Raw genomic sequence first — 57,671 nt, forward strand, 5'->3', positions numbered from 1 at the left:
CCGGCCGCGCTGCGCCGCTCGCTGACCTGGGACCAGGGCATCGAGCTGGCACAGCACACCGAGATCACGATCGCCGCCGACCTGCCGATCTACTTCTGCGACCCGCACTCCCCCTGGCAGCGCGGCACGAATGAGAACACCAACGGCCTGCTCCGCCAGTACTTCCCCAAGGGCACCGACCTCTCCGTCCACGACATCGACCACCTCGCCGACATCGCCGACCGACTCAACGGCCGACCCCGCAAGACCCTCGGCTTCAAGACCCCGGCCGAGACCCTCGCCCGGCTACTCTCCCAAGATCAAATGACCGGTGTTGCGTCGACCAGTTGAATCCGCCGCCTTCGCACTGCCGACCAGCGCACAGCGACGACCCTGTGGGCTCAGTGCCAGACGAGGACGAGCGCCGTCCCCCCGTCGGCTGCCTCCCAGCGCCCGCCGGTCACCGAGCCCGGCTCCGGGAGGTCCGTGGTCAGCGAGGTCCGGGCATCGGCCCAGGCCGGCCAGGCGTCGTCCTCGTCCTGCCACACGAGCCGGCCGCCGGGCAGGTAGCTGACGACCGGGCAGCCGGACTCCGCGAGGGCCGCCGCGTCGAGCGGCTCGATCCGGGTGGTGCGGCGGCGGTAGGTCCGGCCGTCGGGCCCGATCAGCACGCCTGGACCGAGCGCCTTCCAGTCCCGGTCGGGGAGCTCGCGCCGCATGGGTGGAACCGTAGATCGGGCGCCCTCGGCCCCGTCCAGGGCACCGCCCCGAGCCTGCGAGGGGTGGGGAGGACGGGGTCCTTTCTCTAGACGATGGCGTCGACGACGATCGCCACCATCAGCAGCGCCAGGTAGGAGATCGAGACGTGGAACAGCTGCATGGGCTTGAAGTCGCCACCGCGCACGATGCGGCGCAGCAGGCGGTGCGACTCGACGACGAACCAGCCGCCCAGCAGGGCCGCGGCGATCGTGTAGCCGAGCCCGATGCCGTAGTCGGCCCCGATCGGCCACAGCGACAGCGAGACGGCGACGGTCGCATATGCCCAGGCCACGCTCTGCCGGCCGACGGACAGCGCCGTCGTCACCACCGGCAGCATGGGGACGTCGGCCCGCGCGTAGTCGTCCTTGAACCGCAGCGCCAGCGCCCAGAAGTGCGGCATCTGCCAGCAGAAGACGACGGCGAAGACGACGAACGCCGGCCAGTCCAGCGACCCGGTGACGGCGGCCCAGCCGATGAGCACGGGCGCGGCCCCGGGGACGCCGCCCCACTCGGTGCTGCGGCGGGTGTGCCGCTTGAAGACCATCGTGTAGAGGACTGCGTAGTAGAAGATCGCCGCGGCCGCCAGGGCCGCGGCCAGCAGCGTGGTGGTCAGCGCGAGCAGCACGACGGAACCGACCGTCAGCACGGACCCGAAGACCAGGGCCGCCCGTGGGGTCACCTGACCGGTCACCAGCGGCCGCTTCTGGGTGCGCTGCATCAGCCGGTCGATGTCGCGGTCGAAGTAGCAGTTGAAGACGTTGGCCGCCCCGGCCGCGAGGGTCCCGCCGAGCAGGGTGAGGAGCAGCAGCGACAGCGACGGCCAGCCGCGGGCGGCCAGCATCATCGCCGGCACCGTGGTCACGAGCAGCAGCTCGATGATCCGTGGCTTCGTCAGCGCCACGTAGCCCGTGACGCGGGTCCGCAGCGCGCTCGGCGGCCGGCGCTCGGGACTGGCCCGGCGGGTGGAGAGGGCGGTCACGCGGCGCCCTCGTGCGCGGGGTCGCGCGGGCCGAAGGGCACTGCCGGCCAGCTGAACAGCAAGGGAGGGCCTCTTCGAACCGAGGACGGGGAACGCGAGCCACTGTAGCCCGCGGAGGCCACCGGCCACGTCGCGGGACGGGCGCGGATGACTAGGGTTGATCACGTTGTTGCTGCGTGTGCAGCGGGTAGGGCCACCGTCGACGACGGCGGCGCGCTCCGGACCAGCGCGGGCCCGGGCCGGACGGCCGCACGACGCAGGACCATCTTCCGAGGGAGTCCCAGCACATGACGCAGAGCACCCGGCCCGAAGCCCCGGCCGAGGCGGCCACCGACAGCCCGACCGGCCGCCCGGACGAGCCCCGCCCCACCCTCCCCGACGGCTTCGGCGACCTGGACCGCCGCGCGATCGACACCGCGCGCGTGCTGGCGATGGACGCCGTGCAGAAGGTCGGCAACGGCCACCCCGGCACCGCCATGAGCATGGCGCCGACGGCCTACCTGCTCTTCCAGAAGTGGCTGCGACACGACCCCAGCGACCCCAACTGGGTCGGCCGGGACCGGTTCGTGCTGTCGATGGGCCACTCCAGCCTCACCCTCTACGTCCAGCTCTACCTGTCCGGCTACGGCCTGGAGCTCGACGACCTCAAGGAGCTGCGGACGTGGGGCTCGCTCACCCCGGGGCACCCCGAGGTGAACCACACGCCCGGCGTGGAGACGACGACCGGGCCGCTGGGCCAGGGCGTCGGCAACGCCGTGGGCATGGCCATGGCCGCCCGCCGCGAGCGCGGCCTGCTCGACCCCGACGCCCCCGAGGGCGAGAGCCTCTTCGACCACACCATCTGGGCGTTCGCCTCCGACGGCGACCTCGAGGAGGGCGTGAGCGGCGAGGCGTCGTCCCTGGCCGGCACGCAGCAGCTGGGCAACCTGGTCCTGGTCTACGACGACAACCGGATCTCCATCGAGGACGACACGAACGTCGCCTTCACCGAGGACGTCGGCCGGCGCTACGAGGCCTACGGCTGGCACGTCCAGCACGTGGACGACGGGGAGGACCTGGCCGCCGTCGACGCCGCCTTCGCCGCCGCCAAGGCCGAGACCGGCCGGCCCTCCATCGTCGTGCTCCGCACGATCATCGCCTGGCCCGCGCCGAACAAGCAGAACACCGGCGCCGCGCACGGCTCGGCGCTCGGCGACGACGAGGTCAAGGCCACCAAGGAGATACTCGGCCTCGACCCCGAGCAGACCTTCGAGGTGGCCCCCGAGGTCCTCGAGCACGCCCGGAAGGTGGTCACCCGCGGTCAGGAGGCCCACGCCGCCTGGCAGCAGCGCTTCGACGCCTGGACGCAGGCCGACCCGGACCGCGCCGCGCTGCTGGAGCGGATGCGGACGCGGACCCTCCCCGAGGGCTGGGCCGGGAAGCTGCCGACCTGGGACGCCGATCCGAAGGGTGTCGCGACCCGCAAGGCCTCCGGTGAGGTGCTCGCGGCGCTCTACCCGGAGCTGCCGGAGCTCTGGGGTGGCTCGGCCGACCTGGCGGAGAGCAACAACACCGCGGTCAAGGGCGAACCGTCCTTCGTCCCCGCGAGCCGGCAGACGAAGATGTGGACCGGCGGCCCCTACGGCCGCATCCTGCACTTCGGCGTCCGCGAGCACGCGATGGGCTCGATCATGAACGGCATCGCCCTGCACGGCGGCACCCGCGTGTACGGCGGCACCTTCCTCACCTTCTCCGACTACATGCGCGGCGCGGTGCGCCTCGCCGCGCTGATGCAGCTGCCGGTCACCTACGTGTGGACGCACGACTCCATCGGCCTCGGGGAGGACGGCCCGACCCACCAGCCGATCGAGCACCTGGCCGCGCTGAGGGCGATCCCGGGCCTGGACGTCGTGCGCCCGGCCGACGCCAACGAGGTCGCCGTCGCCTGGCGCACCGTCCTGGAGCACAACGACCGCCCGGCCGGCATCGTGCTGTCCCGGCAGAACCTGCCGGTCTTCGACCGCGACGAGTTCGCGTCGGCCGAGGGCGTCGCCCGCGGCGGCTACGTCCTCGCCGAGGCCTCCTCCGGCACCCCCGAGGTGATCCTCATGGGCACCGGGTCGGAGGTGCAGATCGCCGTCGCCGCCCGCGAGGTGCTGGAGGCCGACGGCGTGCCGACCCGGGTGGTCTCGCTGCCCTGCGTCGAGTGGTTCGCCGCGCAGGACCGGGCCTACAAGGACGAGGTGCTGCCGCCCTCGGTCCGTGCCCGGGTCAGCGTCGAGGCCGCCGTGCCCATGGGGTGGCGGGAGTTCGTCGGCGACGCGGGCCGGATCGTCGGCATCAACCACTACGGCGCCAGCGCGGCCTACACCGTGCTCTACGAGGAGTTCGGTCTCACCCAGGAGGCCGTCGTGACCGCCGCCCGGGAGAGCATCGAGGCCGCCGCGGCAGGTCGCGGTGTCCCGGCCGGCCCCGACTCCGCCGGCGTCCTGCACACCCCCACCGGGGACCGCTGAACGAGGACCCCGTCACACGCGCACCGCATCGAGAAGGCGAAAGGACCCCGTCCTCCTCACCACTCGCAAGCTCGCGGCGAGCCTCGGGACGGGGCCACGAGCCAACCGGAACAGAAGGGCACATCACATGGCGCAGAACGAGAAGCTGGCCGAGCTCTCCGACGCAGGGGTCGCCGTCTGGCTGGACGACCTGTCCCGCGACCGGATCCGCAGCGGCAACCTGCGGGCACTGGTCGAGGAGCACTCGGTCGTCGGCGTCACCACCAACCCGACGATCTTCGCCGCCGCGATCAGCGGCTCGGACTCCTACGACGACCAGCTGCACGCCCTGGCCGTCCGCAAGGTGAGCGTCGAGGAGGCGCTCCGGACCATCACCGCCGCCGACGTCCGCGACGCCTGCGACCTGCTCGCCCCCGTCGCCGAGGCCGCACCGGGCGACGGGCGGGTCTCCCTCGAGGTGGCGCCGGGCCTGGCCCACGACACCGACGCCACGGCCGCCGAGGCCGGGCACCTGTGGTGGCTCGTGGACCGGCCGAACCTCTACATCAAGATCCCGGCGACGGAGGCGGGGCTGCCCGCGATCACCGAGGCGATCGGCAACGGCATCAGTGTCAACGTCACCTTGATCTTCAGCCTCGAGCGGTACCGCGCGGTCATGGAGGCCTACCTGGCCGGCCTGGAGAAGCGCGCGGCCGACGGCGGCTCGCTGGAGGGCATCGCCTCGGTGGCGTCCTTCTTCGTCTCCCGGGTGGACTCCGAGATCGACAAGCGGCTCGACGCCGCCGGCGCCGACTCCTCGCTCAAGGGCAAGGCGGGCATCGCCAACGCCCAGCTGGCCTACCAGGCCTACGAGGAGGTGTTCTCCTCCGACCGCTGGCGGGCGCTGGAGGCGCAGGGCGCGGCGCGGCAGCGCCCGCTGTGGGCCTCGACCGGCGTGAAGAACCCCGAGTACTCCGACACGATGTACATCAGCGAGCTCATCGCCCCGGGCACGGTCAACACCATGCCGGAGAAGACGATGATGGCCTACGCCGACCACGGGACCCCGGGCACGCCGGTGCAGAAGACCTACGACGACGCCGCGGCCGTCATGAAGGGCGTCGCCGAGGCCGGCGTCGACCTCGACGAGGTGTTCCGGGTCCTCGAGGACGAGGGCGTCCAGAAGTTCGTCGACTCGTGGGACGAGCTGACCGCCTCGGTGCGCACGGAGCTCGAGGACAAGGCGTGAGCCTGACGGTCCGCATCACCGGGCTGGAGGTGCCGGAACCGGTCCGGAACCAGCTCGGTGCCGACGACGTCGCGGCGCGGCTGGTCGGCAAGGACGCGACCCTCTGGGGTCCGGAGGCGGAGAGCGAGGCGTCGGTCCGGCTCGGCTGGCTGGACCTGCCGGCCACCTCCCGGGAACTGGTCTCCCGGCTCGCCGACCTCCGGGCCGAGCTGGCCGGGGAGGGCCTGGACCGGGTGGTCCTGTGCGGCATGGGCGGCTCCTCGCTGGCCCCGGAGGTCATCTGCCGGACGGCCGGCGTCCCGCTGGTCGTCCTCGACACCACCGACCCCGGCCAGGTGGCCGCGGCCATGACCGACCTCGACCGCACCGTCGTGGTCGTCAGCTCCAAGTCCGGCGGCACGGTGGAGACCGACAGCCAGCGACGGGCGTTCGTCACCGCGTTCGCCGAGGCGGGCCTGGACGAGAAGGAGATCGGCCGGCGCTTCGTCGTCGTCACCGATCCCGGGTCGCCGCTGTCCGAGACCGCCGCCGAGATGGGCGCCCGCGAGGTCTTCCTCGCCGACCCCGCCGTCGGCGGCCGCTACAGCGCCCTGTCGGCGTTCGGACTGGTTCCCTCGGCGCTGGCCGGGGCCGAGGTGGGCTCGCTGCTCGAGGAGGCCGAGGACCTGGCCGCGGGGCTCGCCGAGCCCGGCAACGCCGCCCTCGAGCTCGGGGTCGCCATGGGCGCCGCCTTCCGCGCCGGCCGCGACAAGCTGGCCCTGGCCGACGGCTCCGAAATCGCGGGCTTCGGCGACTGGGCCGAGCAGCTGATCGCCGAGTCCACCGGCAAGCAGGGCCGCGGGATCCTGCCCGTCGTCGTCGAGTCCGTGGACGCGCCCGGCGCCTCCGGCCCGGACGTCCTGCTGGCCGCGCTCGGTGCCGACGCCCCCGGCCCGGGCCCGGCGCTGACCGTCTCGGGGCCGCTCGGGGCGCAGTTCCTCGGGTGGGAGTACGCCACGGCCGTGGCGGGGCGGATCCTGGGGATCAACCCCTTCGACCAGCCGAACGTCACCGAGAGCAAGGAGAACACCCGGCGGATCCTGTCCGACGGGCTCCCGGACGAGCAGCCCCTCGCGACGATCGGGGCCATCGAGGTCCGGTGCAGCGGCGGCGTGCTGGACGGCGTGGACCTGTCCTCGCACGACGGCGTGGCCCTGGCCCTCGACGCCCTGGTCGCGGCCGTCCCCCCGCGCGGCTACCTGGCGGTGATGGCCTACCTCGACCGGGAGAGGGACGCAAGCGCCGCGGACCTGCGGGCCGCGCTCGCCGGCCGGACGGAGCGGGCGGTCACCTTCGGGTGGGCCCCCCGCTTCCTGCACTCCACGGGGCAGTACCACAAGGGCGGACCGCAGGTCGGCGCCTTCCTCCAGCTCACCGGCGTGGCGGCCGGGGACCTGCCGGTCCCCGACCAGCCCTTCACCTTCGGCACGCTCCAGGCGGCCCAGGCGGCCGGCGACCGCCAGGCGCTGGCCGACCGGGACCGCCCGCTGCTGCACCTGCACCTGACCGACCGTGCCGCCGGGCTCGGCCAGCTCCTCGCCGTGCTCGGCTGAGGCGGTCGGTACAGCCGCACGACCCGCGTCCTGATCCGGTCCGGACGACGGGACACCCTCCGACCTCGAGGACCGACCATGACTCAGTCCCCGCTCCGCGGCCGATGATCCCCAACCCGCTGCGCGATCCCCGGGACCGGCGGCTCCCCCGCGTCCCGGAGCCCTGTGCGCTCGTCGTCTTCGGGATCACCGGCGACCTGGCCCGCAAGAAGCTGCTGCCGGCGGTCTACGACCTCGCCAACCGCGGCCTGCTGCCCACCAACTTCGCGCTGCTGGGCTTCGCCCGCCGCGACTGGGACGACCAGGACTTCGCCGAGCTGTCCCGCGACGCCGCCCGGGAGAACGCGCGCACGCCGTGGCGGGAGGAGGTGTGGGAGCAGCTGGCAGCCGACATCACCTTCGTGCAGGGCTCGTTCGACGACGACGACGCCTTCGACCAGCTGGCCGCGACGCTGGGCGAGCTGGAGGGCTCGCACGGCATCGGTGGCAACGCTGCCTTCTACCTCTCCATCCCGCCCTCCATGTTCCCCGTCGTGCTCAAGCAGATGCAGCGCACCGGGATGGCGGAGAGCACCGCGGACCGGTGGCGGCGGGTGGTCGTGGAGAAGCCGTTCGGCGAGGACCTGGCCTCCAGCCGTGAGCTCAACGAGCTGGTCGACTCGGTCTTCAGCGCCGAGGACGTCTTCCGCATCGACCACTACCTGGGCAAGGAGACCGTCCAGAACCTGATGGCGCTGCGGTTCGCCAACTCGCTGTTCGAACCGATCTGGAACGGCCAGAACGTCGACTCGGTGCAGATCACCATGGCCGAGGACGTCGGCATCGGCGGGCGGGCGCAGTTCTACGAGAAGACCGGCGCGGCCCGCGACGTGCTGCAGAACCACCTGCTCCAGCTGCTCGCGCTCACCGCCATGGAGGAACCGGTCGAGTTCTCCGCCGAGGAGATCCGCACCGAGAAGCTCAAGGTGCTGCGCGCGGTGTCCCTGCCGGAGGACCTGGGCGCGTTCGCCGTGCGGGGGCAGTACGAGCAGGGCTGGCTGGCCGGTGAGCGGGTGAACGGGTACCGCCAGGAGGAAGGCGTCGCCCCGGACTCCACGACCGAGACGTTCGCCGCCGTCCGCCTCGGCGTCGAGACGCGCCGCTGGGCGGGGGTGCCCTTCTACCTGCGGGCCGGCAAGCGGCTCCCCCGCCGGGTCACCGAGATCGCACTGGTCTTCAAGCGGGCACCGCACCTGCCGTTCGCGGCCACCGATACCGAGGAGCTGGGCAACAACCAGCTCGTCGTGCGGGTGCAACCCGACGAGGGGGTCACCCTCAAGTTCGGGTCGAAGGTTCCGGGCAGCGTCATGGAGGTCCGGGACGTGTCCATGGACTTCCTCTACGGCGAGCAGTTCACCGAGGCCAGCCCGGAGGCCTACGAGCGCCTGCTGCTCGACGTCCTCCTGGGCGATGCGACGCTCTTCCCGCGCAACGCCGAGGTCGAGGCCTCCTGGGCGGTGATCGACCCGCTCGAGGAGTTCTGGGCGGGCACCGAGCCGCACCTCTACCGGGCCGGCGAGTGGGGGCCGCGGGCGGCCGAGGAGATGCTGGCCGCCGAGGGCCGGCGGTGGCGCCGGCCATGAGGTCGACCGGCTCCCCGCCCTCCCCTGCCTCCCCCCTCCCGCCCGACCGATCCGAGGAGACGCCATGACGACGCTCTGGGACACCACCGGCTCGGCCGTCGTGAAGGAGCTCGCCGCCCAGCGCCGCACCGGCGGCGCGGTGCTCTCCGGGGTCGCCCTCACCCTCATCGTGGTCGCCGACGAGAGCAGGGTGGCCGAGGCCGAGGAGGCGGCGACGCACGCCGCCGAGGCGCACCCGTGCCGGCTGCTCGTCGTCGTCCGGCGCCAGCTGGAGGCCCCCGCTCCCCGCCTGGACGCCGAGGTGCTGATCGGTGGCCGGCTCGGCCCGGGCGAGGCGGTCGTCATGCGGATGTACGGCCGGCTCGGCCTGCACGCGGAGTCGGTCGTCCTGCCGCTGCTGGCCGCGGATGCCCCCGTCGTCACGTGGTGGCACGCCGCTCCCCCGGACCGGCTGGCCACCGACGCGCTGGCCGTCTTCGCCCACCGGCGGATCACCGACACCTCGCTGGCCGACGAGCCGCTCGCGGCTCTGCGCACGCGCGCCGCGGACTACGCGCCCGGCGACACCGACCTCGCCTGGACCCGCAGCACCCCCTGGCGGACGACCCTCGCCTCGACGCTCGACTCGGTGTCCGGGCGGCGGAGCGAGCCGGTGCGCGTCCACGGCGGCCGGGTCGAGGGCGACTCCGCCAACCCCACCGCCCAGCTGCTGGCCGGCTGGCTGTCCTCGCGCTGCGGCTGCCCCATCGCGGTGGAGGACGGCGGCCGCAAGCCAAACTCCAGCGGCGTGGACTCGGTCGCGCTCCAGCTGGACCAGGACGAGGAGGTGCGCATCCACGCCGACCGCAAGGGCGGGGCGGTCATCAGCCAGCCCTACCGGCCCGATGCCGGCGTCGCGCTGCCGGACCGGCCGCTCGGCGAGCTGCTGAGCGAGGAGCTGCGGCGGCTGGACCGCGACGAGCCCTACAGCGAGGCGCTCGAGGCCGCCACCGGCACGACGGAGCTGTCCCGGCGGTCACCGGAGCGGGAGCACGTGTGGTTCGACCCCGCCGACCCGGAGAACGGCAACGGTGCCCGGCCACGCAAGCGGGCGGCGGCCAAGCCGGCCGGTGACTCGTGAGCAACGACTCCCCCGCCCCCCACCCCCCGCGGGCGGGCCACGTGCCGGACGTCGTCGTCGAGCCGGACGCCGATCGCCTGGCCCGCGCCGTCGCGGCGGCCCTGGTGGCCCGGCTGGCGGCGGCGCAGGCCGTGCACGGGACGGCATCGGTCGTGCTCACCGGCGGCGGCATCGGCACCGCCGTCCTCGAACACGTCGCCGGGCTGGCCGCGGAACCGATCCGGGAGACGGTGGACTGGTCCGCCGTGGACGTCTGGTGGGGCGACGAGCGGTTCGTGCCCGGCGACGACGACGAGCGCAACGAGAAGGCCGCCCGGCGTGCCCTGCTCGACGCGGTGGGCGTGCCGCACGAGCGGGTGCACGCGATGCCGCCCTCCGACGGCGGGTTCGCGGCGCCCGAGGACGCCGCGGCCTGGTACGCCGCCGAGCTCGCCGCCGCGGCTCCGGAGGGGCGTCCCCTCCCCCGCCTGGACGTGCTGCTGCTCGGGATGGGCCCGGAAGGCCACGTGGCCTCGATCTTCCCCGACTCCCCCGCCGTCCGCGACGAACGTCCGGTGGTGGCGGTACGCGACTGCCCCAAGCCGCCACCGACCCGGGTGAGCCTCGGCTTCCCCGCCATCAACGCCGCCGAGGAGGTGTGGCTGCTGGTCTCCGGGGAGGGCAAGGCGCCCGCCGTGGCGGAGGCGCTGCGCGAGGGGACGGACCCGGTGCGGCTCCCGGCGGCCGGCGTCCACGGCGTCCGGGCCACCCGGTGGCTGCTCGACCGGAGCGCGGCGAGCGAGCTGCCCGCCCGGTACACCGCCGGACCTCCCGACCACGCCGGGTAGCGACCGGCGGGAGCCTGTGGCAGCGGCGGTATCCCGGGGTGGGCCCGGCCGCCTCGCTGCTACCGGCGGGGAGCATCCTGCCGAGGCAGCACCGTCCCCTCAGGAGCGCCCGATGACCGCCCACGACGTGACCGCCCCGCAGAGCCGGCCGACCGGCACCGTTCCGGAGCCCCGCACGGCCGAGGCCGCGGGCCCGGGGCCCGCGGGTGCGCCGTCCGGCCGCCGCCCCCGCGACGAGTACTGGGACGTCGCGACGGTGCGCTGGGTCGCCCGGTCGCCGGTCCCCGCGCCGCGTCGGCACTGAAGACCGGGGCCGGGACCGGGACCGGTCACCCCGGTCGGCCGCTCAGGCGCCGCGGCGCCGGTGCAACCGGGTGAGTGCTTCCTCGAGGAGCGCGTCCCCGTCGGCGTCGCTGCGCCGCTCGCGGACGTAGGCCAGGTGGGTCTTGTAGGGCTCGGTCCGCGGGGCCGGCGGCGGGTTCTGCTGGTCCTGGCCGGCGGGCAGACCGCACCGCGGGCAGTCCCAGAGCTCCGGGACGTCGGCGTCCGAGGCGAAGGCGACCCGCGTCTCGTGCCGGTTCGCGCACCAGAACGGGATGCGGTTGCGGGGTGCGGCCTCGCCACGTTCGGCCTCACCCATCGGACCTGCTCCGACCCGGGAACCCCGGATCGCGTTTCCACCAGCCACGAGCGCCCCCTGCTTCTCCGGGATCGTGCGGCAGATCACGGCCGCGCGCGAAGTCTAGAGCCTGGCGCGGCGGTTTCCGGTCACGATTTCGCTCAGGTTCGACGACGTGCTGGAACGGCCCGCCGCGGGGCCGGCGGCGGGAGGGCTCGGGGACGGCCCGTGCTCAGCCGCCGGCCTTCAGCAGGATGCCGAGGCCGATGATGCAGACGGTCCAGACGAGGGCGCAGAAGACGGTCAGCCGGTTCAGGTTCTTCTCGACGACGGACGAGCCGCTCAGCGACGAGGACACCGCGCCGCCGAACATGGACGACAGGCCGCCACCCTTGCCCCGGTGCAGCAGGATCAGCACGATGAGGAGCACGCTGGTGAGCACCAGCAGCACGTTGAGGACAAGCTCCATGACGATTTCTCCAGGCTAGGCGGCCGGCAGGACGACACCGGGCTCTGGTCTGCGAGCCTAACCGACACTCATCGGACGCCGGCGGTGGCGAGGTCGTAACCGCTGTACGGCTGCATCACCAGCCCGTTGCGCAGGCGCTGACCTGCCAGCACCTGGATGCGCGTCTCGGCCAGCGGGACGTAGACCGATGTGGCGTCGACCGCGGCGGCGACGTCCCGCCAGGCAGCCGGCTGCCGGGCGGCCCGGGCGGTGTCCACCAGCGCGTTGACGTCCGGGTCGTCGAGCCGGCCGTAGTTGGTGTTGCCGACCGGCCGGATGCTGCGCCCGTCGACCAGCGGCGTCAGGAACGACGCCGGGGTGGGGAAGTCGGCCGTCCAGGTGGCGAGGACGATGCCGTAGCCGTTGGCCACCACGCTGGCGGGCGCCCCCACGTCGGTCGCGTAGAAGCTGATGGCGCTCAGCGGCCGCACCTCCGCCTCGATCCCGATCTCGCCGAGCTGGGCGGACACCTCGTCGGCGACGTCGACGCTCGACTGCGCGTCCGGTACGGCGAGCACCGTGCTGAAGCCGTCGGGGCGGCCGCACGCCTCCAGGGCCGTGCGCGCCGCGGCGAGGTCCGGCCCCGGGTCGCCGTCCTCCGGGCCCCCGTCGAGCGCGCGGGGCCAGAGGACCGAGCGGCGGACGGCGTTGCCCGGGCCGCCGAGCACCTCCTGCACGTCGACCCGGTCCACCGCGGCGGCGACCGCCGCCCGGCAGTTCGGGTCGTCGAACGGCGCGACGTCCGTGGGCAGGGCCAGCAACCGCACGGCGCCGGTGGTCAGGTCGTCGATCCGGTTCCGGACGGGGTGGTCCTCGTCCGCCGCGAGCCGGGCCGTCGTGGCCGAGTGCACACCTGCGCCGGTGATGTCGAGGTCCGCCGAGCCGGCCAGCAGCGCCTGGTCCCGCTCCACCCCGTTGAGCCCGGCCCGGACCACGACCCGGTCGGGCAGCGCGGTCCGGACGTCGTCGGTGGCCGGGTCCCACTGCGGGTTGCGCTCGAGCAGGATGCCGGTGGCCGGGTCGACCGACGTGATCGCGTACGGCCCGGTGGACACCGGATCGGCGCCGTAGTCGCCGCGCGTGTCGGCCTCGGCCGGGACCGGGCTGCTGGACGGCAGCGCCAGGACGAACGGCAGGTCCGGTTGCGGCGCCCGGAGCCTGAAGACGATCGTCCGCTCGTCCGGCGTCTCGATGGACGTGAGATCCGGGTCGTCCTCCTCGGTGGAGTACGGCCCCGGGTAGGGGTTCGCCGGGTCGTCGAACAGGTCCACGACGTAGGTCGGTCCGCCGACGATCACGTCGGAGGCGAACGAGCGCTGGATGCCGTACTTGACGTCCTGCGCCGTGATCGGCCGGCCGTCCTCGAACCGGATCCCCTCGCGGAGGGTGAACGTCCAGCTCAGCCCGTCCTCGGACACCGTGCCCATGTCGGTGGCCAGGTCCGGCACCAGTTCGTCGGTGCGGCCGGGTTCGGACGAGTAGGTGACCAGCGTGCGGGTGTAGAGCCGCATCAGGTTCCAGACACCCGGCAGGTAGGACCGCTGCGGGTCCAGGCTGTCGATCTCGCCCGACACCGCCCGGAGGGTTCCGCCGGCCTCGGTCGAGGGCGCGCGGACGCCGGTCACCCCGGCGTCGGGCTGCCCCTCGACGACCGGGACGTCCGCCCGGCCACCGGAGCCGCCCCCGCAGCTGACCGCGATGACGACCACCAGCAGGACGACACCGGCCGCCGACAGGATGCGCCGGCGGGGCCACCCACGGGCCCATGCCGGGAGCCGGCCGCTCAGCCGCTCCCCCGTGCTCTCCACTGTCTGCTGCCCGCCCCACTCGCTCGCGGCCGGCGGCGGCAGCGGGGCTCAGCTGCCGTCGGCGGCGATCCGACAGATCTGCGCGAACTCGTCGGCGTCCAGGCTGGCGCCGCCCACGAGTGCACCGTCGATGTCCGGCCCGGCCAGGATCCCGGCCGTGCTCGCGGCCTTCACCGACCCTCCGTAGAGGATACGGACGGATGCGGCCGTCTCGTCGCCGAAGCGCTCGGCGAGCCGCGCCCGGAGGGCACCGCAGACCTCCTGCGCGTCCTCGGGCGTGGCCACCTCGCCGGTGCCGATCGCCCACACCGGCTCGTAGGCGATCACCAGGCCCGCCACCTGCTCGGCCGACAGCCCGTCCAGCGAGGCGTCGAGCTGCGTCGTGCAGTAGGCGACGTGCTCGCCGGCCTTGCGGGTGTCGAGCCCCTCCCCCACGCAGACGATCGGGGTGACGCCGTGCCGCAGCGCGGCCCGGGCCTTCGAGGCGACGACGGCGTCGTCCTCGGCGTGCAGCGCGCGGCGCTCGGAGTGCCCGACCGTGACGTACTGGCAGGCCAGGGCCGCGAGCATGCCGCCGCTGACCTCGCCGGTGTAGGCGCCGGAGTCGTGCGCGGACAGGTCCTGCGCTCCGAAGCCCACGGTCAGCTTGTCCCCGGTCACCAGCGTCTGCACGCTGCGCAGCGCCGTGAAGGGCGGCAGCACCACGAGCTCCACGGTGTCGAGCACGGGGCCCCGCACGGTGAACGCCAGCTTCTGCACCAGGCCGATGGCCTCCAGGTGCGTCATGTGCATCTTCCAGTTGCCGGCGATCAGCGTGCGCCGGCCGCCGCCCTGGAAGGCGCCCCGCCGGGGCGTCGAGTCCTTGCGCGCCATCACTGCCCCGATCCGTCGGCGAGCACCGCGAGGCCGGGGAGCTCCCGGCCCTCCAGGTACTCCAGCGATGCGCCGCCGCCGGTGCTGATGTGCCCGTAGGCGTCCTCGTCGAGCCCCAGCACGCGGACGGCGGCGGCGGAGTCGCCGCCGCCCACCACCGACAGACCTGCCACGGCGCCGACGGCCGCGGCGACCCCGCGGGTGCCGTCCTGGAACGGCGCGAGCTCGAACACGCCCATCGGCCCGTTCCAGAAGACGGTGCGCGCCCCGCCCAGCGTCGTGCCGAACAGCTCGACGGTGCGCGGGCCCACGTCCAGGCCGAGCTGGTCGTCCGGGATGGCGTCGACCGGGACGACGGTGGTCGGTGCCTCCGCGCTGAACTCCGGTGCGCAGACGACGTCGACGGGCAGCACGATGCGGTTCCCGGCCTCGGCGAGCAGCCGGCGGCAGGTGTCCACCTGGTCGGCCTCGAGCAGGGACTTCCCCACGCCGTGGCCCTGCGCGGCCAGGAAGGTGAAGCACATCCCACCTCCGACCAGCAGCCGGTCCACCTTGGGCAGCAGGGCCTCGATGACGGCCAGCTTGTCGCTGACCTTCGACCCGCCCAGCACCACCACGTACGGCCGCTCCGGGTCCGTCGTCAGCCGGGTCAGCACCTCGAGCTCGCGGGCCACCAGGCGCCCCGCCGCGTGCGGCAGCCGCTCGGCGACATCGAACACCGAGGCGTGCTTGCGGTGCACGGCCCCGAAGGCATCGTCGACGTAGACGTCGGCCAGGGCGGCCAGCCGGTCGGCCAGCTCCCCCCGCTCGGCGTCGTCCTTGGACGTCTCGGCCGCCTCGAAGCGGACGTTCTCCAGCAGGAGCAGGTCCCCGTCGCCGAGCGCCCCGGCCTTCGCACGGGCGTCCTCCCCGGCCACGTCGGCGGCCAGCGGCACCGTCGTGCCCAGCAGCTCGCCCAGCCGCGCCGCGACGGGCGCGAGGGAGAACTGCGGATCGGGCGTGCCCTTGGGGCGGCCCAGGTGGGCGGCGACGATCACGCGGGCGCCGGCGTCGCGGAGCGCCTGCAGGGTCGGCAGGCTCGCCCGGATCCGGCCGTCATCGGTGATCTGGCGGGTCTGCTTGTCCAGCGGGACGTTCAGGTCGGCGCGCAGGAGCACGCGCCGGCCCGAGACGCCCTCGGCGAGGAGGTCGTCGAGGCTGCGCATGTCAGAGGCTCTTGCCCACCAGCGTGGTCAGGTCGACGAGGCGGTTGGAGTAGCCCCACTCGTTGTCGTACCAGCCCAGCACCTTGACCATCGGGCCGAAGACCTTGGTCAGCTTCGCGTCGTAGATGCAGGACGACGGGTCGGTGACGATGTCGGAGGAGACGATCGGCGCGTCGGTGTAGGTGAGGTACTTGCCGAGCGGGCCGGCCGCGGCCTCGCGGTAGGCGGCGTCGACCTCGTCGGCGGAGGCCTCGCGGTTCAGGGTCACCGTGAGGTCGGTGGCCGAACCGGTGGGCAGCGGGACACGCATGGCGTAACCGTCGAGCTTGCCCTTGAGCTCGGGCAGGACCAGACCGATCGCCTTCGCGGCACCGGTCGAGGTGGGCACCATGTTGAGGGCGGCGGCGCGGGCGCGGCGCAGGTCCTTGTGCGGGCCGTCCTGCAGGTTCTGGTCGGCGGTGTAGGCGTGGATCGTCGTCATCAGACCGCGCTCGATGCCGAACGCGTCGTTGAGCACCTTGGCCAGCGGGGCGAGGCAGTTCGTGGTGCAGGACGCGTTGCTGATGATCGTCTGCGAGCCGTCGTAGAGCTCGTCGTTGACGCCCATGACGATCGTGATGTCGTCGTCGGTCGCGGGCGCGGAGATGATGACCTTCTTCGCGCCGCCGGCGTCGACGTGCTTGCGCGCGTCGGCGGCCTTGGTGAAGAAGCCGGTCGACTCGACGACGACGTCGACGCCCAGGTCGCCCCAGGGCAGGTTGGCCGGGTCGCGCTCGGAGAGGACCTTCATGGTCGTCCCGCCGATGGTGATGCCCTCGCCGTCGGCGGTCACGTCCTCCTTGAGGACGCCCAGGATGCTGTCGTACTTGAGCAGGTGGGCCAGGGCCTCGTTGCTGGTGAGGTCGTTGACCGCGACGATCTCGATGTCCTGGCCGCTGGCCGCGACGGCCCGCCAGAAGTTGCGACCGATGCGGCCGAACCCGTTGATGCCTACCCGGACCGTCACTGCAGACCTCCCATTGACCGATGAAGATGTCGCGTGGCGGGCCGCACGTCGGCGACCCGGCTCGCGGAAACCCTATCGGTCCCGGTCGGCCCCGGCTCCCGCCGCCCGACCGTCCCCGGCGCCGTCGATGATCAGGGCCCCTGATCGTCGAGCGTCCTCCCTCGTGGTCGGCGGTGAGGGAGGACGCCCCGCGGTGAGGGAGGACGCGGAGGCGGTGACCGGGCGGCGGGTTACTGGGCGAGCATGTCGTCGGTGACGACGGACTCGGTGTCGGGGATGCCGAGGTCCTTGGCGCGCTTGTCGGCCATGGCCAGGAGACGCCGTATGCGCCCGGCGACCGCGTCCTTGGTCATGGGCGGGTCGGCGCGCTGGCCGAGCTCCTCCAGCGAGGCCTGGCCGAACTCCAGCCGGAGCCGCCCGGCCACCAGCAGGTGCTCGGGGGCGTCGTTGGCCAGGATCTCCAGCGCGCGCTCCACGCGGGCGCTGGCGGCGACCGCGGCACGGGCGGAGCGGCGCAGGTTCGCGTCGTCGAAGTTGGCCAGCCGGTTCGCCGTCGCCCGGACCTCGCGACGCATCCGCCGCTCCTCCCAGGCGAGGACGGCGTCGTGCGCGCCCATGCGGGTCAGCAGCGCGCTGATCGCGTCGCCGTCGCGGATGACCACCCGGTCGGCGCCGCGGACCTCGCGGGCCTTGGCCGGGATGCCCAGCCGGCGGGCGGCACCGACGAGGGCCATGGCCGCCTCCGGGCCCGGGCAGGTGACCTCCAGGGAGGAGGACCGGCCGGGCTCGGTGAGCGAGCCGTGCGCCAGGAAGGCGCCGCGCCACGCGGCCTCCGCGTCGTTGATCCCGCCCGAGACCACCGCCGGCGGCAGCCCCCGGACGGGGCGCCCCCGCTGGTCGACCAGCCCGGTCTGCCGGGCCAGCCCCTCGCCGTGCTTGGCGATCCGCACGAGGTAGCGGACGCCGCGGCGGATGTTGCCGCCGGCCAGCACGCTCACCCCGCTCGTGTAGCCGTAGACCTCGCTGATGTCGCGGCGCAGTCGTCTGGCCACCGAGCCCGTGTCGAGCTCGGCCTCGATGACCACCCGGCCGCCCACGATGTGCAGGCCACCCGAGAAGCGCAGCAGCGCGGTGACCTCCGCCTTGCGCTCCGAGGTCTTCGTGCACTCGACCCGTGAGAGCTCGTCCTTGACCATTGCGGTCATCGCCATGTGCGGCGTCCCCTTCCCCCTTGTACCGACCGCTCGAGATCGAAAGCTGTCGCCATCAGTTCCGATACCCGACCGGACATCCGTACTCCCTCACCGGGCGCCGACCACGGAGGCCAGCGCAGCGGACAGTCGCACGGGATCGTGCCGTGGCGCGCCGTCGAGCTCGGCGACCGGAGCCAGCACGAGCTCGGCGCCGCACTCGCGCACCGCAGACAGGAGACCACGACGGTCAACCACCGAATCAGCATCGGCGATCACCGTGTGCAACGCCACCCCGCCCAGATGCGCGCGCAGGACGTTCAGGTGCTCCTCCGGTGAGAAGCCGTCGGTCTCCCCCGGCTGCGGCACCAGGTTCAGCACCACCACCACCCTGGCCTGCGTCGCAGCCAGCGCCGCGCGCAGTCTCGGGACGAGCAGATGCGGCAGGACGGACGTGTACCAGGACCCCGGACCGAGCGAGACGACGTCCGCCGCCGCGATGGCCTCGAGGACGGCGGGGTGCACCGGAGGGTCCGGCGGAGAGACGAGGATCTCCCGGACGTGCCCGGGGGTGGCCGCGATCGCCACCTGCCCCCGGATGGTGCGACTGCGCTCCGGGTCGTCGGGGTCGGTCGTCTCCACCCGGGCGACGAGGTCCAGCGGCACGTCGGCCATCGGCAGCACGCGGCCGCAGCACCCGAGCAGGTCGCCGAGGTGGTCGAGGGCGCGGGCGGTGTCACCGCCGTGCATCTCGGTGAGCCCGGTGAGCATGAGGTTGCCGACCGGGTGCCCGGCCAGCACGCCGGTGCCGCCGAGGCGGTGCTGCAGGAGCGCGGCCAGCTCGGTCCCCCGGGGGTCGTTCCCGGCGAGGGCGGCGAGCGCCATCCGGAGGTCGCCGGGGGGCAGCATGGGCATCTCGCGCCGGATGCGGCCCGACGAGCCGCCGTCGTCGGCGACGGTCACGACCGCGGTCAGCTCCGGGGTGATCCGCCGCCACGCCCCCAGGGCCGCGGCCAGCCCGTGGCCGCCCCCGAAGGCGACGACCCGCGGCCCGCCCGCCACTACTCGCGTCCCAGGTCGCGGTGGCGGGCGGCCGCGGTCAGCCCCTCGGCGCCGAGCCGCCGGGCGAACTCCTCGGCGATGGCCACGCTGCGGTGCTTGCCGCCGGTGCAGCCGACGGCGAGCGTCAGGTAGCGCTTGCCCTCGCGGCGGTAGCCGGGGATCAGCAGCCGGAGCACGTCGGTGTACCGGTCGAGGAACTCCCCGGCGTCGTCCTGACCGAGGACGTAGGCGCTCACGTCGGCGTCCTGACCGGTCTTCGACCGCAGTTCGGGGACCCAGTGCGGGTTCGGCAGGAACCGGGCGTCGATGACCAGATCCGCATCGAGCGGGAGGCCGTACTTGAACCCGAAGCTCATCACCGTCGCGGTCAGCGGCTGCGTCCGTCCCTCGCGCGCGAAGGCGTTCTCGAGGGTGGCCCGCAACTGGTGCACGTTGAGATCGCTGGTGTCGACCCAGAGGTCGGCGTCGCCGGCGATGCCGGTCAGCAGCGCGCGCTCGGCGGAGATGCCGTCGATCAGCGTCCCGGTCCCCTGCAGCGGGTGCTCCCGCCGGACGGACTCGTAGCGGCGCACCAGGACCTCGTCCCGGGCATGCACGTAGATCACCCGCGGCCGGTTGCCGGCAGCGGCCAGGACCCGGATCGACTCCTGCAGGTCGCTGGAGAAGGCACGGCTGCGGACGTCGACGACGGCGGCGAACCGGCGGATGTCCCCGCGCGCACCCAGCTCCACCATCGGCTGCAGCAGCGCCGGCGGGAGGTTGTCGACGACGAACCAGCCCAGGTCCTCCAGGACGCGGCCCGCGCTGAGCTTCCCCGCGCCGGACAGCCCGGTGACGATGACCACCTCGAGCGGCTGGACCTCCGTGGTGGTGGCGTCCAGGCCGGGCGGGACGTCGGTCTGCGGCCCCGCCGGACCGCTCCGGGGCGGCATGCCGTCACCGGTCACGAGGCCACCCGACCGACCTCGGCGGTGTCCCCCGCCCCGCCGCGCCGGCTGCCGCGCTCGGCGGGCCCCTGCGGCGCCGTCGTCGCCTCGGACGGGTCCGGCGGGGCCGCCGCCGGGTCGGCGATGGCCGCCTGCACCGCCTCGGCCGTCCGCCGGCCGATGCCGGGAACCGCCGTCAGCTCCTCGACGGTGGCCGCCCGCAGCCGCTTGAGCGAACCGAACTGCTTCATCAACGCCTTCCGCCGCGACTCCCCGAGACCCGGGACATCGTCCAACATCGACACCAGCATGCTGGTCGACCGCTTCTGCCGGTGGTACGTGATGGCGAACCTATGTGCCTCGTCCCGCACCCGCTGGAGGAGGTAGAGCGCCTCCGAGGTCCGCGGCAGGATGACCGGGTCGTTGTCCCCGGGCAGCCAGACCTCCTCCATCCGCTTCGCGAGCCCGCAGACGGCGACGTCGACGATGCCGAGTTCCGTCAGTGACCGGCTGGCGGCCGCGACCTGCGGTGCACCGCCGTCGACGACCAGCAGGTTCGGCGGGTAGGCGAACCTGCGGGGCCGGCCCTCCTCGGCGGCGACGCCCTGCTCGTCGCGACGGTCGGCCTCGTCCTTGAGGTGCCGGGCGAACCGGCGGCGGACGACCTCCGCCATCGCGGCCGTGTCGTCGGTGCCCTCGGCGACGGAGAACCGCCGGTAGTCGGACTTCTTGGCCAGACCGTCCTCGAAGACCACCATGCTGGCGACCACGTTGGTGCCCTGGACGTGCGAGATGTCGATGCACTCGATGCGCAGCGGCGCATCGGGCAGCTCCAGTGCCTCCTGCAGCTCGGAGAGCGCCAGGGACCGGGCAGTGAGGTCGCTGGCCCGCTTCACCCGGTGCCGGGCGAAGGCCTCCTTGGCGTTGCGCTCCACCGTCTCGAGCAGGCTGCGCTTGTCGCCGCGCTGCGGCACGCGTAGCGACACCCGCCCGCCCCGGAGCTCCTCGAGCAGTTCGACGTAGACGTCGGCGTCGTCGGGCAGCTCCGGGACGAGCACCTCCCGCGGCACGGCCTCCCCCGCCTCGCCGACGCCCGTCGCCTCGTCGACGCCGCCGTACACCTGGAGCAGGAACTGCTCGACCAGCTCCCCGGTGGTCACCGCCTCCACCTTGTCGACGATCCAGCCGCGCTGCCCCCGGACCCGGCCACCCCGGACGTGGAAGACCTGGACGGCGGCCTCCAGCTCGTCCTGGGCGAACGCCACGACGTCGGCGTCCGTCCCGTCCCCGAGGACGACGGCCTGCTTCTCCAGTGCCCGCCGGAGCGCGCCCAGGTCGTCGCGCAGCCGGGCCGCCTTCTCGAACTCCAGCGCCTCGGACGCCGCCGCCATCTCGCGCTCGAGGCGCTTGATCATCGACTCGGTCTTCCCGGCCATGAAGTCGCAGAAGTCGTCGACGATCCCGCGGTGCTCGTCGGCGCTGACCCGCCCCACGCAGGGCGCCGCACACTTGCCGATGTACCCGAGCAGGCAGGGGCGGCCGATCTGACCGGCCCGCTTGAAGACGCCGTTCGAGCAGGTGCGGGCCGGGAAGACGCGGGTCAGCGTGTCGAGGGTCTCCCGGATCGCCCAGGCGTGGGCGTAGGGCCCGAAGTAGCGGACGCCCTTCTTCTTCGGCCCGCGCATCACCTGCAGCCGCGGGTACTCCTCGTTCAGCGTCACGGCCAGCGACGGGTAGCTCTTGTCGTCGCGGTAGCGGACGTTGAACCGCGGGTCGAACTCCTTGATCCAGTTGTACTCGAGCTGGAGGGCCTCGACCTCGGTGCCGACGACGGTCCAGTCCACGCCGGCCGCCGTCGTCACCATCTGCCGGGTGCGCGGGTGCAGGCCGGCCACGTCGGCGAAGTAGCTGTTCAGCCGCTGCCGCAGGCTCTTGGCCTTGCCGACGTAGATGACCCGGCCGCTCGGGTCGCGGAACCGGTAGACCCCCGGTGACTCCGGGATGCTGCCGACCGCCGGTCGGTACGTCGACGGGTCGGCCATGGCTCCACATTAGGTCTCCGCACCGACAGCACGTCGGGGGCCGGACCCGCCCGCCCCTGGCGTCACACCGGCGCGGCGCCACCCGCCCCGGTCAGCGCGGAACGGTGGGTACCGGCCGCGCGCGGTGCGGCAGGCGGCCGACCGGGCCCGCGGCGGCCGCACCCACGTGCTGTGCGAGCGCGATCCCCCGGGCGGCGAGCGCGAGGGCGCAGAGCGCGCCCACCGCGCCGACCGGCACCGCCAGCAGCATCGGCACCGCGTCGCCCGTGGCCAGGAGGACCGAACCGGCGACCACGGCGAGCAGCACCAGCCCGGACCGCACCCGCGGCCCGGCGTCCGCGGGCCGGGCGCCGAACGGCGCGCCGGTGGTGGACATGTCCGGGTCGCACCCAGGCGTGAGCGTGGTCATCCGCTGCCTCCTCGCTGCCACCGGATGCCACCACAGGGTGACCTCCGTCACAGGGACCCTAGGCTGCGAGGGCCGCCGGCTCAAGGTCGCCCCTCCGCGGGGTGATCGGCCGGGCCGGAACCCCTACGGTGGCCCGGTGCGCGGCGGGGCGGGCAGGACGACCGGTGAGGACCGGTTCTCCCGGGGCAACCCCGGGGATCGCACTGTTCCCGAGCATCTCGTCAACCGCCAGGCCGTGCGCTCCGCGCACCTGATGGCGCCTCGATCAGGGGCTGGCTGCCCGCCCCGCCGCGCACTCCCCTCGTGACCGCCCCCGGCGGCCGGCGGGCCGCGGGAACCGCGGCCGGGATCGCCACCGCGCTGCTCGCCGGCCGCTGGCAGCGCCGGGAGATGGTCCGCCGGACGGCGGTCGCCCTCGGTCTGCCCCGGGCCCCCCGCTGGGTGGGCACGCTGGTCGGTGAGGTGCTGGCCGCCTACCGCGACCCGCCGGTCGACCGGCCACGGGAGCTCGCCGGCTTCGTCCGGGCGACGGCCGGCTGGGCCCGCGGCTGGGCCGCCGTCCCGCAGCCCCGGATCGTCCGGTGGCAGCCGGTGCCGACGGCGCTGGTCCGCCGTCGCCACGGCGTCGCCGGTCTGCCGGACCTGGCGGCGCTCGCCCGGCTGCTGGACGTCGACGCCGGCGAGCTGGCCTGGTTCGCCGACACCCACCGGCTCGAGCGCACGGTCGGCGAGCGGCTGCGGCACTACCGGTGGACCACCGCCGGCGACCGGCTGCTGGCGGTGCCCAAGCCGCGGCTGAAGGAGGTGCAGCGGCGGCTGCTGCGGCACGTCGTCGGACCGCTCGGGGTGCACGACGCCGCGCACGGGTGCGTGCCCGGCCGGTCGGTCCGCACGGCGGTGTCCCCGCACGCCGGCGCCGACCAGCTCCTGCAGCTGGACCTCGAGTCGTTCTTCGCCGGCATCGCCGCGGAGCGGGTCCACGGACTGCTGCGGTCCGTCGGTGGGCTGCCCGAGCCGGTGGCGCGCACGGTGACGGGTCTGGTGACCACCGTGGTGCCGAGGTCGGTGTGGCGGCAGCTCCCGGTGCCGGACGACGCCGGGCGGCACGAGCGGCTCGGCCGGCGTCTCGCCGTGCCACACCTGCCGCAGGGGGCGCCGACCTCCCCTGCGCTGGCGAACCTGGTGTGCTTCCGCCTGGACCGTCGCCTCGACGGCCTCGCGGCGTCGTTCGGGGCGGTCTACACCCGCTACGTGGACGACCTGACCTTCAGCGGCGATCGCGGGATCGACCGCGGCCGGTTCGAGCAGCTGGCCGGGGAGATCGTGCGGGAGGAGGGCTTCCGGCCGAACCGGGCCAAGACCCGCTCCACCACGTCGGCCGGTCGCCAGTCCGTGCTGGGGACGGTCGTCAACGTCCGGCCGACCCTGCCGCGACCCGAACGGGACGCCCTGCGGGCGCTGCTGCACAACTGCGCGACGCACGGCTGGCGCACCCAGGTCCGCGACCACGACCCGGCGACCTTCCGCGACCACGTGCTCGGCCGGGTCGCGTGGGCGTCGTCGATCGACCCGGTCCTCGGGGCACGGCTGCGCGCCCAGGCCGAGCGGATCGACTGGTCGTCCGGCCCGGACGGGACGGCCGCTCCCGCGCCGGCCTGACCGACCCCCTGGCGGGGGCCGGCCCGGCCGGCGGGATCAGCTCGCCTTCTTGCGGGTCCGCTTCTTCGGCGCCGCGGCCGCCGCGACGGCGTCCGGGTCGAGGATGGTGGCCAGGTACCGGCCGGTGTGGCTCTCGGGCACCGAGGCCAGGAACTCCGGCGGGCCCTCGGCCACGACCGTGCCGCCGCGGAAGCCACCCTCCGGGCCCATGTCGATCAGCCAGTCGGCGCTCTTGATCACGTCGAGGTTGTGCTCGATCACGATCACGGAGTTGCCCTTCTCGACGAGGCCCTGCAGGACGAGCAGCAGCTTCCGGATGTCCTCGAAGTGCAGTCCGGTGGTCGGCTCGTCGAGCACGTAGATGCTGCGGCCGTTGGACCGCTTCTGCAGCTCGCTGGCCAGCTTCACCCGCTGCGCCTCGCCGCCGGAGAGGGTCGTGGCCGGCTGACCGAGGCGGACGTAGCCCAGCCCCACCTCGGTGAGGGTGCGCAGGTACCGGGCGATCGCCGGGATGGCGGCGAAGAAGTCGGCGGCCTCCTCGATCGGCATGTCGAGGACCTCGGCGACCGTCTTGCCCTTGTAGTGCACCTCGAGGGTCTCCCGGTTGAACCGGGCACCCTTGCACACCTCGCAGGGGACGTAGACGTCCGGCAGGAAGTTCATCTCGATCTTCAACGTGCCGTCGCCGGAGCACGCCTCGCAGCGCCCGCCCTTGACGTTGAAGGAGAACCGGCCGGGCAGGTAGCCGCGCATCTTCGCCTCGGTCGTGCTGGCGAACAGCTTGCGGACGTGGTCCCACACCCCGGTGTACGTGGCCGGGTTCGACCGCGGCGTGCGGCCGATCGGCGACTGGTCGACGTGCACCACCTTGTCGAGGTGCTCCAGCCCGGTGATGGTGCGGTGCCGGCCGGGCACCATCCGCGCCCGGTTCAGCTGGTTGGCCAGGGTCGTGTAGAGGATGTCGTTGACCAGGCTCGACTTGCCCGATCCGGACACCCCGGTGACCGCCACCAGGCAGCCCAGCGGGAACGTCACGTCGACGCCCTTGAGGTTGTGCTCGCGGGCGCCCTTGACGACGAGCTCGCGGCCCGGCGTGGGCTGCCGGCGGACCTCCGGGATCTCGATGGCCTTGCGCCCGGACAGGTACGCGCCGGTGAGCGAGCGCTCGCTGGCCATCAGGTCCTCGAGGCTGCCGCTGACGACGATCTCGCCGCCGTGCTCGCCGGCGCCCGGGCCGATGTCGACGATCCAGTCGGCGACCTTGATGGTGTCCTCGTCGTGCTCGACCACGATGAGCGTGTTCCCCATGTCGCGCAGCCGCACGAGGGTCTCGATCAACCTCGAGTTGTCCCGCTGGTGCAGCCCGATCGACGGCTCGTCGAGGACGTAGAGCACGCCGACCAGACCGGAGCCGATCTGGGTGGCCAGCCGGATCCGCTGGGCCTCGCCACCGGCGAGGGTCGCCGCCGGTCGGTCCAGGGAAAGGTAGTCGAGGCCGACGTCGACCAGGAAGGAGAGCCGCGCCTGGATCTCCCGGAGCACGCGGTCGGCGATCGCCCGCTCGCGCTCCCCCAGCTCGAGGGCGTTCAGCCACTCGGACGCCTCGCCGATGGACAGGTTGGTGACCTCGGCGATGGAGCGGCTGTTGAGCTTGACGGCCAGGATCTCGGGCTTGAGGCGGGTGCCGTGGCAGACGGGACAGGGCACGTCGCGCATGTAGCCCTCGTACTTGTCCCGCATGTAGTCGCTGTCGGTGTCGTCGTGCCGGCGCTCGAGGAACGGGAGCACGCCTTCGAACGCGGCGTAGTAGCTGCGCTCGCGGCCGTAGCGGTTCTTGTAGCGGACGTGGACCTGGTCGGGCGAGCCGTGCAGGACCGCCTTCTGCACCTTGGCCGGCAGCCGCTCCCACGGCTCGTCCATGGAGAAGCCGATCTGCTGGGAGAGCCCGGTGAGCAGCCGGGTGAAGTACTCGTTGCTCATCGAGCCGGCCCACGGGGCGACCGCGCCCTGGGCGAGGCTCTTCTCCGGATCGGGGACGACGAGCTCCGGGTCGACCTCCTTGCGGGTGCCGATGCCGGTGCACTCGGGGCAGGCGCCGAACGGCGAGTTGAAGGAGAAGGAGCGCGGCTCGAGGGCCTCAAAGGACAGCCCGTCGTCGACGCAGGCGAGGTGCTCGGAGAAGGTCCGCTCGCGCTCGGCGTCGCCCTCGGGCAGGTCGACGAAGTCGAGCACGACGAGCCCGCCGGCCAGGCCGAGCGCGGTCTCCACCGAGTCGGTCAGGCGGCGCTTGGCGCTCTCCTTGACGGTCAGGCGGTCCACGATCACCTCGATCGTGTGCTTCTCCTGCTTCTTGAGCTTGGGCGCCTCGGTGAGGGAGTGGACGACCCCGTCGACGCGCACCCGCGAGAAGCCCTGGGTCTGCAGCGAGCTGAACAGGTCGACGTACTCGCCCTTGCGGGCGCGCACCACCGGGGCCAGCACCTGGAAGCGGGTGCCCTCCGCCATGCCGAGGACCTGGTCCACGATCTGCTGCGGCGTCTGCCGGGAGATCGGCTTGCCGCAGTTGGGGCAGTGCGGCTGGCCGGCCCGCGCGTAGAGCAGCCGGAGGTAGTCGTAGACCTCCGTGATGGTGCCGACCGTGGACCGCGGGTTCCGGTTGGTCGACTTCTGGTCGATGGAGACCGCCGGGGACAGCCCCTCGATGAAGTCGACGTCGGGCTTGTCCATCTGCCCGAGGAACTGCCGCGCGTACGCCGAGAGCGACTCGACGTAGCGGCGCTGACCCTCGGCGAAGATCGTGTCGAAGGCGAGGCTGGACTTGCCCGAGCCGGAGAGCCCCGTGAAGACGATGAGCGCGTCACGGGGCAGGTCGAGGTGGACGTCCTTGAGGTTGTGCTCGCGGGCGCCGCGTACGACGAGCCGGTCCATGTGATCCCTGTCGGTCGCTGGTGCTGGAATGCGGTCGAGCGGGCCGGCCCCGGGTGGCGGCCGGCGGTGGTGCGGGCCGCGGCGGTGCGCGGCGGCTGGTTCCGGTGGGAGCAAGACGCTGCCGCGGGTGGCTGTTCCCGCGCGCCCGCGCGTCCCCCTGTCGCCCCCGTCACGGCCGGCCGCCGATCAGCGCGCCGCGGCCGCGGTCAGGCGGGGACCTCGGCGGTGGGCACGGTGGGGTCGAAGACGGGTGCGTAGCGCCGCCACGGCTGCAGCCGTTCCAGCTCTCCGGCAAGCCAGAGTAGTCGCCCCTCCGCGCCCGGGGGGCCGACGAGCTGGACGGCCGCCGGCAGCCCGTCGGGCCGGATCCCGGCGGGCACCACGGCCGCCGGGAGACCCGCGAGGTTCCACGCCGCCGTCCACGGGGCCCACCGTGCGTTCGCCGTGATGTTGGCCAGGAAGCCGCGCTCGTGCCACGGCCGGGCGGCCAGCGGCGGACCGGTGGTCACCGGGGTGAGCAGGACGTCGAGGACCTCCCCTGCCCCCGGCGCGACGCCCTCCTGGCCGAAGAAGGCCGTCATGCGCTCCCGGAACCGCTGCGCCGTGCGGGGCCGGACCAGGCCGGCGCGCCGCACCAGCCGGCCGACGGCGGCGTGCGTGCGGCTGCGCGGCTGCAGCGCGGAGCAGTCGAGGCCCAGGTGCTCGGCGTCGTCGTGCGCGCCGGCCATCCAGCGCGTCAGGGCGCCCGCGGCCGGCCCGAGGGTGATCGGCGGGTCCTTCCGCACGACCGTGTGCCCGGCCGCGGCGAGGCGGGCGACGACCGCCTCCACGGCGGCGAGGGTGGCGGCGTCCGCGCGGACACCGGGCACGGGCGACCGGGTGGACAGCGCGATGCGCAGCGGCCGGCCGGGGGGCTCCGGAGCGGCCGGCTCCTCTCCCGCCAGGACCGCGGACGCGACCGCCAGGTCGCCGACCGTCGTCGCGAGCGCGCCGTTCTCCGCCATGCCCGACCAGCTGTCGGCCCCGATCCCGGCGGGGACGACTCCCCTGCCCGGCTTCAGGGTGACCAGCCCGCAGGCCGCGGCCGGCAGGCGGAGGGAACCCATGCCGTCGTTCCCGTGGGCGAGGGGCACCGAGCCCGAGGCCACCGCCGCCGCGCTCCCGCCCGAGCTGCCGGCGGGTGACCGGGCGGTGTCCCAGGGGTTCCGGCTGACCGTGCCGGGGCCGTCGGTGGCGGCGTAGAGGCAGAGCTCCGGCGCGCGGGTGATGCCCACGACGATCGCGCCCGCCTTGCGCAGCCGCGCGACGACCGGGTGGTCCCGCGGCTCGGGGCCCGTGGTGCAGGCCGGGGAGCCGTCGGTGCACACCTCACCGGCCACGGCGACGTTGTCCTTGACCGCGATCGGCACCCCCGCCAGCGGCAGCGCGAAGCGGGTCAGCGCCGTGTCGACGGCGTGCGCCTCGGCGAGCACCGCCTCCCGCCGCACCACGCGGAAGGCCCCCACACGGGCGTCGACGGCGTCGATGTGGTCGAGGTGGGCCCGGACCACGTCGACCGCCGTCACCTCGCCGGACCGCACGAGCCGCGCGATCTCGGTGGCCGGCAGCCCGACGGTGCGGGAGGCGCTCCCCGCAGCGGCCCGGTTGCCGTCGAGAGCTCCGCTAGCGTCCATGGCAGGACCGTAACCGCGGTCGCCGACACTTTCCGATCGGAGTCCTGAGATGACCAGTCCTCCCCCGGCCACGGGCCGGCCCTACACCGGCGACGTCGAGGTGGGCGGCCCCGCCGACGTGCGCGAGCTGCCTGGGCTGACGATCAGCAAGCTGGCGGTCAGCGAGATGGCGAACAACGCCTACCTGCTGCGCTGCACGGCCACCGGCGAGGGGCTGCTGATCGACGCGGCGGCCGAGCCCGAGGCCCTGCTGGCGCTGATCGGGCCGGGCAGCGTGCGGACCGTCGTCACGACGCACGGGCACTGGGACCACCACCGGGCGCTGCCCGAGGTCGTGGCGGCGACCGGCGCCACGACCGTCGCGGGCACGGCGGACGCGGCCGATCTCCCGGTCCCCGTGCAGCGCACCGTCGAGCACGGCGACACCGTGCCGGTCGGCGATCAGGTCCTCGAGGTGGTGCACCTGCGCGGCCACACCCCGGGCAGCATCGCGCTGGTCTGGCGCGGGCCGGAGGACGCCGGCGTCCACGTCTTCACCGGCGACAGCCTGTTCCCGGGGGGTCCTGGGAGGACAACAAGTCCGGCCGACTTCACGTCGCTGATGGACGACCTGGAGGAGCGAATCTTCGGGCAGTTCGACGACAAGACGTGGTTCTACCCGGGGCACGGGAAGGACAGCACGCTCGGTGTCGAACGCCCCCACCTCGGCGAGTGGCGCGAGCGGGGCTGGTGACGCGTGGACTCTGACGATGAGAAGCAGATAGTCCGCCGGGCGGCAGTTCCTCATGACCCCGTCCCGGCGGCGGACGACCTCAGCTCGCTCGTCCACGGGCAGGACGACGAGGCAGAGGCCTACGCCCGCGCGTTTATGGTCAAGCTCCTGCGCCTCCGTGGCGTACGGGTCGACCGGGAGCAGTTCCTCACCGCGGAGCTGCGGCGCAGCGGTGCGGCGGGGGACGTCGTCGCGCGGGCCGTCAAGGACCGCCCTGCGGCCGCGGGCGTGACACCGGGGACGCTCGAGGAGATCGCCCGCCGGTCGATCGCCTTCGAGACCAGGAAGTCCGCGGGCTTGTCGTTCGCCGCGGGACTGCCCGGGGGCTGGGCCCTTGTCGGCACCGTTCCCGGCGACATCGCCCAGTACTACGTGCACGCGTTCCGCGTCATGCAGAAGCTCGCGTACCTCTACGGGTGGCAGTCGCTCCTCGACGACATCGACGACGTGGACGACGAGACGCTGGGCAAGCTCGGCACGTTCCTCGGCGTGATGATGGGCGTCGCCGGTGCAAGCTCCGCGCTGACCGGCTTCGCCAACAACATCGCGCGCCCGGCGCTGCAGAAGCAGCTGGCGGGCAAGGCGCTCACCAAGACGACCTACTACCCGCTGGTCAAGCAGACGTTGAAGCGCGTTGGCGTGCAGATCAACAAGCAGGTCTTCGCCAAGACGGTGACGAAGGTCGTGCCTGTGCTCGGAGGCGTGATGTCAGGCGGCCTCACCTGGGCGAGCCTGCGGACGGGGTCGACCCGGCTCGCGAAGCACCTCCGGACGTTGCCGCCGGCGTTGCCCGAGCCGATCAGTGCGACGGAGGACTGAACTTCCCCGGGCTCACGGCTCCAGGCAGGTCAGGACGACGCAGGTGTGCACGCCTTCACCGCGGACAGCATCTTCCCCGGCGGTCCTGGGTTGACAAGAAATCCAACCGACTTCACGTCGCTGGTGGACGACTTGGAGGACCGGATCTTCGGTCGGCCGGACGAGGGCACCTGGTTCTACCCCGGACACGGGAAGGACAGCACACTTGGCGTGGAGCGGCCCCACGTTCCGGAGTGGCGGGCGCGGGGCTGGTAGTCGGTGCCCCACAACCTCAAGGAGTTGCGCTCCCAAGGAGAGCGCCGCTGAAGGCGGCCTTAGGGACGCTCCGTCCAGGGTTCTATCGCGCGCTTGTGTAGCGGCGACCCGCCGACAGGGGTTCCTCGCCGCGCGCAGCTATGGATGGATCGCTGAGACGACGCGTCCAACAGGGGATGTTCAGCGCGCGTCGGCCGCTTCTGTCAGTGGTCCGCGTCATGATCGACGAGATGAACGACCCAAAGAGCAGTCGGTCCAGCCCCGGCGCCGCGGGTGGCGCAGCCACTACTAGTCCGGCCTCGACTGTCGTCTCGCTGAAGTCGCTGGCTCCTTACTACGTCGAGTCGCAGCACGGGACTTACCTGAGACGCCTGAACGAGGCCATCGTGGATTCCCGGAACCGCAACATTGCGCTCACCGGGCGCTACGGGACGGGCAAGTCGAGCATCCTTGACAGGTTCCAAGAGATGCACGAGAAGGCGACCCTGCGGCTGGCCATTCACACCCTGGGCCCAGAGGGCGATGGCGATTCGACGACCAACCGGATCCAGAAGGAGTTGGTGAAGCAGCTGATCTACAGTGCATCACCGAAGACCCTGCGGAGGTCGACCTTCGCCCGCTGGGCACCCCTCTCCCTGCGTCGCGCGGGCATGGAGGCCTTTGGGATCGTCTCTCTCCTAGCTGTGCTCTTGGCACTCTTGGGGTGGCTCCCAGACCTGGCGGGAGCTGGCGAAGGTGAGCCCTGGGTCCAGCGGGTGGCGCTCTGGGCAGCGTTCGCGGTGGTGGCAGTTTTGGCCATGACGGGTCTCCGGCTGCTGATGCACGGCCGCGTCATTTCCAATGTGTCCGCGGCAGGGGCCACTGTGTCGCTGTCTGAGCGGACCCTTACGTACTTCGACAAGTACCTGGACGAGATCGTCAACTACTTCGACGCGCAGTCCCCGGACTTCGTGGTGTTCGAAGACCTTGACCGATTCGGCGACCCGCACATCTTCGAGGCGCTGCGGGAACTGAACACCCTGCTCAACAGCACGCCGAAGCGGATCGAGAAGGGCAAACCACTTCGGTTCATCTATGCCGTGCGGGACAGTCTCTTCGAGAAGCTTGGTTCGGATACCAAGGCCGAGGGCGACGACGCGGCCACGGCGGAGACCTTGCGTGCAAACCGGACGAAGTTCTTCGACGTCGTGATCCCGGTCGTGCCGTTCATCTCGCACCGCAACGCCAGGGATCTCCTGCATGACCTGCTCGCGGACGCGAAGATCACCAGCATCGACCGGCCGTTGGTAGACCTCGTCGCCCAGCATGCGACTGATATGCGGCTTCTCGTGAACATGCGCAACGAGTACCTAGTATTCGCCGAGCGGCTCCTGAACGTGCACCACCAAGCGCCCGGCTTGACCCCAAGTGGCCTGTTCGCGTTGGTCGCCTACAAGAACTTCCACCTGAAGGACTTCGAGCACATCTCGCGCCGGGGCAGCGACCTGGACGATCTGTACCGCTACCGCCGAGACCTCGTACGGACATCCGTCGCGAGGCTTGATCGGCGCAAGCGCGACCTGCTGAGGGGCCGCGGCCGCGCGCACGCAAGGGCCGACGTTGCAGCACGTCTCAGCGAGCGGCTGCGAGCGGTGGGGGACGCCTCGAAGCGGAGGTCGAGCTGGCCCAGTTACAAGCTCCGTTACCAAGTAGGTTCGACCGGGGTTAACGCCGCAGACGCGTCCAACCCGTCGTTCTGGGCCGCGGTGGCCGACACCGGCAGCGTGGGCCTCCAGCTCACCCCGGATCCGGACACTGACGGCAACCTCTTCATGACGTTGGCTGGCGAAGAATTCGCCGGGCTGTTTCCGGAGGCACTGGATGCCGGCCACTGGGCCAGCATCGACGAGGACGACCTGCGCGCCGAGATCGCGAAAATCGACCAGGACATCTCTTTCCTCCGCGGTGCGGACTTCAGCGCCCTGGCTTCGGCCGACGAGTTCGAGCTCGCCGTGCAGCCTCCAACCAAATCGCCGCCCAACAGCGAGACCGACACCGCTGATGTCGCCGAGACGGTCCACCAGACCTTTCGCCAACTGGTCGATCGCACGATGAAGTCAGATCTGGCGCGGGACCTGGTCACGCGTGGCTATCTCGATCGGAACTTCGCGCTCTACGCCGCGCAGTTCTACGGCGAGTTCACCGGAGTGGACGTGGCGACGTTCATCGTGCAGAGCGTGCAAACAAACACGATGGACATCGACTACCGGTTCGACAGCCCTGGCGCCATCGAGAACCTCCTGTCCGAGACGAGCGAAGACTTCACTCACTCGGTCAGCGCCTACAACGTTGCTGTCGTCGACTTCCTCCTCGAGCACCGGCGCGACCTGGCAGACAACGTCGTTGCCCGGATGGTTTCAAGCTTCGACGACCAGGCACGCGAGTTCCTCGCGGCCTACCTCTCCGCCGGAAAACAGCGATCACTTCTAGCGGCGCAGCTGAGCGCTCGCGGGTGGCGCGAGGTCTTCACCTACCTGGCCAAGGACGAGGACGTTCCCGACGACGCTCGCGTGGGTCTTGTTGATGCTGCGCTGAGCGGCGCAGGGACGCAGGGCTTCGACCTCGGGTCGGACGCGGCCGACTTCATCGGCGAGCACTACAAGGAAATGCCAACGTTCACGTCAGCGCAGGACGACTCACGGGTCCAAACGATCGTCGCTCTCGTCAACCGCGCTGACGTCCTCGTCGCGGATCTCTCAACCGTGCACGAGACCCTCCGTGCGCAGCTAGTAGCCCACAGCCTCTACCAGCTGACCGCACCCAACCTGTACACAGCGCTGGGTGCGCCGCGCACGATTAGCCTCGACCAGGTCCGTGAAGATGATGTGGTCTACGAGTACTGCCTTGCCAACCCGGGTCGATACCTAGCCGCGGTCAGGGGCGACGGCAACACCAAGCACACCGTCGAGACGGCCGACACCCTGCGGGCAGTGCTGGCGGACGTCGCGGGCAGGTGGTCCGACGAACAGATCGACAAGCTCATCTCTGCCGCCGCACCTGGGAGTGCTCTGGACAGCATCGCGGGCGTCCCCTCGTCGACTTTGCGGGCTCTGGCCGCCGCACGGCTCTTCCGAGCGTCGATCTCCAACATGGAGGCGTACCGGGCCGAGGTCGGCGCAATCGACGAGAACCTTGCCCAACTGCTGCTCGCCGCCGGCGCGATCGAAGTTGAACCGGGCAATGAGGTCCTCGAAGGCGACGAGGCTGTACCGGCTGACAGGGTCGTTGCGTCTCTCGCCATCCTGAATGCCAGCGACGCGATCCCGGCTGCACGGGACCGGGTATCGCTCGTCCGTTCCCTCGACATCGACGGTCCGCTTCCGCCTGAGCAGCTGCAGCCCGAGGGTGGCGAGCTCCTTACCCTCCTCATCACGGAGGGGATAGTCGAGGACGACGCTGACACGTTCAGCCAGTTTCACGCCGCTGGCTGGAGCGCCTTGGAGCCGGCCATTGTCGCGTCCGACTACTTCAAGGGCTCAGTCGCCCCAGAGTTGGTCGACGGGATGGTCGCGCAGATCTTCGACAGCCCGAAGGTTCGCGACAAGCTCGGCGCCCAGATCGTCGGCCGGCTGGGCGAGTTCGTGCCAAGCGACGACGGTACCGCCCTTACTGCGGCGGCCAGTTACGCGGTCGCCCAAGGAATCACACTGCCTGCCCACGAGATCCTCCGCGTCGCGGCAACGGGTCCCGAGGCGCGCGACGTCACGCTGCGCTTGCTTCAAATGGCGCCGCCGGCGGCGGCGGACATCGTTGCCACGCTAGTTGAGCTCGGCGAGCCATACAGGAATCTGTCGACGCGTCAACAGACGGAGTTCGAGGTGCCCTTTGACGACGCTCACCGCGCGGTCTTCGGGCAATTAGAAGAGGCAGGGCTGTGCAAAACGTCGAAGAAACGGCTGCAGGACCGGCTCCTCGTGAAGTTGTTGTGAGTGGCGGTCATCAACGTTGGCCGATGACGCTCCGGGGCTTGGGCGCGGGCCGGATGCCTCGCGAGCTGTTCAAGGACGAGGCGGGCGGCGGCGAATCGAGTAATTGGGAGAGCGGTCGTTCTCGCTGACCCGGGCGATGTAGCCCCGCGTTGGAGGCGCAGGCTCGGCGCGATCCAGCAGCCCACAGCTGTCCCATAGGTCCCTTCAGGGACAGGTTGGCAACGTCACCAGCGCGATCGCCAACCCTCGCCTCTTCCCCTGTCAGCGCTGCTTCCCCGGCGGCGTCGGCAACACCCAGCAGGACGCGGCGCGGTTCAGCAGCCTGGTCGACGACGTCGAGCAGCGGCTGTTCGGGACGCTGCCGGACGACGCCTGGGTCTACCCCGGCCACGGCAGGGACGCCACGATCGGCGCGGAGCGGCCGCACCTGGCGGAGTGGCGGGGTCGCGGCTGGTGATCGTCCGCGCCGAAGCGCAGTCGATCGAGCACGCAGGGTCACCCTCACGACCTCGGTGAGTTGCTGCGTCGGTGACGGCAGTTCTCCCTGGTCGTCCGCGCCCCGCGCTGGACCGTCGCCGTCCCGAGCCCGTCCGGCCGTATCCGCTCCCGCTCCGCCGCCGTTGTCCGGTCGTTCCGCCGGGACGATCCTTCCCGGCATCGGGGACCGCTCAGCACCGGTGGCACCGGCCGCCGGACGCGACCAAGGGGGACGGATGACCGATCTTCGGAGGACACCGACGCGGCGGACGGCGCACCGCGCGCTGGCCGTGGCGACCGGCGGGCTGCTGCTCGCCGTGGGCCTGCCCGGCACGGCGGCGATCGCCGGCGGGGGCCCGCACGGGGGCGGCCACAGCGGCGGGAAGGGCTGCGAGCACCGCCCAACAACACCTACGACAAGCTGCTGGGCTGTGTGACGCCGGACGGTGTCGTGGAGCACCTGGTCGCGTTCCAGAAGATCGCCGAGAACAGCGGAGACCCGGTCTACCCCGGCACCCGGGCGGCCGGCACCCGGGGCTACGCGGACAGCGTGGCCTACGTCTCGGGCCTGCTCGAGGACGCGGGCTACCAGGTCTCCACGACGCCGGTCGAGATCACCTTCAACTTCCCCGCCGAGTTGCGGCAGCTGACCCCGGAGGAGGCCACCTACGAGACGGGCGTCTTCACCGGGACCGGCGCCGGCGAGCTCACCGGCACGGTCATCCCGGTCGACCTGGCCCTCGAGCCGCCCCGGGCGTCTACCAGCGGCTGCGAGGCCACCGACTTCGACCCGACGGTCTTCACCGGACCGTCCGACATCGCCCTGATCCAGCGCGGCACCTGCACGTTCGGGCTGAAGGCGCAGAACGCCGACGAGGCGGGCGCCGAGGCCGTGATCATCATGAACCAGGGCAACACGTCCGACCGGGAGGGGCTGCTCACCGGCGACGCGACGAGCGCCGACCTCGAGGGCACCATCCCGGCGGTGTACGACATCCCCGTCCTGGGCGCGAGCTTCGCCGACGGCGTGGCGCTCGCGGCCGAGGACTCGACGGCCTACCTGGAGGTGCTGCCGTCGGAGACCCGCGTCGACCAGAACGTCATCGCCGAGCTGCCGGGCAGGAACCCCGCCAACGTGGTCATGGCCGGTGCGCACCTCGACAGCGTCATCGAGGGGCCGGGCATCAACGACAACGGCACGGGCTCGGCCGCGATCCTCGAGACCGCGCTCATGATGGCCAGGTCCCACCCGGAGAACACCATCCGCTTCGGCTGGTGGGCGGCGGAGGAGCAGGGCCTCGTCGGCTCCGCGGCCTACGTCGAGGGCCTGTCGCCGGCCGAGCGCGAGCGCATCGCGCTGTACATGAACTACGACATGGTCGGCTCGCCGAACTACGTGCAGACGGTCTACGACGCCAACGAGTCGACCTTCGAGGCGCCGGTCGAGGTGCCCGCGGGGTCCACCGCCGTCGAGGCGGTCTACGAGTCGTACTACACGATGGTCGGTGAGCCCTACGACGACTCGGAGTTCTCCGGCAGGAGCGACTACGAGGCGTTCATCGCGAACGGGATCCCGTCGAGCGGGCTGTTCACCGGCGCCGAGGGGCTCAAGACCGAGGAGCAGGCCGCGATCTGGGGCGGCACGGCGGGCGAGCAGTTCGACCCGTGCTACCACCTGGAGTGCGACACGCTCCGGAACTACGACGCGCACGCACTGGACGTCAACAGCGACCTCATCGCGTTCGCGATGCTGACGTTCGCCTACTCGACGGAGCCGGTGAACGGCGTCCCCGGGAAGAAGGTCCCGGGCAGGCCCGTCCAGCTGCCTGCCCCGGCCGGCCCGCAGGGCACCTTCGCCGGCGAGGAGGACGGCGGCGCCCACGGCGCCGCCTAGGAACCGGGGAGCCCGGGTGGCGTTCCCGCGGGAACGCCACCCGGCTACTCCTCGTCGAAGAGTTCGACGATCTCCTCGACGGTCCCCGGCAGGTACAGCGGGACCACCGACACCATCCACTCGGGCCGCCGCGCGTCCACTGCGACGGCCAGGTCCCAGGCGGCTCGCGCGGTCAGCGGGCCGAAGCAGCCGTCGTCCCCGTCCTCGCTCACGTCGACCTCGACGAGCCACTGGTCGGAGAGGTCCGCGGCGAGCTCGGTGAACACCGGCTCGGCGTCGTCGTCGGGCTCGGGTGCGTCGGCCTGGACGGGATAGATGAGCGCCATGCCGCGCAGGCTATGCGCCCGGCGGGGTACCCGGCGCCCGCGGCGCCGTCACCGCCGGCGCGCCGCGGGTCAGAGCTGGATGCCGGGTCAGAGCTGGATGCCGCGGGTCAGCGCCCCGTCCACGACCAGGTTCGTGCCGGTCGTGAAGCCGGAGACCGGGCTGCTCAGGAAGACGACGGCCCGCGCCATCTCCTCGGGCGTCCCCATCCGCCCGGTCGGGTTGAGCGCCAGGGAGTCCGCGTAGAGGTCCGGCTGGCCCTGCTCGATGGCCTGCCAGAACCCGCCGGCGAAGTAGGTGTTCCCCGGTGAGACGACGTTGGCCCGGACCCCGCGACCGGCCAGCTGGAACGCCAGCCCCGAGACGTAGCCGACGATCGCGGTCTTCATCGTCCCGTAGGGGCCGGAGGCGAAGTCCGACTCGCGTCCGGAGACGCTGGAGATGGCGACGATCGATCCCCGCCCGCTCGCCTCGAGATGAGGCAGGGCGGCCGTCGCCAGCCGCACGGTGCCCATCAGGTCCACCTCGAACGAGGCGTACCAGTTCTCCTCCCCCGGCCCGGCGGCGAGGGCGCTGACGTTGGCGACGACGGCGTCGAGACCGCCGAGCCGGCCGGCCGCCGCATCCACCCACGAGGTCAGGGCCGGCCCGTCGCGGACGTCGAGCCGGGCGCCGGTGGCCCGGCCGCCGCTGCGCTCCGCGAGCGCCTTCTCGGTGGCCTCGATCTCCGCGGCGTCCCGGGCGCAGAACTCCACGACCGCGCCCTCGTCGACGAAGGCCTCCACGATCGCCCGCCCGATGCCCCGGGTTCCTCCGGTGACGAGCACTCGTGCGCCGTCCAGCTGCAGGTCCATGTCGGTTCTCCCGGGTCAGAGCAGTGACGCCGCGCGGCTGCGCAGCTCGTCGTGCAGCCCGCCGTAGGCGGAGGACGGCGGGAGGAGCGACTTGCGCGCCTTCACGACCGCGCTGTAGTTCGCGTCGACGACGTTCGCGATCGGCGCCTCCACGATCTGGGACAGCAACTGGTAGGCGTCCATCGCGTGCAGGCCGTAGAGCTCCCCGAACCACCGCACCAGCTCCACCTGGCCGATCCGCCACGCGTCCTCCAGCGGCCGGCTCGAACCGACGGTCATCCAGTGCGTGTCGTCCTCGAGCCGCGGCCAGACCGGCGCCCCACCCTTGATCAGCTCGACGATCAGCGTCGTCGTCATCGCGCCCTCGACCGCCGTGCCGCAGGCCTCGCCCTCGCCCTGCCGGTAGTGGCCGTCGCCCACCGAGAACAGCGCACCCTCGACGTTGACGCCCAGGAAGCAGGTGGTGCCGGCGCGCATCTGCGGGGTGTCCATGTTGCCGCCGAAGCGCTCGGGCACCAGGGAGCTGCGCACCTCGCCCCCCGGCGGGGCCACGCCGACCGTGCCCAGCATCGGCTCGACCGGGAGGTCGATCCGCAGGTCGGTGTGCTGCGCGGCGAACGTGACGGTGTTCCGCGCCCGGTCCAGCTCGTAGATCCAGGTGGTGTCCGGGAGCGGCTCCTGCAGGGTGGCCACCCGGTCGGTGCCGGTCAGCCCACCGAAGAAGGGGATGGCCGCCGAGGCACCCCAGTCGCGGGCCGGCTCCATCGCGACGAAGTGCAGCGCCAGGGTGTCCCCGGGCTCGGCACCCTCGACGTAGAAGGGGCCGGTCTGCGGATTGACGAAGCGCAGGTCGACCTTCTCGCTCGACAGGTCCGTGACCGCGCGCAGCGCCCCGCAGAACGCGTCGTCGGACCACAGCCGCAGCGCCGTCCCGGGGCGGACCCGCCGCAGCGGGGCGACGCCCCCGAAGGTGAAGGCGTACTGCTCGAAGCCGGGCACGACCTCCACGACGTCCATGCGACACCCTAGGAAGCCGCAGGTCCCGGGGGCAATGGCCTCAGCTGCGCAGACGCACGCGCTCGGGCGTCAGGTCGGCCACCGACGCGGCCCCGAGCAGCTGCATCGTGCGGGTCACCTCCCCGCCCAGGATGTCGACGGCCCGCGCGACACCCCGCTCGCCGCCGGCCATCAACCCGTAGAGGTACGCCCGGCCGACCAGGCAGGCGCGCGCACCGAAGGCCACCGCGGCGACGACGTCGGCGCCGTCGAGGATGCCGCCGTCCACGTACACCTCGGCGCGGTCGCCGACGGCCGCCACGATGCCGGGCAACCGCTCCAGCGGCGTCGGCGACCGGTCGAGCTGCCGGCCACCGTGGTCGGACACCACCACGGCGTCGGCGCCGGCGTCCACGACGGCCCGCGCGTCGTCGGCGTCCAGGATGCCCTTCACGACGAGCGCACCCGGCCAGCCCGCCCGCAGCGCCGCGACGTCGGCCAGGACGGCGGCCGGCTCGAACACGCGGTCCACCAGCTCGGCGACCGTGCCGCCCCAGGACCGCAACGAGGCGAACTCCAGCGGTGGCGTGGTCAGCAGGTCGATCCACCAGCGCGGGTGCACCGCGGCGTTCGCCACCGTCGCCAGGGTCAGCGCCGGCGGGATGGTGAACCCGTTGCGGACGTCGCGCAGCCGTGGGCCGGCCACCGGGGTGTCGACGGTGAGGACCAGCGCCTCGTATCCCGCGGTCCGGGCCCGCTGGACGAGGGCGGCGCTGGCGTCCCGGTCCCGCCAGAGGTAGAGCTGGAACCAGCGTCGCGCCCCGGGTGCGGCGGCCGCCAGGGCCTCCACCGACGTGGTGCCCATGGTGGACAGCGCGTACGGGATGCCGGCCCGCTGGGCGACCCGGCCGACCGCCGACTCCCCCTCGGTGTGCATGAGCCGGGTGAAGCCCGTCGGCGCGAGGACGAGCGGCAGGGCCGCCGGTTCCCCGAGCAGCGTCGTCGCCGGGTCGACGACCGAGACGTCCCGCAGGACCCGGGGGGCGAACTCGACCCGCTCGAAGGCCTCCCGGGAGCGACGCAGGCTGATCTCCGCCGCGGCGGCGCCGTCGGTGTAGTCGAAGACCGCCCGCGGCACCCGCCTGCGGGCGATCTCCCGGAGGTCGCCGATCGTGGCCGCACGGGCCAGCCGCCGCGCCTCGGCGTTCCCCGGCGGACGGCGCGGCCGGACCAGGTCCCGCAGCTCCGACCAGCGGGGTGCGCGGCGCTCGACCACCGGCTGCTCCCTCCTGCGGCGCTGACCTCCAGCGGGCTGCCCACCCTGCCAGGCACGGGGACTCCGCGGTGGTTCAGCCGACCCGGGTGGCGCGGACCACGAGCGGCTCGGCCGCCGCACCCGCCGCCGTCGGCCCGCCGTCCTCGGCTCCCGGGGCGGGGTCGGCGTCGACCGGCTCCGCGGCGGCCCGCCCGGGGTTCCCGGCCGTCGGCAGCCAGCGGGCCCACCACCGGAGGACGTGCTCGAACCGTGCGTGCCGGTGGCGGGGCCGCCCGGACCGGCTCAGCTCGTGCCCCTCGCCGGGGAACAGCAGCAGTTCCGACGGGACGCCGCGCCGCTTGAGCTCGACGTAGAGCCGGGCGCCCTGCTCGACGGGGCAGCGCCAGTCCTCCTCGGAGTGCACGACGAGGGTCGGCGTGGTGATCGCGGCGGCGCCGGCCAGCGCGCTCTGCGCGGCCAGCCGCTCCGGGTCGGTGCCGAGGTACTGGTCCGGGAAGGCCCAGCCGATGTCGGAGGACCCGGCGAAGCTCACCGGGTCCAGGAAGGCCCGCTCGACGACGGCGGCGGCGAACCGGCCGGTCCGGCCGATGAGCAGCGCGGCGAGGTAGCCGCCGTAGGACCCGCCCATGACCCCGACCCGGTCGGCGTCGAGCGCGGGATCCTGCAGCGCCGCGTCCAGGAAGGCCAGGACGTCGGCGGCGTCGAGCCCGCCCCAGCCGCCGCGGATGGCGCGCCCGTGCTCGGCCCCGTAGCCGGACGAGCCGCGCGGGTTGCACTGGACCACGGCGTACCCCGCGGAGACGTAGACCTGGGTCTCGTCGAACAGCGACCAGCCGTACTGCGCGAACGGCCCCCCGTGGACGGTCAGCAGCACCGGGTGCGGGCCGGGCCCCGGCGGGGTGGTGATCCACCCGTGCACCGGGTGGCCGTCGGGCGCCTGCGCGGTCCGCTCCGCCGTCCGGTGGACCCGGCCGGTCTCCCCGAGCGTCCGGCCGAACGCGGTGAGCAGCCGGCGCCGACCCGGGGTCAGTGCGATCAGCTCGCCGGCGGACCGGTCGTGCGCGACGACGGCGACCACCACTCCCCCGGCGGCGGCGATGCCGCGCACGGTGAACGGCCCGTCGATCAGCGGCTCCGCAGCGCCGCCGTCCAGGGGGACCCGGAGCAGCTCGACGCTGCCGCGCCGCTCGACGCCGACCAGGACCGCGCCGTCGGCGACCACCGTGGCCGGGGTCTCGTCCCCGCGGTGGTGCTCCTCGGGGTCGAGCAGCGGCACCAGCGACCCGTCCCCGGCCACCCGGCACGGCACGGCCTGCCGGGCCACGAAGTCCAGCCCCTCGGGCCCCAGCTCGGGCACCGCGGTGACGACCAGCTCCTGCCCCGCGTAGGCCGGCAGCGCGCAGTCCCCCGTGGACGCGGTCATCCTGCGCAGCGCGGTCCCGTCCGGTTCGATCGCGTACACGTCCCGCACGAGGTCCCGGTCGGCCCGCGGGTGACGGGCGGAGACGAACGCGAGCCCGCCGTCCGGGCGCCAGGTCACGTCGACGCAGTCGGCCTCCCCCGTGGTCACCTGCACCGGCTCCGGCAGCGGGGCGCTGTCGTCGGCGAAGTCGGCCGGGAGGTCGAGGACGAACACCTGGCTGGGCTGGTCGGCCAGGAAGCCGATGCCGTCCCGCCGGTACTGCAGGTTGGTGATCAGGCGCGGCGGCTCCGCCGCGGGGGCCACGCCGTCGACCGTCCCGTACCGGCCCGGTTCGGGGACCCGCGCCACGTAGGCCAGCCGCCGCGAGTCCGGTGACCAGACCGGGGCCCCGGCGCCGAGGTGGTGGGCGGTGAGGGTGCGCGGCTCCCCACCGGCGGTGGGGAGCAGCGAGATCTGCGGCCGGCCGCCCGGTTCGGCGCTGCGGAAGGCCAGCCAGCGGCCGTCCGGCGAGTAGCCGGGGTCGCTGTCCCGGGAGCCGGCGGTGACGGGGCGGGCGGGGGCCGAGCCGTCGGTGGGCACGGCCCACAGCTGGCTGCGGTACTCGTCCGCCTCGAGGTCGGGCCGGGCGACCGCGACGACCGCCATCCGGCCGTCCGGGGACACCGTCGGGGCGCCCGGCGTGCGCAGGAGCGCGAGATCGTCAGGCCACATGGCCACCGACGCTAGTCGGTCCGGCCCCCGGTCCCTCCGCCCGGCGCGACGGGCTCAGGACGGGACGCTGCGCGCGCGGACGGTGCTCAGCACCGCCAGGCTGCCCAGCAGCGGCAGCGCCGCCAGGAGCAGCAGGCTGCGGTCGAGGCCCAGGACCTCGCCCGCCCCGCCGACGACGGCGGAGCCGACACCCCCGCCCACGAGGAAGACCAGCGTGGCGATGCCCAGCGCCACGCCCCGGACGTCGGCCGGCACGGCGCCGCCGACCGCCGCCATCAGCGCCGGCTGGCCCAGCCCGAAGGCCAGCGTCACGAGGACGACCGCCGTCACGAGCACCGCCGCCGAGGTCCGGGCCGCGCCGACGGCGGCGACGACCAGGGCCACCGCTGCCGTCGCGTCGGAGACCACGAGGGACCGGCCGGGACCGAGCCGCGCCAGCAGCGGGCCGGCCAGCCGCGGGGCGAGGAAGCCGGTGACGGCGCTGGGGACCAGCGCCAGCCCGACCTGCAGCGGAGTCCAGCCCCGGACGGCGAGGACGGCCGGCACGGCGATCAGGAGGGCGAACCAGGCGGCCGGCACGGCGGACGCGGCCAGGGCGCTGCGGACGACGACGGGGTTCCGGATGACCCGGCGCGGCAGGAAACCCTCGGGGCGGCGGCGCACCCGGGCCGCCACCGCGGGAACGCCCAGCCCCAGCAGCAGGGCGCCGGCCGTGGCCACCAGCACCCCCGAGGCGGGCGACTGCACCAGCAGCACGAGCCCGGCCGCGGTGGCGGCCACCAGCACCGCCCCCAGGACGTCGAGCCGGGCACCGGTGCCCTGCGTCGGCAGCGCCCGCCACAGCGCGGGGACGATCAGCAGCCCGAGCGCGGGGAGCGCGACGACCGCGCGCCAGTCGGCCAGGTCGGCCACCAGGCCGCCCGCCAGCGGGCCCAGTGCGCTCACCGCCGCCGCCGTCCCGGCCACCTGGCCGAGGGCGGTCGTCCGGACCGCACCGTCGTAGCGAGCGCTGACGATGGCCATGCCGAGCACGGGTACCGCGGCCGCGCCCATGCCCTGCAGGACCCGGGCGGCGAGCAGCACCTCGATGCTGGGGGCGAAGCCGCCGAGGACCGCGCTGCCGGCCATCAGGCCGACTCCCACCAGCAGGGGCAGCCGGATGCCGGCCAGGTCGGCCACCCGGCCGTAGACGGCGGTCGCCACCGCGAGCATCAGGGCGTAGAGGCTGATGACCCAGGAGACCCCGCCGGTGCTGAGGCCGAGGTCGGCGGCGATCGCCGGCAGCGTCACCGCCACGGCCGCGCTGCCCATGCCGGCGAGGCCGAACAGCAGCCCCACGAGCGCTGCGACCCGGCCGGCGTCGGTCTGCTCCCTCACGAGGACGGCTCAACCGGCCGGCGGAGAAGTCTGTTCCACGACCCCGCTCAGCTGCGCGCGCGGTCCTCGTCCGACTCGTCGGCGATCCGCGCCTCCGCCGCCGCGGCCGCCTCGGGCCCGCCGGTGGGCACCGACTTCGCCGTCTCCGGGTCCACGTCCGGCGGGCCGGCGCTGGCGAGCTGACCGCGGGTCTTCAGCAGGCTGGCGACCGTCGCGACGACCAGCACGCCGAGGATGATCGACAGCGAGAGCCAGATCGGGATCTCGGGGATGCTCTCGATCGGCTCGCGCTCCCCGGCGAACGGCAGCTGGTTCTCGTGCACCGCCTCGAGGATCAGCTTGACGCCGATGAAGGCCAGGATGACCGCCAGCCCGAGGGAGAGGTAGACGAGCCGCTTCAGCAGGCCGCCGAGCAGGAAGTACAGCTGGCGCAGGCCCATCAGGGCGAAGACGTTGGCCGTGAAGACGATGAACGGCTCACGGGTCAGGCCGAAGATCGCCGGGATGCTGTCCAGCGCGAAGATCAGGTCCGTGGTGCCGAGGGCGAGGATCACCACGATCATCGGCGTCCACATCTTCCGGCCGTTCTCGGTCACCCGGATCTTGGCCCCGTGGTAGTCCTGGGTGATCGGCAGGATCGTGCGCATCCGCCGGATGAAGGCGTTCTCCTCGTAGTCCTCGTCCTCCCCGCGGTGCCGGACGAGGTTGAACGCGGTGTAGATCAGGAAGATGCCGAAGATGTAGAAGACCCAGACGAACCGCTCGATCACCACGGCGCCGAGCAGGATGAAGATCCCGCGCAGGACCAGCGCGATGATGATGCCGATCATCAGCGCTTCCTGCTGGAACTTCCGCGGCACCTGGAAGCGGGCCATGATGATCACGAAGACGAAGAGGTTGTCCACCGAGAGCGAGTACTCGGTGAGCCAGCCGGCGTAGAACTCCGTGGCGTAGGTGCCGTTCGTGAACGCCAGCATCAGCAGGCCGAAGAGCAGCGCCAGGCTCACGTAGAAGGTCACCCAGAGGCTGGCCTCCTTGATGGAGGGCTCGTGCGGTCGGCGGGCGACGATGGCGAGGTCGGCGAGCAGCAGGACGGTCAGCCCCACGAACGTCGTGATCTCGAACCAGACGGGGAGCTCCACGAGCGGAGACTCTACGTCCCCGCCGAGCGGGCCGCCGAGGGCTCCGGCCGGTGCGCGACGCCCGGCAGCGGAGCCCTCGGCACGGTCAGCGCTCGGTGCCGCCCCGGGGCCCGGGCGCGTCCTCGGAGAGCAGCTGCCCGGCGTCCGGGGCGCCGCCGTCCTCGTCCTCACCGACGCGCTCGGCGGCCTCCTGCGCCTGCAGCTCCAGCCGCTCGGCGCGGTCCCGGCGGTTCCTGGCCAGGCTCGTCAGGGTCGTCACCACGAGGGTCACCAGGATCACCGTCAGGGACAGCCACATCGGGATCTCCGGGATGACGGTGACGTGCTCACCGCCGTTGATGAACGGCAGCTCGTTGGTGTGCAGGGCGTGGATGAGCAGCTTGACGCCGATGAACCCGAGGATGACGGCGAGTCCGTAGGCGAGGTAGACGAGCCGGTCGAGCAGGCCGTCGATGAGGAAGAACAGCTGGCGCAGCCCCAGCAGCGAGAACGCGTTCGCCGCGAAGACCAGGTAGGTCTCCTGGGTGAGGCCGAAGATCGCCGGGATCGAGTCGACGGCGAAGAGGATGTCGGCGCTGCCGATGGCGATCAGGGTGATGGCCAGCGGGGTGATGAACCGCTTGCCGTCGAGGCGGACGACCATCTTGTCGGAGTGGTACTCGTCCGTGGTCGGGAAGATCCGGCGGGCGACGCGGAGGAGCAGGTTCTCCTTGAAGTCCTCCTCGTCGTCGTGGCCGCCGCTGCGCGCCTGGGCCCACGCGGTGTACACGAGGATGGCGCCGAAGACGTAGAAGACCCAGCTGAAGTTCGCGATCGCCGCGGCGCCGATCAGGATGAACACGGTGCGCAGCACGAGGGCGAAGGTGATGCCGTAGAGCAGCACCTTCTGCTGCAGCTCCCGGGGCACGCCGAAGCTCGCCATGATCAGCACGAAGACGAAGAGGTTGTCGATCGACAGGCTCTTCTCGGTGATGTAGCCGGCGAAGTACTCCCCGCCGAACTGCGCGCCGTAGAACCAGAGGATCAGCAGCCCGAACACGACCGCGATGCCCACGTAGACGGCGGACCAGATCGCGGACTCGCGGAGGGTGGGCGCGTGCGGGGTCCGCACGTGGCCGAGGAGGTCGAACAGCAGCATCCCGACGATCAACCCGATCGTGAGAGCCCAGACCCAGAAGGGAACGTCCATGCGGCAATGCCTCCGGCAGCTGGCAGTCGTCAGTACCGGAGGTCTCTCCCGCCGCCGGCCTGGGCCGGCGACCGACGGGACCGGAGATCACGGGATCTCGTACTGACGGCCCTGCCGCGGGGGGATACTCCCCTCCTCGCACCACCGGCCGCGGGCGCGCGTCAGCGCCCGCACTCCGTGTGGTCCGCCTGGTGCAACGGCGCCGCGCCGACGAACGTTCCGACCCCCGGCGAGTTCCGGTGCGACGCGCGTCACACGCCCACCGTCGATCAGCTCGGGCGCCGGCTCTTGGGCAGGGCGGCGACCGCGGCGTCGTACGAGGCGTCGATCAGCTCGCGGACCTCGTCGTCGGGTACCGGGCCGGTCCAGTCGACCGAGTTCCAGCCGTAGCGGCCCACGTAGTGGCTCGACGTGACGGCGCCGGGGTAGCGCTCCCGCCACTCCCCCGCCTCGGCGGCGTCCCGGCCGCACTTCACGCTGACGGTGCCGCCGGCCAGCCCGATGAATGCGAAGCCCTTGCCGCCGACCTTGGCGACCAGTTCCTCCTCGCCCAGGGGTACGTCTCCTCGGCCCCCGGCTTGCCCAGGCAGTACGCCACCAGCTCCTCCCGGTCCACACGGACCTCCCCAGAACTTGATCATCGGCGGGTGGCTGGGTGACACGCCGGCCGGCACCACCAGCCGCCGATGATCAACTCGCCGAGGTGGCGTGTCCAGGCGCCGCCGGTCGGCCGCCGCGAGTCTGCGAGCGGTGGGGGCAGCGGGGTCCTCGCTCAGGCGTGGGCGGCGTCGAGCTGGCGCAGCTCCTTCTTCAGCTCGCTCAGCTCGTCGCGCAGCCGGGCCGCCACCTCGAACTGCAGCTCCCGGGCGGCGGCCAGCATCTGCTCGTTCATCTGGCTGATCAGGTCGGCCAGCTCCGCCCTCGGCAGGCCCTGCACGTCGATCGCCCCGGCCTTGCCCGGCTTCTTCTTCGACGACAGCCCCGGCACCGGGGCCTTGCCCCGGGACTGCTGCCGGCCCGACCCGCCGATCAGCTCGGCGGACTCGGAGTCCTCGGCCTCGCGGTAGATGCCGTCGAGGATGTCGACGATCTTCTTCCGCAGCGGCTGCGGGTCCACCCCGCGCTCGAGGTTGTAGGCGATCTGCTTCTCGCGGCGCCGGTTGGTCTCCTCGATCGCCTGCGCCATCGACGGGGTGATCTTGTCCGCGTACATGTGCACCTGACCGGAGACGTTGCGCGCCGCCCGGCCGATGGTCTGGATCAGGGACGTGCCGGAGCGCAGGAAGCCCTCCTTGTCGGCGTCGAGGATCGCGACCAGTGACACCTCGGGCAGGTCCAGGCCCTCGCGCAGCAGGTTGATGCCGACCAGGACGTCGTACTCGCCCTGGCGCAGCTCGCGGAGCAGCTCGACCCGGCGCAGTGTGTCGACCTCGGAGTGCAGGTACCGCACCTTGATCCCGAGCTCGAGCAGGTAGTCGGTGAGGTCCTCCGCCATCTTCTTGGTCAGCGTGGTGACCAGGATCCGCTCGTCCTTCTCCGTCCGGAGGCGGATCTCGTGCACGAGGTCGTCGATCTGCCCCTTGGTCGGCTTGACCACCACCTCGGGGTCGATCAGGCCGGTCGGCCGGATGACCTGCTCGACGAACTCGCCGCCGGTGCGCCCCAGCTCGTAGTTGCCGGGAGTCGCCGACAGGTAGACGGTCTGGCCGATGCGGTCGGTGAACTCCTCCCACTTCAGCGGCCGGTTGTCCATCGCCGAGGGCAGCCGGAAGCCGTGCTCCACGAGCGTCCGCTTGCGGCTCATGTCGCCCTCGTACATGCCGCCGATCTGCGGCACCGTCACGTGCGACTCGTCGACGACCAGCAGGAAGTCGTCCGGGAAGTAGTCGATCAGGCAGGACCCGGCGCTGCCGGGCGCCCGGCCGTCGATGTGCCGCGAGTAGTTCTCGATGCCGGAGCAGAACCCGACCTGGCGCATCATCTCGATGTCGTAGGTGGTGCGCATGCGCAGCCGCTGGGCCTCCAGCAGCTTCCCCTGGCGCTCCAGCTCGGCGAGCCGGCCCTCGAGCTCGGCCTCGATGCCGTGGATCGCCCGCTCCATCCGCTCGGGCCCGGCGACGTAGTGCGTGGCGGGGAAGACGAAGAGCTCCTCCACCTCGCGGACCACCTCACCGGTCAGCGGGTGCAGGTAGTACAGCCGCTCCACCTCGTCGCCGAACATCTCGATCCGGCAGGCGAGCTCCTCGTAGACCGGGAAGACCTCGATCGTGTCGCCGCGCACGCGGAAGGTGCCGCGGGTGAAGGACAGGTCGTTGCGGGTGTACTGCTCGGTGACCAGCGTGCGCAGCAGCTCGTCCCGGTCGCGGGTCTCCCCCAGCTTGATCTTCAGCGCCCGCTCCACGTACTCCTGCGGGGTGCCCAGGCCGTAGATGCATGACACGGTCGCCACCACCACGACGTCCCGCCGGGTGAGCAGGCTCTGGGTGGCCGAGTGGCGCAGCCGTTCCACCTCGTCGTTGACCGAGGAGTCCTTCTCGATGTAGGTGTCGGTCTGCGGGACGTACGCCTCGGGCTGGTAGTAGTCGTAGTAGGAGACGAAGTACTCGACGGCGTTGTTCGGCAGGAGTTCCCGGAACTCGTTGGCCAGCTGGGCGGCCAGGGTCTTGTTCGGCGCCATCACCAGCGTCGGCCGCTGCACCTGCTCGATCAGCCACGCGGTCGTCGCCGACTTCCCGGTACCGGTGGCGCCCAGCAGGACGACGTCCTTCTCCCCCGCGTTCACCTTCTCGGCGAGCTGCGCGATCGCGGCGGGCTGGTCACCGGAGGGCTGGAACTCGCTGACGACCTCGAACCGCCCCTGCGTGGGGCGGATCTCCGTGGAAGTGGGCACGGGAGAACGGTACGACGCCGGTGTGACAGAACGGGTCCGAGCGGCCGGATGGGCCGGCTGGTGAACCCGGGGAGAACGGAACGCGTCCGCTACTTGTCCTCGACGGGCGCGCCCCCCTAGCGTGCCTGGTCGCAGGAGCGGTTCCGGACCGGGGACCAGCGCCACCCGGACGCCCGGGCGAGGTCGGACCCCGGATCGCGGCGTCCGGCCCACCCGGGGTCGTCCATCAGCCGCCCGGCACGGTCGCTGCCGCGGCCCGCCGGACCTGCGCACGACGCCCCCCGCGGCCCGGCCACGGGGGGCGTCGTCGTGTCCCGTCCGCCGCACGGGCGCACGTCACACGGAACCCAGGTGTGCCGCAGCCACCCCGGGGGAACCCGTGCACGGTCGCCCCACCATGCTTCCTCCGCGAAGATCTCCGGAGAGACACCTCGGTCCCCCACGGGGCCACCAGCGCAGGAGGACATCCCCGCATGACCCAGGTCTGGCCCGGTAGCGCCTATCCCCTCGGGGCCACGTACGACGGCACCGGCACGAACTTCTCGATCTTCAGCGAGGTGGCCGAGAAGGTCGAGCTGTGCCTGTTCGACGAGGCGGGCAACGAGGAGCGCATCCGGCTCCCGGAGATGGACGGCTACGTCTGGCACGCCTTCCTGCCCGGCGTCCACGCGGGGCAGCGGTACGGATTCCGCGTCCACGGGCCGTACGACCCGGACCAGGGGCTGCGCTGCAACCCGAGCAAGCTGCTGCTCGACCCGTACGCCAAGGCGATCGACGGCCCGGTCGACTGGGCGCCGGCGGTCTTCGGCTACGACTTCGAGACCAAGGAGCGCAACGACGAGGACTCGGCGCCGCACATGCCGAAGTCCGTCGTCGTCAACCCGTACTTCGACTGGGGCGTCGACCGGCCGCCGCAGACGCCGCTGAACAAGACCGTCATCTACGAGGCCCACGTGAAGGGCCTGACGATGACCAACCCGCGCATCCCCGAGGAGCTGCGGGGCACCTACGCGGGCATCGCGCACCCGGCCACGATCGAGCACCTCACCGACCTCGGCGTGACCGCCCTCGAGCTCATGCCGGTGCACCAGTTCGTGCAGGACGACACCCTCCAGCAGAAGGGCCTGCGCAACTACTGGGGCTACAACACGATCGGCTTCTTCGCCCCGCACAACGAGTACGCGGCCGACACCGCGACGGGCCAGCACGTGCAGGAGTTCAAGGGCATGGTCCGTGCCCTGCACGAGGCGGGCATCGAGGTGATCCTGGACGTCGTCTACAACCACACCGCCGAGGGCAACCACCTGGGCCCGACGCTGTCGTTCAAGGGCATCGACAACCAGGCGTACTACAAGCTCGTCGAGGGCGACCAGCAGCACTACATGGACTACACGGGCACCGGCAACACGCTGAACGTCCGGACCCCGCAGGCGCTGCAGCTGATCATGGACTCGCTGCGGTACTGGATCACCGAGATGCACGTCGACGGCTTCCGTTTCGACCTGGCCTCGGCGCTGGCCCGCGAGCTGCACGCCGTCGACCGGCTGTCCACCTTCTTCGACCTCGTCCACCAGGACCCGGTCGTCAGCCAGGTCAAGCTGATCGCCGAGCCGTGGGACGTCGGCGAGGGCGGCTACCAGGTCGGCAACTTCCCGGCACGCTGGACGGAGTGGAACGGCAAGTACCGCGACACCGTCCGCGACTTCTGGCGGGGCGAGGACGCCACCGTGGGCGAGTTCGCCAGCCGGATCACCGGCTCGGCCGACCTGTACCAGCACTCCGGTCGCCGTCCGGTGGCCAGCATCAACTTCGTCACCGCGCACGACGGGTTCACCCTCAACGACCTGGTCTCCTACAACGAGAAGCACAACGAGGCCAACGGCGAGGGCAACAACGACGGCGAGAGCCACAACCGCAGCTGGAACCACGGGGTCGAGGGCGAGACCGACGACCCGGAGGTCCTGCAGTTGCGGGCGCAGCAGCGACGCAACTTCATCGCCACGCTGATGCTCAGCCAGGGCGTGCCGATGCTGCTGCACGGCGACGAGCTGGGCCGGACGCAGCGCGGCAACAACAACGGCTACTGCCAGGACTCCGAGCTCACCTGGATCGACTGGGAGAACGTCGACGAGGGCCTGCTCGAGTTCACCAAGAAGGTCACCCGGCTCCGCTGCGACCACCCGACGTTCCGCCGCCGCCGGTTCTTCCACGGCCGCCCGGTCCGCCGGGGGCTGGGCGACCCGGTCCCCGACATCGCCTGGCTGACGCCGGCCGGCGAGGAGATGGCCGGGGAGGACTGGGACGCCGCCTACGCCAAGTCGCTGGCCGTCTACCTCAACGGGGTCGGCATCCGGGAGATGGACGAGCGGGGCGAGTACGTCACCGACGACCACTTCTACCTGGCCTTCAACGCCTCGCACGAGCCGCTGGACTTCACGCTGCCCAGCGACGACTACTGCCAGAACTGGACGACGGTGCTCGACACGGCCGAGATGGACGAGGTGGAGCCCGTCGAGGTGAAACCGGGCGACACCGTCACCGTCCAGGGGCGCTCGATCGTCGTCCTCACCGGTCCGGCGCAGTGAGCCGGCGCGTGCCGGCGGCCACCTACCGGCTCCAGGTGCACGCCGGGTTCCGGCTCCAGGACGCCGCCGAGGTGGCCGGCTACCTGGCCGACCTCGGGGTCACGCACGCCTACTCCTCCCCGCTGCTGCGCTCCGCGGAGGGCAGCAACCACGGCTACGACACCGTCGACCACGCGCACGTCGACGAGGCCCGCGGCGGGCGGGCCGGCCTCGACCGGTTCGTCACCGCGCTGCACGCGCACGGCCTCGGGCTGGTGCTCGACCTCGTGCCCAACCACATGGGCGTGGACGACCCGGCGGCCGCGCCGTGGTGGTGGGACGTGCTGCAGCACGGGCAGCGCAGCGAGCACGCCGCGGCGTTCGACATCGACTGGGAGTTCGGTGGCGGCAAGGTGCGGATCCCCGTCCTCGGATCCGCGGACGACGTCGCGGAGCTCGAGCTGGTGGACGGCGAGTTGCGGTACTACGACAACCGCTTCCCGATCGCGCCCGGCACCGGCGAGGGCACCCCGCAGGAGGTGCACGCCCGCCAGCACTACGAGCTGGTCGACTGGCGCCGCGCCGACTCCGGCCTGAACTACCGCCGCTTCTTCGCCATCAACACGCTGGCCGGGCTCCGGGTCGAGGACCCGGCGATCTTCGACGCCACGCACCGGCTGGTGCTCCAGCTGGTCCACGACGGCGCCGTCGACGGCCTGCGGATCGACCACCCGGACGGGCTGGCGGACCCCAAGGGCTACCTCGACCGGCTCGCCGGGGCGTCGGGTGGGCGCTGGACCGTCGTCGAGAAGATCCTCGAGCCCGGAGAGGACCTGCCGGCCTCCTGGCAGGCGGCCGGGACGACCGGCTACGACGCGCTGGCCGAGGTGGACGGGGTGCTCGTCGACCCCGCCGGCGAGCCGGCCCTCACCGCCCTGGACACCGAGCTGGCCGGCAAGGCCGTGGACTACGAGCAGCTGGTCCACGACTGCAAGCGCGAGGTCACCGACGGCATGCTGGGCTCCGAGGTGGCCCGGCTGGTCCGCGTGATCGGGCCACTGCCGGGAGTCGATCACGCCCAGCAGACCGAGGCGCTGGCCGAGCTGCTCGCGTCCTTCCCCGTGTACCGCAGCTACCTGCCCGACGGCCGCGAGCACCTCGACGCCACCGTCGCCGCCGTCCGCACCCGCCGGCCGGACCTGGTCCACGCGGCCGACGCCCTGCACTCGGTGCTGTCGTCGGCGGGCTCGGAGGCGGCCACCCGGTTCGAGCAGACCAGCGGCCCGGTGATGGCCAAGGGAGTGGAGGACAGCGCCTACTACCGGTGGGCCCGGTTCGCCGCGCTCAACGAGGTCGGTGGCGACCCCGCCCGCTTCGGCAGCACGGTCGCCGGGTTCCACACCGCCCAGCAGCGTCGCGCGCAGCGCTACCCGGAGTCCATGACGACGCTGTCCACGCACGACACCAAGCGCAGCGAGGACGTCCGCGCCCGGCTGGCCGTGCTCGCCGAGCTCCCGGGTGACTGGGCCCGGCTCGTGCGCACGCTGCTGGAGCGCCACCCGCTCGCCGACCGCCCGCTGGCCCACCTGGTGTGGCAGAACCTCGTCGGTGCCTGGCCGCTGTCCCGGGAGCGGGCGCATGCCTACGCGGAGAAGGCGGCTCGCGAGGCCGGGACGTCGACCACCTGGACGTCGCCGGACGCGGAGTTCGAGGGCCGGCTGCACGCGCTGGTCGACGCCGCCTACGACGACCCGGCGACCGCGGCCGATCTCGACGCCTTCGTCACCCGGATCGCGCCGCTGGGCTGGTCGAACTCGCTGAGCCAGAAGCTGCTGCAGCTGACGATGCCCGGTGTCCCGGACGTCTACCAGGGCAGCGAGCTCTGGGACTTCTCCCTCGTCGACCCGGACAACCGCCGGCCGGTGGACTACGACCTCCGCCGGACGCTGCTCGCCGCGATCGACGGCGGGGAGATCCCGGCGGTGGACGCGACCGGCGCGGCCAAGCTGCTGGTCGTCTCCCGGGTGCTGCGGGCCCGCCGGGACCACCCCGGATGGTTCGCCGGGTACGAGCCGGTCGGGGTGACCGGATCGGCCGCCGACCACGTGGTCGCCTACGACCGCGGAGGTGCCGTCACGGTGGCCACCCGCCTGCCGGCCGGCCTGGCGGCCACCGGCTGGGGGGACACGGCCCTGCAGCTGCCCACGGGCGCGTGGCAGGACCTGCTCACCCGGGAGCGGGTCGTGTCCGACATGGGCGGGGTCGCCGTCGGGGCGCTCCTGGACCGGCTCCCCGTGGCGCTGCTCGTCCGGTCCTGAGCGCGCGGCCGGGCCACTAGGCTCCCGGCCCGTGAGAGCAGCCGTCCGCCGACGCTACGGGCCACCGGAGACCGTCCGGGTCGAGGACGTCCCCGACCCGGAGCCCGGCGCCGGCGAGCTGCTCGTCCGCGTGCACGCCAGCACGGTGAACCGCACCGACTGCGCCTGCCGCAGCGGGACGCCGTCCTTCATGCGACTCGGCCTGGGGTTGCCCCACCCCCGGATCACCGTGCTGGGCACCGAGTTCGCCGGCGTGGTGGACCGGACCGGCCCGGGCGTCACCCGATTCGCGCCCGGCGACCGGGTGTTCGGCTACGTGGAGGGCCGGTTCGGCGCGCACGCCGAGTTCCTGACCGTGCCGGAGGACGCCTCCGTGGCGCCGGTGCCGGACGGCGTCGACCTCGCCGCGGCCGCCGCGGCCACGGAGGGCGCCCACTACGCGCTGGCCTTCGCCCGGGTCGCACGCATCCGGGCGGGCCAGCACGTCCTGGTGCTCGGGGCCACCGGCGGGATCGGCTCGGCCGCGGTCCAGCTGCTGAAGGCCGGCGGCGTCCGGGTCACCGCGGCCGCCCGCGAGCACCCCGACGTCGTCCTGGCCCTGGGCGCCGACGACGTGATCGAGGCGGCCGCCGAGGACGTCCCGGACGACGGCCGGCGCTACGACGCCGTCCTGGACGCGGTCGGGAAGAGCACCTTCGGCCGGGTCCGGCCGCTGCTGCAGCCGTCGGGCGTCTACGTCTCCTCCGAGCTGGGCCCGAAGGCGCAGAACATCGGGCTGGCACTGCTCTGGCCGGTGATGCGCGGCCGGCACGTGCGGTTCCCCTTCCCGCTGCACGACCAGGCGATGATCCGGCACCTCGCCGACCTCCTGGCCGACGGGCGGTTCCGGCCGCTGATCGACCGCCGGTACCCGCTGGAGGAGGTCGTGGAGGCCTACCGGTACGTCGAGTCGGGTCGGAAGACCGGCAACGTGGTCCTCGACGTCGGGGCGGGCTGACGGCGGTCCATGCCGGTGCCGGGCGGGCCGGTCCCAGCGGCGTCGCCCGGCTTCAGGAGCCGGCGACGCCGCGCACGACGTCCAGCGCCAGGGGCCAGTCCGGGTCGCGCCAGTAGTCGCTGTGCCCGCCGATGCCGGTGACCGCACGGGTCTGCAGCGCGAGATCCCCCGGAGGCGGGTCGAGGAGCCGCCACTCGGCGCCGCACACCCGCCGCCCGGTGTCCGGGTCGATCCGGTCGGGCTGCGGCCCCTCGGGTCCGGCCAGGCGGTGCGACGTCGGCGGGCCGGCCCCGTCGTGCGTGTGCCCCCAGCTGGTCACGGGGCCCGCGACCGGATCGGTGTCGCGATACAGGTTCAGCCAGTGGAACGCGCGGCCGATGTCGCGGAGGAGATCGGCGTCGACGTAGTGCGGGAACCCGCGGGCGAACTGCTGGCGCAGCTGCGAGCCGAAGGTCAGCCAGCGGACCCGGTCGCGGACGTCCGCCGGCAACCAGAGCAGTGCCACCAGGGAGATCAGGCTGCCCTGGCTGTGCGCGGCGACCACCACCTCGTCGGCCGGAGCCGGGTTCAGCGGGCCGGGGCCGGCGGCATCCGCGGGGGCCGGGACGGCGTCCTGCAACGGGTCGGGCACGCCGAGATGCCAGCAGATCCGGCGGACGAGGGCCGGCACGACCTCCTGCGCATAGGGCGGCGGCACGAACGGATGGGTGGAGCGCGGCCAGAATGCGATGACGTCCCACACGACGTTGAGGGCGCGGCGCGCGCCCTCGTTCCGCAGCGCCCCGCGGGCCAGCAGCACCGCCCCGCCACCGATCCCGAGCAGCGTCGCCTGCCCGATGCCGATGATCACGTCCTCGCCGCTGACCGGCGCGCCCTCGTCCGAGCTGGTACCGGTGAGCAGGCTCAGGGGGAAGGCCGGATCGCCGGCGTCGCCACCGGCCCCGGCACCCGTCCACAGCCTGATCCCGATGGCGACGGCGAGGACGAGTCCCAGCAGCGTCCAGACGGCCACCACGGCGGGCGCGATGTCCGTGAGGCGGGCCGCCCGCATGGCCGCCGCCACGCGCTGCACCCACGGCGCCGGCAGCCGCGGCCGCGGCGGCGCGCCGAAGGTCGTGGCGGCCTGCGCCCGGGCGAGGAAGGCCCGCCGCCGGCGGGAGCCGGCGATCCGGATCCCGACGACCAGCCCGGCCAGGACGAGGGCCGTCACCCCCCACGCGTAGGAGAAGCGCTGCAGCAGGACCGGCGCCTGCACCTGCGTGCCGGGGAGTGCGTTGAGGATCCCCTGCACTCCCAGCGTCAGTCCGGCGGTGAAGCCGACGGCGAGGTAGCAGCCGACCGCGGAGGCGAGGCCCGCCGCCATCCCGCCGGCGAACCGCCGGAACGGCCGCGGCTGGCGCCGGCCCGCGGCCCGGGTGGCCAGCGCGAGAACTGCCGTGGCCAGGACCTGCAGGGTCAGCCCGACGAACCCGGCGGCGATCAGGACACCCACCGCGCCGTCGAGCCCGGGCAGCCGGCCGGCCCCGTCGACGTCGGCACCCAGGACCGCGGCCAGCGCGAGCAGGACGGCGAGACCGGCGAGCACCCGCAGCACGACGGCGACCACCAGGCTCCAGCGCACCCAGGCGGCGCCGGCGGCGGCCCGGCCGGTGCGCACCGTCGTCGTCCGCTCGGGGTCACCGCTGAGGACGACCACCGCCAGGATCGCGCCGAGCAGCCCGACCACGCCCCACCGGAGGACACCGGGCCAGGCACGGCCGGTTCCGGCGGCGGCGCTGAGTCCCAGCCAGGCCACCACCAGCAGCCCGGTGGCGCGGTGCAGGTGCCGCAGCGCCGGGCTGTCCGGGTCGCCGTCGAAGAACGCGGCATCGCCCAGGCCGGCCAGCCCGCCTCCCCCGTGCCCGAGGTCACGGGGCGGGGCCGAGCCGAACCGGTAGCGGCGGCCGGTGTCGACCTGGCCGATGTGCGAGAGCCCCGCGATGAGCGCCGCGGCCAGCGCCAGGCCACCGACGAGGACCACCCAGCCGGCCACCGGCCGCGGGGGCGGCCCGACCAGCCACTGCCAGGCCACGAGGTCGACCACGACCAGGCAGGTGGTGAGCGCGAACAAGGCGGTGAGCACCAGGGCCACGACGCGCAGCAGCGCGCCGGCCAGGGCACGGGCCGCCCGCGACGGGCCGGACACCGGGGCCGGCAGCATGAACTGCGCGGCGTTGACCATGCCGAACGGGGTGAGCAGCAGCCACAGGCCCTGCATCCAGGACCCCGACGTCCAGCGACCCCAGTGGAAGGCCTCCAGCAGGTGCCCGTCGGGTGCCCGGAGCTCACGGCCCTGGCTGTCGGACGGCCGGAAGCACCGGCTGCGGTCGTCGCCGGCCACCTGCGCGGCGTGCGCGCTGTCGAGCAGATACGTGGGGGGCGCCCCGCTGACGCCGTGCACCCGCAGCTCGACCCACTCGGCCATCGCCGCGCCCCTCCCTCTGCTGCGACCGGCCGGTCGTGCAGGGTTGATGGCCCGGTCTGCGGGCATGATCGCGACGTCCCCCCGCTCTGACCAGAGCTCCTCGCGCCGCTGTCCGGAGGCCCCGCATGTCCGCTCCCGTCGAGTTCGCCGTCTGGGCGCCGCTGCCCGAGCGGGTGCGGGTCCAGGTCGACGGCACCGTGCACGACATGCGCAAGGACGACGAGGGCGGCTGGTGGCGGGCCGAGGTGACGGCATCGCCGGAGGCCGACTACGGCTACCTGCTCGACGGGAACGACACGCCCCGTCCCGACCCCCGCTCCCGGCGCCAACCGGAAGGCGTCCACGGCCTCTCCCGCCGCTTCGATCCCGGCGCCCACGAGTGGGGGGACGACGCCTGGACCGGCCGCCCCCTCGCCGGCGGCGTCGTCTACGAGATGCACGTCGGCACCTTC

Annotated in this window: 43 protein-coding genes (1 of these 43 running past the window's edge); 17 read left to right on the top strand and 26 right to left on the bottom strand. The window is 72.9% G+C overall.

Going from position 1 to position 57,671, the window contains the following annotated elements; genetic code table 11:
• The coding region (locus BM142_RS15970; protein WP_139228906.1) for an IS30 family transposase at window positions 1-330 on the top strand (330 nt) is incomplete at its 5' end.
• Between the two features lie 50 nt (window positions 331-380).
• On the opposite strand, the gene BM142_RS15975 is transcribed toward BM142_RS15970, so the two are convergent.
• Window positions 381-698, bottom strand: coding sequence for a hypothetical protein (locus tag BM142_RS15975; RefSeq protein WP_092200993.1), 318 nt, complete (start codon window positions 696-698; stop codon window positions 381-383).
• An 86-nt stretch (window positions 699-784) separates the two neighbouring features.
• Window positions 785-1,717 (bottom strand): heme o synthase, encoded by a 933-nt coding sequence (locus tag BM142_RS15980; RefSeq protein ID WP_092200996.1) that lies wholly within the window; start codon window positions 1,715-1,717, stop codon window positions 785-787.
• Between the two features lie 287 nt (window positions 1,718-2,004).
• On the opposite strand from BM142_RS15980, the gene tkt reads away from it, so the two are divergent.
• From tkt to BM142_RS16015, 7 genes are all read left to right on the top strand, one after another.
• Complete coding sequence (tkt, locus tag BM142_RS15985) at window positions 2,005-4,212, top strand: transketolase (protein ID WP_092200999.1); 2,208 nt, start codon at window positions 2,005-2,007, stop codon at window positions 4,210-4,212.
• A gap of 127 nt (window positions 4,213-4,339) precedes the next feature.
• Window positions 4,340-5,440 (top strand): transaldolase, encoded by a 1,101-nt coding sequence (tal, locus tag BM142_RS15990; RefSeq protein WP_092201002.1) that lies wholly within the window; start codon window positions 4,340-4,342, stop codon window positions 5,438-5,440.
• Window positions 5,437-7,032: a glucose-6-phosphate isomerase gene (locus tag BM142_RS15995; RefSeq protein WP_092201005.1), complete on the top strand. Its 1,596-nt coding sequence runs from the start codon at window positions 5,437-5,439 to the stop codon at window positions 7,030-7,032. The genes tal and BM142_RS15995 overlap by 4 nt, the downstream gene beginning before the upstream one ends.
• Window positions 7,033-7,136: 104 nt before the next feature.
• A complete protein-coding gene (gene zwf, locus BM142_RS16000) occupies window positions 7,137-8,654 on the top strand; it encodes a glucose-6-phosphate dehydrogenase (RefSeq protein ID WP_092201008.1) in 1,518 nt (505 codons plus the stop codon).
• A 64-nt stretch (window positions 8,655-8,718) separates the two neighbouring features.
• Window positions 8,719-9,774, top strand: a complete 1,056-nt coding sequence (locus tag BM142_RS16005) for a glucose-6-phosphate dehydrogenase assembly protein OpcA (protein WP_092201011.1) — start codon at window positions 8,719-8,721, stop codon at window positions 9,772-9,774.
• Window positions 9,771-10,601 carry a 6-phosphogluconolactonase gene (gene pgl / locus BM142_RS16010; protein WP_175527306.1) on the top strand — a complete coding sequence of 277 codons (831 nt, stop codon included), beginning with the start codon at window positions 9,771-9,773 and terminating at the stop codon, window positions 10,599-10,601. The genes BM142_RS16005 and pgl overlap by 4 nt, the downstream gene beginning before the upstream one ends.
• 112 nt (window positions 10,602-10,713) lie before the next feature.
• Window positions 10,714-10,905, top strand: coding sequence for a hypothetical protein (locus BM142_RS16015; RefSeq protein WP_092201017.1), 192 nt, complete (start codon window positions 10,714-10,716; stop codon window positions 10,903-10,905).
• A gap of 42 nt (window positions 10,906-10,947) precedes the next feature.
• Here the strand turns inward: BM142_RS16015 and BM142_RS16020 are convergent, their stop codons facing one another.
• The 11 genes from BM142_RS16020 to BM142_RS16070 all read right to left on the bottom strand — a co-directional run bounded on the left by BM142_RS16020 (window position 10,948) and on the right by BM142_RS16070 (window position 22,249).
• Window positions 10,948-11,328: an RNA polymerase-binding protein RbpA gene (locus BM142_RS16020; RefSeq protein WP_470279068.1), complete on the bottom strand. Its 381-nt coding sequence runs from the start codon at window positions 11,326-11,328 to the stop codon at window positions 10,948-10,950.
• Window positions 11,329-11,452: 124 nt separating this feature from the next.
• Window positions 11,453-11,689 carry a preprotein translocase subunit SecG gene (secG, locus tag BM142_RS16025; protein WP_092201020.1) on the bottom strand — a complete coding sequence of 79 codons (237 nt, stop codon included), beginning with the start codon at window positions 11,687-11,689 and terminating at the stop codon, window positions 11,453-11,455.
• A 68-nt stretch (window positions 11,690-11,757) separates the two neighbouring features.
• On the bottom strand, window positions 11,758-13,536 hold the full coding sequence (locus BM142_RS16030) for an ABC transporter substrate-binding protein (RefSeq protein WP_092201023.1): 1,779 nt from the start codon (window positions 13,534-13,536) through the stop codon (window positions 11,758-11,760).
• Between the two features lie 48 nt (window positions 13,537-13,584).
• Window positions 13,585-14,409 (bottom strand): triose-phosphate isomerase, encoded by an 825-nt coding sequence (gene tpiA, locus BM142_RS16035; protein ID WP_092201281.1) that lies wholly within the window; start codon window positions 14,407-14,409, stop codon window positions 13,585-13,587.
• Entirely contained in the window at window positions 14,409-15,614 is a 1,206-nt protein-coding gene (locus BM142_RS16040; protein ID WP_092201026.1) for a phosphoglycerate kinase, read from the bottom strand. The genes tpiA and BM142_RS16040 overlap by 1 nt, the downstream gene beginning before the upstream one ends.
• 1 nt (window position 15,615) lies before the next feature.
• Entirely contained in the window at window positions 15,616-16,620 is a 1,005-nt protein-coding gene (gap, locus tag BM142_RS16045) for a type I glyceraldehyde-3-phosphate dehydrogenase (RefSeq protein WP_092201029.1), read from the bottom strand.
• Window positions 16,621-16,850: 230 nt separating this feature from the next.
• Window positions 16,851-17,831 (bottom strand): DNA-binding protein WhiA, encoded by a 981-nt coding sequence (gene whiA, locus BM142_RS16050; protein WP_092201032.1) that lies wholly within the window; start codon window positions 17,829-17,831, stop codon window positions 16,851-16,853.
• Window positions 17,832-17,921: 90 nt separating this feature from the next.
• Window positions 17,922-18,872: a gluconeogenesis factor YvcK family protein gene (locus BM142_RS16055; protein WP_092201035.1), complete on the bottom strand. Its 951-nt coding sequence runs from the start codon at window positions 18,870-18,872 to the stop codon at window positions 17,922-17,924.
• Entirely contained in the window at window positions 18,872-19,819 is a 948-nt protein-coding gene (rapZ, locus tag BM142_RS16060) for an RNase adapter RapZ (RefSeq protein WP_254791014.1), read from the bottom strand. Before rapZ ends, BM142_RS16055 begins: the two co-directional genes overlap by 1 nt.
• On the bottom strand, window positions 19,816-21,840 hold the full coding sequence (gene uvrC / locus BM142_RS16065; protein ID WP_092201038.1) for an excinuclease ABC subunit UvrC: 2,025 nt from the start codon (window positions 21,838-21,840) through the stop codon (window positions 19,816-19,818). The genes rapZ and uvrC overlap by 4 nt, the downstream gene beginning before the upstream one ends.
• Window positions 21,841-21,931: 91 nt before the next feature.
• Complete coding sequence (locus BM142_RS16070) at window positions 21,932-22,249, bottom strand: hypothetical protein (RefSeq protein WP_092201041.1); 318 nt, start codon at window positions 22,247-22,249, stop codon at window positions 21,932-21,934.
• Between the two features lie 303 nt (window positions 22,250-22,552).
• On the opposite strand from BM142_RS16070, the gene BM142_RS16075 reads away from it, so the two are divergent.
• The gene (locus tag BM142_RS16075; RefSeq protein WP_092201044.1) at window positions 22,553-23,908 is read left to right on the top strand and encodes a reverse transcriptase family protein; all 1,356 of its coding nucleotides are present in this window, start codon (window positions 22,553-22,555) and stop codon (window positions 23,906-23,908) included.
• 36 nt (window positions 23,909-23,944) lie between these two features.
• Here the strand turns inward: BM142_RS16075 and uvrA are convergent, their stop codons facing one another.
• Together uvrA and BM142_RS16085 are read right to left on the bottom strand one after the other, a co-directional pair.
• Window positions 23,945-26,836: an excinuclease ABC subunit UvrA gene (uvrA, locus tag BM142_RS16080; RefSeq protein WP_092201047.1), complete on the bottom strand. Its 2,892-nt coding sequence runs from the start codon at window positions 26,834-26,836 to the stop codon at window positions 23,945-23,947.
• Between the two features lie 206 nt (window positions 26,837-27,042).
• A complete protein-coding gene (locus BM142_RS16085; RefSeq protein WP_092201050.1) occupies window positions 27,043-28,509 on the bottom strand; it encodes an amidase in 1,467 nt (488 codons plus the stop codon).
• A 49-nt stretch (window positions 28,510-28,558) separates the two neighbouring features.
• Between BM142_RS16085 and BM142_RS16090 the strand changes: the two genes are divergently transcribed.
• From BM142_RS16090 to BM142_RS16115, 4 genes are all read left to right on the top strand, one after another.
• Entirely contained in the window at window positions 28,559-29,242 is a 684-nt protein-coding gene (locus tag BM142_RS16090; RefSeq protein WP_092201053.1) for an MBL fold metallo-hydrolase, read from the top strand.
• Window positions 29,243-29,245: 3 nt separating this feature from the next.
• On the top strand, window positions 29,246-30,100 hold the full coding sequence (locus tag BM142_RS16095) for a hypothetical protein (RefSeq protein WP_139228907.1): 855 nt from the start codon (window positions 29,246-29,248) through the stop codon (window positions 30,098-30,100).
• A gap of 473 nt (window positions 30,101-30,573) precedes the next feature.
• Window positions 30,574-34,323 (top strand): YobI family P-loop NTPase, encoded by a 3,750-nt coding sequence (locus BM142_RS16105; RefSeq protein WP_139228908.1) that lies wholly within the window; start codon window positions 30,574-30,576, stop codon window positions 34,321-34,323.
• A gap of 910 nt (window positions 34,324-35,233) precedes the next feature.
• Window positions 35,234-36,694, top strand: a complete 1,461-nt coding sequence (locus BM142_RS16115) for a M20/M25/M40 family metallo-hydrolase (protein ID WP_092201065.1) — start codon at window positions 35,234-35,236, stop codon at window positions 36,692-36,694.
• A 44-nt stretch (window positions 36,695-36,738) separates the two neighbouring features.
• Here the strand turns inward: BM142_RS16115 and BM142_RS16120 are convergent, their stop codons facing one another.
• The 10 genes from BM142_RS16120 to uvrB all read right to left on the bottom strand — a co-directional run bounded on the left by BM142_RS16120 (window position 36,739) and on the right by uvrB (window position 48,876).
• The gene (locus BM142_RS16120) at window positions 36,739-37,020 is read right to left on the bottom strand and encodes a hypothetical protein (protein ID WP_092201068.1); all 282 of its coding nucleotides are present in this window, start codon (window positions 37,018-37,020) and stop codon (window positions 36,739-36,741) included.
• 87 nt (window positions 37,021-37,107) lie between these two features.
• Complete coding sequence (locus BM142_RS16125) at window positions 37,108-37,872, bottom strand: SDR family NAD(P)-dependent oxidoreductase (RefSeq protein ID WP_092201071.1); 765 nt, start codon at window positions 37,870-37,872, stop codon at window positions 37,108-37,110.
• 15 nt (window positions 37,873-37,887) lie between these two features.
• Complete coding sequence (locus tag BM142_RS16130) at window positions 37,888-38,889, bottom strand: acetamidase/formamidase family protein (RefSeq protein ID WP_092201074.1); 1,002 nt, start codon at window positions 38,887-38,889, stop codon at window positions 37,888-37,890.
• A 40-nt stretch (window positions 38,890-38,929) separates the two neighbouring features.
• A complete protein-coding gene (locus BM142_RS16135; RefSeq protein ID WP_092201077.1) occupies window positions 38,930-40,144 on the bottom strand; it encodes an alpha-hydroxy acid oxidase in 1,215 nt (404 codons plus the stop codon).
• Between the two features lie 73 nt (window positions 40,145-40,217).
• Window positions 40,218-42,278: a S9 family peptidase gene (locus BM142_RS16140; RefSeq protein WP_092201080.1), complete on the bottom strand. Its 2,061-nt coding sequence runs from the start codon at window positions 42,276-42,278 to the stop codon at window positions 40,218-40,220.
• A gap of 54 nt (window positions 42,279-42,332) precedes the next feature.
• On the bottom strand, window positions 42,333-43,655 hold the full coding sequence (locus tag BM142_RS16145) for an MFS transporter (protein WP_092201083.1): 1,323 nt from the start codon (window positions 43,653-43,655) through the stop codon (window positions 42,333-42,335).
• A gap of 47 nt (window positions 43,656-43,702) precedes the next feature.
• Window positions 43,703-44,797, bottom strand: coding sequence for a TerC family protein (locus BM142_RS16150; protein WP_092201086.1), 1,095 nt, complete (start codon window positions 44,795-44,797; stop codon window positions 43,703-43,705).
• A gap of 85 nt (window positions 44,798-44,882) precedes the next feature.
• A complete protein-coding gene (locus tag BM142_RS16155; RefSeq protein ID WP_092201089.1) occupies window positions 44,883-45,986 on the bottom strand; it encodes a TerC family protein in 1,104 nt (367 codons plus the stop codon).
• Between the two features lie 269 nt (window positions 45,987-46,255).
• A complete protein-coding gene (locus tag BM142_RS16160) occupies window positions 46,256-46,648 on the bottom strand; it encodes an MmcQ/YjbR family DNA-binding protein (protein WP_217640751.1) in 393 nt (130 codons plus the stop codon).
• A 110-nt stretch (window positions 46,649-46,758) separates the two neighbouring features.
• Complete coding sequence (gene uvrB, locus BM142_RS16165; protein ID WP_092201091.1) at window positions 46,759-48,876, bottom strand: excinuclease ABC subunit UvrB; 2,118 nt, start codon at window positions 48,874-48,876, stop codon at window positions 46,759-46,761.
• A 473-nt stretch (window positions 48,877-49,349) separates the two neighbouring features.
• Between uvrB and glgX the strand changes: the two genes are divergently transcribed.
• The 3 genes from glgX to BM142_RS16185 are packed head-to-tail and all read left to right on the top strand — an operon-like array spanning window position 49,350 to window position 54,755.
• The gene (gene glgX / locus BM142_RS16175) at window positions 49,350-51,461 is read left to right on the top strand and encodes a glycogen debranching protein GlgX (RefSeq protein WP_092201095.1); all 2,112 of its coding nucleotides are present in this window, start codon (window positions 49,350-49,352) and stop codon (window positions 51,459-51,461) included.
• Between the two features lie 8 nt (window positions 51,462-51,469).
• Entirely contained in the window at window positions 51,470-53,758 is a 2,289-nt protein-coding gene (treY, locus tag BM142_RS16180; protein WP_254791015.1) for a malto-oligosyltrehalose synthase, read from the top strand.
• 31 nt (window positions 53,759-53,789) lie between these two features.
• A complete protein-coding gene (locus tag BM142_RS16185; RefSeq protein ID WP_092201100.1) occupies window positions 53,790-54,755 on the top strand; it encodes a quinone oxidoreductase family protein in 966 nt (321 codons plus the stop codon).
• 52 nt (window positions 54,756-54,807) lie between these two features.
• Here the strand turns inward: BM142_RS16185 and BM142_RS16190 are convergent, their stop codons facing one another.
• Window positions 54,808-57,219 (bottom strand): hypothetical protein, encoded by a 2,412-nt coding sequence (locus BM142_RS16190; RefSeq protein ID WP_092201102.1) that lies wholly within the window; start codon window positions 57,217-57,219, stop codon window positions 54,808-54,810.
• A gap of 125 nt (window positions 57,220-57,344) precedes the next feature.
• Here BM142_RS16190 and treZ point away from each other — a divergent pair, with 125 nt between their 5' ends.
• Window positions 57,345-57,671: the 5' portion of a malto-oligosyltrehalose trehalohydrolase gene (treZ, locus tag BM142_RS16195; RefSeq protein ID WP_092201104.1), read on the top strand. The gene runs 1,431 nt beyond the window's last position; 327 of the gene's 1,758 nt are visible here — the first part of the coding sequence; the start codon lies at window positions 57,345-57,347; the stop codon falls past the right edge of the window.

The organism is Blastococcus tunisiensis (assembly GCF_900112815.1).
GTDB classification, from domain to species: Bacteria; Actinomycetota; Actinomycetes; order Mycobacteriales; family Geodermatophilaceae; genus Blastococcus_B; species Blastococcus_B tunisiensis.

Coding starts and splice junctions, on each gene's coding strand:
- BM142_RS15975 (WP_092200993.1), bottom strand. CDS start 698: ATGCGGCGCGAGCTCCCCGACCGGGACTGGAAGGCGCTCGGTCCAGGC.
- tkt (WP_092200999.1), top strand. CDS start 2,005: ATGACGCAGAGCACCCGGCCCGAAGCCCCGGCCGAGGCGGCCACCGAC.
- tal (WP_092201002.1), top strand. CDS start 4,340: ATGGCGCAGAACGAGAAGCTGGCCGAGCTCTCCGACGCAGGGGTCGCC.
- zwf (WP_092201008.1), top strand. CDS start 7,137: ATGATCCCCAACCCGCTGCGCGATCCCCGGGACCGGCGGCTCCCCCGC.
- BM142_RS16005 (WP_092201011.1), top strand. CDS start 8,719: ATGACGACGCTCTGGGACACCACCGGCTCGGCCGTCGTGAAGGAGCTC.
- BM142_RS16015 (WP_092201017.1), top strand. CDS start 10,714: ATGACCGCCCACGACGTGACCGCCCCGCAGAGCCGGCCGACCGGCACC.
- secG (WP_092201020.1), bottom strand. CDS start 11,689: ATGGAGCTTGTCCTCAACGTGCTGCTGGTGCTCACCAGCGTGCTCCTC.
- tpiA (WP_092201281.1), bottom strand. CDS start 14,409: ATGGCGCGCAAGGACTCGACGCCCCGGCGGGGCGCCTTCCAGGGCGGC.
- BM142_RS16040 (WP_092201026.1), bottom strand. CDS start 15,614: ATGCGCAGCCTCGACGACCTCCTCGCCGAGGGCGTCTCGGGCCGGCGC.
- whiA (WP_092201032.1), bottom strand. CDS start 17,831: ATGGCGATGACCGCAATGGTCAAGGACGAGCTCTCACGGGTCGAGTGC.
- uvrC (WP_092201038.1), bottom strand. CDS start 21,840: ATGGCCGACCCGTCGACGTACCGACCGGCGGTCGGCAGCATCCCGGAG.
- BM142_RS16070 (WP_092201041.1), bottom strand. CDS start 22,249: ATGACCACGCTCACGCCTGGGTGCGACCCGGACATGTCCACCACCGGC.
- uvrA (WP_092201047.1), bottom strand. CDS start 26,836: ATGGACCGGCTCGTCGTACGCGGCGCCCGCGAGCACAACCTCAAGGAC.
- BM142_RS16085 (WP_092201050.1), bottom strand. CDS start 28,509: ATGGACGCTAGCGGAGCTCTCGACGGCAACCGGGCCGCTGCGGGGAGC.
- BM142_RS16090 (WP_092201053.1), top strand. CDS start 28,559: ATGACCAGTCCTCCCCCGGCCACGGGCCGGCCCTACACCGGCGACGTC.
- BM142_RS16105 (WP_139228908.1), top strand. CDS start 30,574: ATGATCGACGAGATGAACGACCCAAAGAGCAGTCGGTCCAGCCCCGGC.
- BM142_RS16120 (WP_092201068.1), bottom strand. CDS start 37,020: ATGGCGCTCATCTATCCCGTCCAGGCCGACGCACCCGAGCCCGACGAC.
- BM142_RS16125 (WP_092201071.1), bottom strand. CDS start 37,872: ATGGACCTGCAGCTGGACGGCGCACGAGTGCTCGTCACCGGAGGAACC.
- BM142_RS16130 (WP_092201074.1), bottom strand. CDS start 38,889: ATGGACGTCGTGGAGGTCGTGCCCGGCTTCGAGCAGTACGCCTTCACC.
- BM142_RS16140 (WP_092201080.1), bottom strand. CDS start 42,278: ATGTGGCCTGACGATCTCGCGCTCCTGCGCACGCCGGGCGCCCCGACG.
- BM142_RS16155 (WP_092201089.1), bottom strand. CDS start 45,986: ATGGACGTTCCCTTCTGGGTCTGGGCTCTCACGATCGGGTTGATCGTC.
- glgX (WP_092201095.1), top strand. CDS start 49,350: ATGACCCAGGTCTGGCCCGGTAGCGCCTATCCCCTCGGGGCCACGTAC.
- BM142_RS16190 (WP_092201102.1), bottom strand. CDS start 57,219: ATGGCCGAGTGGGTCGAGCTGCGGGTGCACGGCGTCAGCGGGGCGCCC.